Genomic DNA, 56,048 nt, shown 5'->3' with positions numbered 1-56,048 from the left:
AGTGCGCCAATCGGACGCAGGCTCCAGTGCGCCGCCAGCCACAGCAGCGGCACGATCAGGATCAGGTTAGCCGCCAGCACATAGCTGAACCATGACCACACCACATCCGAATGCTGTAACTCCTGCGGGATCGAGTCGACCACCACAATGGTCAGCGCTGGCAGATTGGTGGTAGCGTCATAGCGGTTAACCGCAACGGAGTGGGTGAAGGTATCGTCACTGTCGGTATCCCAGGCATGCAGTCGCCGTTTCGCGCTGAGGTTATCCCCCATCGCCGCCAGGCTGGTGCCGTTGCTGGTATCAATCTCGTAGAAATCCGGTTTGATCAGCCAGTCACGGTGGATTTTCTTGCGGATCTCCGGCACGTCGCGTTGCTGCCACAGCAGCTTGCCGTGCTCGTCGTAAATGAACACCAGCGTCGGGAAGTTAAGCGTCATCCGTTCCGGCTGGGCAATGGTGAGCTGATTGTCATGCCACTGCGCCAGCGTAAAGAACAGATTGCTTTCGCCCCGCATCACCCGATAGGTGTTTTTATCGAAGCTCACCACATAGCCAATAACCGCGACCATGCCATAGGAGAGGGAGAGGAACAGGACAATCGCTGCGGAGGCCAGCAGAAAACGGGCGCGCAGCGAAATCGGGCGATAACGACTAAACCAGGACATGGTCAGAGATCAAAGCGGTAACCCTGGCCACGCACGGTGGCGATGACGTCGGCGGGATGCAACGCCAGAATCTTTTTGCGCAGACGCCCCATCAGCACGTCGATGGTGTGGCTTTCACGCAGTTCTGCGTCGGGATAGAGTTGCAGCATCAGCGAATCCTTGCTCACCACTTTACCGGCGTTGCGAATCAGGGTTTCGACGATGGTATATTCAAAGGCGGTCAGCTTCACCGGCTGCTCATTCACCGTCAGTTCGCGACGGGACAAATCAACCTGAAACGGCGACATATCGATGATCTGCGATGCGTGGCCGCTATTGCGCCGCATCAGCGCCTGCAGCCGTGCCGCCACCTCTTCAATATGAAACGGCTTGGTGACGTAATCATCCGCACCGGCTTCCAGCGCTTCCACTTTTGCCTGCCAGCCTTCACGGGCGGTCAGCACCAGAATCGGCTGACGCACGGCATCACTGCGCCAGCGGCGGATCAGTGACATGCCATCTTCATCCGGCAGGCCTAAATCGACCAGCGCGATGTCCGGCAGGTGCTCGCGAAGAAAATAGTCGGCTTCTTTGGCGTCTTCGGCGGCATCAACCTGATGGCCCATATCACGTAACTGCACGGCGAGATGATGGCGCAGCAGAGCATTGTCTTCCACTACCAGAACACGCATAGGAATTCCTTACTATCTGAATGAGTCAAATTGCAGAAAGTATACGCGAAATGAACTAAACAAGATGTTAACGCAGACCGGCCTGAACCGGTCTGCGGAGGGGATTATTTCAGATCGTCAACCATCTGGATAGCACGGCCGATATAGTTGGCTGGCGTCATCTGCTTCAGACGCACTTTTTCCTCTTCCGGCAGCGCCAGGCTGTCGATAAAGGCCTGCATGCCCGCCGCATCAACCCGTTTGCCGCGCGTCAGCTCTTTCAGCTTCTCGTACGGCTTTTCAATGCCATAACGGCGCATCACCGTCTGGATCGGTTCGGCCAGCACTTCCCAGTTGTGATCCAGTTCATCGAGCAGACGATCGCGGTTCACTTCCAGTTTTGAAATGCCTTTCAGCGTTGCCTGATAGGCGATCAGCGCATAGCCAATGCCGACGCCGAGGTTACGCAGTACGGTGGAGTCGGTCAGGTCGCGCTGCCAGCGGGAGACCGGCAACTTGCTGGCCAGATGCTGCATCACCGCGTTTGCCAGACCCAGATTACCTTCGGAATTTTCGAAATCGATCGGGTTTACTTTGTGCGGCATGGTTGAGGAACCGATTTCGCCAGCGATGGTTTTCTGTTTGAAATGATTCAGCGCCACGTAGCCCCAGATATCACGATCGAAATCGATCAGGATGGTGTTGAAGCGGGCGATGCAGTCGAACATCTCTGCGATGTAGTCATGCGGCTCAATCTGGGTGGTGTAGGGGTTCCAGCTGATCCCCAGCGAAGTGACAAAACGCTCGCTCAGCTGATGCCAGTCAACTTCCGGATACGCGGCGATGTGGGCGTTATAGTTACCGACCGCACCGTTGATTTTGCCCAGCACCTCAATCTGGCTCAGCTGACGCAGCTGGCGCTCCAGACGATAGGCGACATTGGCCATCTCTTTGCCCATGGTGGACGGCGTGGCGGGCTGGCCATGCGTGCGGGAGAGCAGCGGAATATCACGGTATTCTGACGCCAGGCCTTTTACAGCGGCGATCAGCTGCTGCCAGTAAGGCAGGATCACCTCGCGGCGCGCGGTTTCCAGCATCAGCGCATGAGAGAGGTTGTTGATATCTTCGGAAGTGCAGGCGAAGTGAATGAACTCAGATACCGCATGCAGGGCAGGGACGTCCGCCACTTTCTCTTTCAGGAAATATTCGACCGCTTTAACGTCGTGATTGGTGGTGCGCTCAATGGTCTTGATGCGCGCCGCATCGTCTTCCGAAAAGTTGCTGACAATCGCGTCAAGGAAAGCGTTTGCGTCGGCATCAAATGCAGGAACTTCCTTGATCTCTGCGGTCGCGGCCAGTTTTTGTAACCAGCGAACTTCAACCTCAACGCGGAATTTCAGCAAACCAAATTCGCTGAAAATCGCACGCAGCGGGCTGACTTTATCGCCGTAACGACCATCGACAGGTGAGACGGCGGTCAGAGAGGATAATTCCATCAGTGCAACTCCTGAATCATTTAACAGTATTTTGCCGCACCGACTTAGTAAGTCAGTGGCAGCCGGGATAAGAGGGTCTTTGCTTCACGCAGCAAACGCTGGCGCGAAAACATCAGTTGCAGACGGCCACCGCCGACCTGCTGCCACAAAACGGCGGCACGAATGCCGGCTAACAGCGTGGCCCGCACTTTACTCTGCAACTGCGGATTCTGCAGCACGGCGGGCGAACCGGTCACCTGGATACGCGGACCTAACGGGCTGATAACGTCAACGTAGATGCCGGCCATAGCGCTCAGAATGGTATCGGATTCCAGTTCGTAGTGCGCCAGCTGACGGTCGAGCTGGCTGATACGCTGGGCCAGCGTCGCCATCGCTGATTTATTGGCGCTGAGCTTACGTTCCAGCACCATCATGCTAAGGGTATAACGCGTCAGTTCCGCGCCCGCGCCCTGACGACTGCTGCTGTTGAGCACCGCCATCAGGGTTTCGAGGCCGAGGCGCAGGTTGGCTTCATTGTTGCCAAACACCGCCAGCGTCGAGCTGGGATTGAGATCCAGCACGCTGCGCAGCGTCACGGTAAACGCCTCGGGCTGACAGTGACCCTGCTGTGCCAGCTGCTGCACCAGATGGGCCGACTGACAGATGCCTGCCAGCGCCAGTGTGATTTCCTGATAGTTCTTCGCCACGGTTACTCCTGTTTACGCGTCATGAACGCCGGGTTAAGGCGGCTTATTTTGCGACTAACGGCAGACGCTCTTCGATAATGCCGCCACCCAGGCAGACCTCGCCAAGATAGAACACCGCAGATTGTCCGGGCGTGACCGCCGCGACAGGTTCATCAAAACGGACTTCAATCCGGTCTTCGCCATGCGGAATGATCTCACACGGGATGTCGGTCTGGCGATAGCGGGTTTTAACCGTACAGCGCAGCGGAGCCGCGATTGGCTGACGATCGACCCAGTGCAGCTGCTGCGCGATCAGGCCGACCGACATCAGACGCGGATGATCGCCACCCTGTGCGACAATCAGGCGATTGCGCGCCACATCTTTGTCGACCACATACCAGGGATCATCTTTGCTCTCTTTCAGGCCGCCGATACCCAGACCTTTGCGCTGGCCCAGCGTATGGTACATCAGACCCTGATGTTCGCCGACGATCTGACCGTCCACGGTCTCAATCTCACCGGGCTGAGCCGGCAGATAACGCGCCAGGAAGTCACGGAATTTGCGCTCACCGATAAAGCAGATGCCGGTAGAGTCTTTCTTTTTGGCGGTAATTAAATCCAGCTGTTCAGCGATGCGGCGCACCTCGGGCTTTTCCAGCTCGCCGACCGGGAACAGACTCTGAGCAATCTGCTGGTGGCTCAGGGTATACAGGAAGTAACTCTGATCTTTGTTGCCATCCAGGCCGCGCAGCAGCTGGCTCTGACCCTCTACGTCCTGACGACGAACATAGTGGCCGGTGGCAATGAAATCCGCGCCGAGATCTTCAGCCGCGAACTCGAGGAACGCTTTGAATTTGATCTCTTTATTGCACAGGATATCGGGGTTCGGCGTACGACCCGCTTTATACTCTTCGAGGAAGTGCTCAAAGACGTTATCCCAGTATTCAGCGGCAAAGTTGACCTTGTGCAGCTTAATACCCAGTTTGTCGCACACCGCTTGCGCATCCGCCAGATCGTCCGCGGCAGTACAATATTCCTCGCCATCGTCCTCCTCCCAGTTCTTCATGAACAGGCCTTCGACCTGGTAGCCCTGCTGTTGCAGTAACCAGGCGGAAACGGAAGAATCGACGCCGCCGGACATACCGACGATCACTTTTTTCTGGCTGTTGTCAGACATGACACGCTCGCATAACGATAAAAAAACAGGCGGCGCATTCTACCATGCAGAAGACGGGCGCGCACCCTCATGAAACGGCCAGCGGAACGCGCTGACCAGATGTAACGGATAGCGCGCGCCCTGTTGCCACAGCCGTACGCTTTCCGCCACCAACGGTGAACGCAGGTTAGACGCGGTGAGAATCTGCGCTGGCGGCAACCACCAGCAGCAATCGATATCGCTATCCTGCGGCTGGGTTGGCTGCTTTTTGGCCAGATCGAGGCCAAACAGAAAACGCACAAAAGGCGTATTATCAGGCGCTATCCACTGATGAACGGTGATGAAATAGGCCATTTCTGCCGCGATACCGGTCTCTTCATATAATTCACGTTGCGCGGCTTGCTGCAGCGTTTCGTCCGCTTCAAGGTGTCCGGCTGGCTGATTCCAGGTAGGCTGTCCCTTAATGGTCTCTTCTACTACCAGCAGTTCACCTTCCGCCTGCACTAAACAGGCGACCGTGACATGAGGTTTAAACATCGTTCCTCCGGAATTGTTAACCTGACGTTATAAAAAATCGCTCTGTCAGGCTGGACTGTCGTCAGCATCGCGCCATGCGCCGGGCGCCAGATTATCGAGCGTATAGCCGCCCATCGCATAACGGATCAGCCGCAGAGTTGGAAAACCAATATGGGCCGTCATCCGGCGCAGCTGGCGGTTGCGGCCCTCATACAGCGTCACTTTAAGCCACTGGGTCGGGATATTTTTACGCTCGCGAATCGGCGGCTGGCGCGGCCAGAGCCACGCCGGTTCAGCGACTTTCTCGACCTGCGCCGGCAGGGTTGGGCCATCTTTCAGACTAACCCCATCCCGCAACGGTTGCAGGTCGCTCTCCTGCGGCTCGCCTTCGACCTGAACATAGTAGATCTTGCCGGTGCGTTTGCCGGGCTGGGTTAGCGCGGCCTGTAAGGCACCCTCGTTGGTCAGTACCATCAACCCTTCGCTGTCGCGATCGAGACGGCCCGCGGCATAGACCCCGGCCACGCTGATGAAATCTTTCAGGGTACGACGGCCCGCTTCATCGGTGAACTGTGGCAAAACATCGAAGGGTTTGTTAAACAGCACCACGCGGCGCGGCGCGGCACTACGCTCAGGGGCACGTCGCGCATCACGCGTCGGGCGGCTGAATCGTTTATCCTGGTGAATTCGTTGAGATGTTTTTCGCATGGGCTTTGCAGTCAGAAACAATGGGCGCATTATAACGCGAAATTGCGGTGATTGGCGTGACGGAAATATTCAAGTAGTATTGACCCGCATCTTACAAATCATTAACAAAATCGCCTAGGAGAGGTTAATGGAAAGCAAAGTAGTTGTTCCGGCGGAAGGTCAAAAAATCACCCTGAACCAGGGCAAACTGGTTGTCCCGAATAATCCGGTCATTCCTTACATTGAGGGTGACGGTATCGGCGTTGATGTTTCACCAGTGATGCTGAAAGTGGTCGACGCTGCGGTGAAGAAAGCCTACAACGGCGAGCGCAAAATCTCCTGGATGGAGATTTACACCGGTGAGAAATCCGTGGAACTTTACGGCCAGGACGTCTGGCTGCCACAGGAAACCCTCGACTTAATTAAAGAATATCGCGTTGCCATCAAAGGCCCACTGACCACCCCGGTCGGCGGCGGTATTCGTTCACTGAACGTTGCCCTGCGTCAGGAGCTGGACCTCTACGTCTGCCTGCGTCCGGTACGTTACTACAAAGGCACGCCAAGCCCGGTTAAACGTCCTGAAGAGACCGACATGGTGATCTTCCGTGAAAACTCCGAAGATATCTATGCTGGTATCGAGTGGAAAGCGGGTTCTGCCGAAGCGGACAAAGTGATCAAGTTCCTGCGCGAAGAGATGGGCGTGAAGAAAATTCGCTTCCCTGAGCAGTGTGGTATCGGCGTTAAGCCGTGCTCGGAAGAGGGTACCAAGCGTCTGGTACGCGCGGCAGTGGAATACACCATCACCAACGATCGTGATTCCCTGACTCTGGTCCACAAAGGCAACATCATGAAGTTCACCGAAGGCTCGTTCAAAGACTGGGGTTACCAGTTAGTGAAAGAAGAGTTCGGCGGCGAACTGATCGACGGCGGCCCGTGGATGAAGTTCAAAAACCCGAACACCGGTAAAGAGATCATCGTTAAAGATGTGATTGCCGATGCGTTCCTGCAGCAAATCCTGCTGCGTCCGGCTGAATATGACGTTATCGCCTGTATGAACCTGAACGGTGACTACATCTCCGACGCCCTGGCGGCGCAGGTTGGCGGTATCGGTATTGCACCAGGCGCTAACATTGGTGATGAGTGCGCGCTGTTCGAAGCCACGCACGGTACTGCACCTAAGTATGCCGGTCAGGATAAAGTGAACCCAGGTTCAGTGATCCTGTCAGCAGAAATGATGCTGCGTCACATGGAATGGTTCGAAGCGGCAGACCTGATTGTTAAAGGTGTTGAAGGCGCTATCGCTAACAAGACCGTGACTTACGATTTCGAACGCCTGATGGATGGCGCTAAATTGCTGAAATGTTCAGAGTTTGGTGACGCGATCATCGAAAATATGTAATCCCTGACGGGATGACGTGGATTAAAAACGGGAGCGGAAACGTTCCCGTTTTTTTATGGAAAAACTGGCTCGCCAGCCAGAGCGCATCCGGCGTCAGGCTGGAAAAACTAAGGTCATACTAAAACCTGGCAACAGCCGCGCTAACCGTCTCACCTGGCCGCTGACGGCGTTACTGTGAGCTGATCAGTGGCAATTCTCCCGGCTTCAACCCTTCCCGGGCAAGCCTTGTTTAATTCATTTTCAAGCACGCTATCCGCAGCATGTTCGGTCAGCCGTTTGAATCTGAACCTGCGTTTAAGACCATCTTCTGAACAGTCATGCGCCTCAGCAAGCTGAACCGCGGCGCTGTAAGCGTTGTAACACCCATTGGCATCAGAAACGTGCTGCTTACACTCGCTGAACCGATCAAAAGTGATGTCGGGATGCGCGATCAGCCAGGCAATCTGCGGATTGACCTTTATTCCCTTAATCACCGCGGGCAGGGTCAGATAACTCAATACCACCGCCAGTATGGTGGTGAGATACATAAAGCGCTGGTAGGGCACAGGATTTCCTTCTGTCTGGCGCTGGGGTTGCGTAGCGTCGATTGTGACCAGCCCTGACCCAATCGGCCATCAATCAGAGCCAGTAAAGCGCCGATCACCCAGGCAGAACAATCGAATTATCGGCAGACCAGAACGATATCGTCGTTGCGGTCACCCCGACGTTCGCTGTTCTGCCCGCTCGTGACGTTGAAGAGTAACCCGCCGCCAGAAACGGAGTGTGTTATGGGTTGCGCACTTTTACTTCGCAGATTAATAGTAACAACCGCAATTATTGTTAAGCCGGTAACTCCGCACAATGAGATGATTCTTACGCCCCTTCAAGAGCTAAGCCATTGCGAGTGCCGGAGATAAGCGCCGGGTGGGGCATGTTCTCAGGCTGCCAGCAGGGCGGCCTGTTTTATTTGTTGCCTGCTTTATCCCTTCCGCTATTCCCGCTATTGAACCAACCCCGATCTGCGCTGACTAATTGCTGACTTATGCCGTCACGGTTATCCCTTTGCGGACGCCAGTGGCGAGCCTTATTTTTAGCCAGCCAGACGGCCTAGCCGCTGCGCAAAGGATGTCAGAGATGCGGGTTTTGATTATTTGTCGGGATAATATTGGCGATACCTTACTGACTACGCCGCTGATCAGCGCGCTACATCAGTCAGGTGAGCATCAGGTTGATGTGTTAACCAACAATTATGCGGCACCGGTACTGCAGCACAATCCTGATATCCGGCAACTGTTTTACTATACCAAGTCGCATCATCGCGAGGCGGGACAGGGCAGAATCGCCTGCCTGCTGCAGCGTCTGCAACTGATGCTGACGCTGAAAAAGAACCGATACGATACGGTGATTCTGGCGAAAAGCCGCTGGGATCAGCATGGCCTGAAGTGGGTGAAAATGGTGCGTCCGGGGCAGGTGATTGCGCTGGGAGAAGAGCCACATCCGCTGATCACCCACTTGTTAGCGCCGCAGGCATCCGCGCAGGCTCATATCGCTGAGATCCTGTACAGTCTGGCCCGTCCTTTCAACCTTGCCGCCGCTGCGCCGGGCAAGCTGACGCTGATGCCGGATGCAGAGATTGCCGCCGACCTGCGAAAAAGCTACGCCATCGACTCCTCTCAGCCGGTCTATGCATTACAAATCAGCGCCCGTAAGCCGAGCCAGCAGTGGCCAGCTGAGCGCTTTGCTGAACTGGCCGAAACCCTCGCCGCCCGGCATTCATGCCAGATCATGCTGTTGTGGTCGCCTGGTCGTCGCGATAATCCGCGCCATCCTGGCGATGACGAGAAGGCCCACGAGATTATGGCGCTGTGCCCGCAGCTGACGCTGAAAGCGGTGGCGACCACCAGCCTGCCGCAATTGATTGCGGCGATGTCGTTGTGTCAGGGACTGGTCACCAGTGATGGCGGGGCGATGCATATCGGGGCGGCGCTTGGTCTGCCGGTTGTGGCGATGTTTGGCGACAGCGATCCGGCCTGCTGGCATCCGTGGCAGGTGAAGCATCAGGTACTGCAACCGGCATCGCGTGACGTGACCTCGCTCAGCAGCCGCGAGGTATACGACGCGTTTGCGAACACCGTTATTCAGTCATTCCCCTCAGGCCAGCGGCCCAGGCTGGCCGCCTCACACAGTAATGCTACCGTCAGTGGACGGTAGGGTAAGCCTGCACTGAACCCCAACCGCCCTGCCAGCACCAACAGCGCGGAAGGTGACGCCGGAAAATAGCGGGTCTCATCGTAGCGTTTTGAACAGACGTCAAAGGTAATAAAAAAATCACTCATCAGTATCGCGAATTCCACCTCACTCAGCGGCAACTGCTGCAGGTGGAAGTCGTGACGATCAATTTTCCTGAACCGGCCAAACACCGTTGGCTGATTATGGTACTCAATCAAATCGATCACTGCTTGTGGCGAACAGGGCTTGCGGGACGTCTCCATTATCCCACCAGCTGGGTCACGGCCTGATGGACTTCCTCAGCCTTGATTGAGGCCATCGGATGTTGTGAGGCGTGGCGTTCCGGACGATGGATAACGATATGGCGATCGCTGTCCTGACACGGACCGGTATAACGCGGGTTGGCGGTGGAGAACAGGCTGACGGTGGGAACCTGTGCCGCGACAGCGATGTGCAGCGGGCCGGTATCACCGGTGACCAGCAAATCCAGGCTGCGGATCAGCGTAATCAGTCCGCTGAGATTGGTTTTACCCGCCATTGGCGTGACGTTTTTACGGTATTGCAGCGGCAGGCTGTCGATAAATTGCTGCTCAAGCGGCTGCTCTGCTGCGGTGCCGGTGACAATGATTTCACAGTCAGGCCAGCTCTCCAGCAAGTCCGTGGCCAGCTGGCTAAAATGCGCCAGCGGCCAGCGCCGGATATCTTTCGACGCGCCCAGCTGAAACCCAATCCGCCGATGGGCACAGGGTGCAGCGGCCGGGCTGTCCAGCCCCGGCAAATGCATCTCCGTCTGGTGGGTTTCGGCACCCAGCGATTCTACTAATTTTAATTTGCGCTTAATGGTGTGATCGTCGAAATAACCCGAGTAATGGTCAAGGTGTTTATTTAATAGCGTGGATTCGCTGCCATAGTGATCGCGAATTATTGTCTGGCTGCCGGTGATAACCGAACTCAAAATATCGTATGGAAAATGGGCGTGTAATATCACGGACAGGTCGGGTTTTTTACGTCGCAGCTTGAATAGCAAGGGTAAAAAATTCAGCAGTTTATTATCCCAGATATAGATATCGTCAAACCAGTGATAGCGGGTGACTAAATCTTTATTTTTCTTACTGGAGACCAGAATAAATTTACTGGTGGGAAAACGGTTTTTCAGGCTCCAGATTGCCGGCGTATTCATCAGGAAATCTCCCAGCGCGGTGGTGGAGTAGATAACCACCGTCTCTGGTGTCAGACCCTGCAGGCTGTGGGGCTTTTTCCGGCTGGAGAATCGGGAATAAAGCGTTAACAACCGGTCTATCAGATAAATCTTTTTTTTCTTCACGTCTGGATTCTCTTAAACGTATTAATTTTATTGAACAGAAAGCAGTATGAAGAATTAGATAATAAGATACTGGGGAAAGTTCATTGCCAGCGTTTGTTTTTAGAGGCTGTAGAGCAAGCGTTGAAGTTATGAACAGTTATTTTACTGTTTAAGAGCGGGATCTTTACAATAAATATTTAAGATGAATGTATCAGGTGCAAAATAAGTAGGATTATTCTGCAATCAGCGCGCTGCAATAGAAATAAATTTCTTTTATCAGTGATTAATAGCCGGGTAATTATTAGCCCGGATGCTATTTATATGACTGCCCGCTTAACTATCTGCCGGAAAGATGAAACAGCCCCCGGCAACGGTGCCGGGGGAGCGTGTTATGACTGAGGCTGACCGACCGGGCCTGAACCCAGCGTACCGCCTGGTGAAGACTGACCGCTTGGCGCATGAGGACGGCCATCTTCTTTAATCGCGCTGCTCTGGTGTGAACAGCCTGCCAGTGACGTCAGGGTTGCTGCAACCAGCAACAGGGCAGGGAATGCTTTCATGTGACCACCTTTTATTTATTCAGAAAAGTAAAAAGAATCTGTAAGCACGTACCTGACTAAGCCTGGTTGAAAAATAACATTCAGCCTGAAGGGATCTGATTTTTCAGAGATTTCTCAGCACCGGGCGGGACGCGACAGCCAAAAAAAAACGGAAGCCAGCGGCTTCCGTTCTGTCACGTATTCTGCCGAATTACTTGCGGCCCAGCAGGAAGCCGATGAATACGCCCACGCCCGCGGCAACAGCCAGACCGGCAAAAGGATTGGACTGAACCTGATCCTTGATGCAATCCGCTGCATCACGCGCGGCATAACTGGCCTGGTTGGTATAACGACGGGCCGCGCCTTTCGCCTGATGTTCAGATGAACCGGTTGCTGCGCCAAATTGTTCCTGAACTGCGCCAGCGGCTTCTTTAACTTTATCTTCGATTTTTCCTGACATTTAGTGCTCCTTGGTTTTAGTGAGACTCTCCAAGCGTAGCAAAGATGGCGAACTCTGCGCCGTTAAGCGGTAAATGAAGCGGTAAAAATCGTTTCTGGCTGTGAATGGCGTTCTGTTTGCAGGCTAAGCGTTTCCTGTCTAGCCTTTGTAAAACCGGGTCGATGATAAGCGTAATGGGAGGAGAGGCGATGAAACGTGATGTACTCAAAGAAGACGACTATGACGAAGTGTGCCGGGTGATAGGCGACGCGGTCATTATGCTGGTGGAGTGTGGCCATGAAACCAAACGCGATGATATCTATGACGTGCTGAAACGCACCCGCCAGCACCGCGCCCATAGCGAACGGGACGAGCAAAAGATGCTGGAACACGCTATCCGTTTGATCAAACCCTGAGCTTTCTGCGCCAGACCGGAAGCGTAAAACCGGCACTGAGGCCGGTTTATCTTGCCACTCCGCTACTGCAACAGCACACCCTGAATCAGACTGGCATTGACTATGGTTACCTCGTCTATCTTCAGCGCCCGCATGTAGCCTTCAACCAGCAACAGATTACTGACGTCGGTTGCCCGATAATCGCCGGTCAGTTCGCTGTCGCCTTTCCAGACCTGCTGTTTCGCCAGCGCGCTTAAGGTGGCCAGACTGTAATGCTGAGGTTTGCCTGCTAACTGATTACGGATAGAAAAACCGTGCACGCCACCAATGCCAATCACCCGGCGGCGGGCCACATCCTGCATGATTTCGGGGCTGACATCGTTACGGGCAAACAACCCGACAAAGCGCAGCACCGATTGCCGCCACGAACTAATCGGGTTTGGCGACGCGGCGTCCGGGGTGTTTTTCAGCACCGTCAGGATGAAATTCTTCAGCGTCACCGAGGCGAGCTTACCCTGATAAATATCGGCGACCGGCTGGCCCTGCTGCTGTCGCCAGGCGGTCATCTGCATCGAACCACCGCCAATATCCCACACCAGCAGCTGATCATCGCGGAGTGTCGGATCGTTAAGCGCCGCTTTCGCCGAGAGAAAACCGAGCTTTGCTTCCTGCTGCTGTGAGATGACAGTCAGTTGGGTGCGGGTCTGGCTGGCCAGCGCGGCCACCACCGCCGGACCATTGCTGGCGCGACGAAATACCGCCGTTGCCACGCCGCTGATGCGCTGCGGGTGATAACGTTGCGCATTGTTCACTAGCTGCCGCAGCGCCACTTCACCCTGATGGATAATCGCCGGACTCAGCCGGTTATCGCTGGCCGCCGACAGCGCGTCGTTGTACGGCACGGCGCGCTGATCCTGATACAGCATTTTCTCGATGCGATGCTGACAGACATCCACCCGGGCGACGGCGATTTTGGTGCTGCCGGAGCCGATATCAAGGCCGGCCCGGATTTGCTGACACGCCTCGGCCGCGGCCGCGCCAGTGAACAACAGTGAACAGATCAGCGTTACAACAGGCAGCGCAAAAGGGCGCATAGCGGCTCCGGTAGCAGGGGAAAGCGGGATTAACGGGACGCCACGCAAGCCGGATACCAGCTCACCAGGAAATGGCGCAGATGGTCGAAACACCATTCGGCGTCATCAGCCTGCGGGCAATAGAACTGAATGGTGATTTTTTCATATTCGCGCTGCCGCTGACGCAGCGGTGACCAGCTCCAGTCGAGCACCGAGCGGGCATAATTTACCAGCGTGCCGGGCGGCATCTGATGTTGCTTCTCCTGCTCGGCCAGATAGAGATTAAAGCGGGCTTCAAGTTCCAGCGCCTCATCATGGCCGTGATGCGGCAGATCGGGGCGAAACGCCACGTCAACAAAGCCACATACCGCATTGGTCTGCTGCTGCCAGTCGCAGGCCAGCGTCATAAACAGTCCATCCTGCAAATTAATCTCTTCCACCAGCCGACGCAGATTGACCGAATGAGCCAGCACCGCGATCTCCTCCAGCCGGCCGGTTTCCAGCGTAAGATCGAAACCACACGGATTAACCGAGCCATCGGCATTGCGGGTGGCGGGGAAGGGGAAATCGATGTAACCGTTGTTATCCAGACGCTTTTCCATGGGAAAGAGACCTGCTGCTTGACGTTTCGTGACAATAAACCATCTGGCAGCAGGTTTCACCCCTTATGGACATGTCCAGGTAATCTGGGTGTTCTGATACGGATTGATCAGGCGGAACTGTTTATCGGACAGGCGCTGGGCATAGTAACCTTCGCGCGTGACGGCGGAAGGGACATACCTGAAACGATCAAGCGACTGCAGCGGCCCGCTGTCTACCCTGACATCATCGCGGCTGACGCTGAACGAACTCACCAGGTCAAAGATGACACCCTGCGTTTGTCCCATTGATTGGCCATAAATCGTCGATACTTCGCCGGGACATTCAATGCCTTTCGGGCCAGATGAACATCCAGTCATCAGTATGATGAATATGAAAATGCTGAGTCGCAACATGATCCTCTACCTGCTTCAGTCCCTGGGAATCTCGTGGCGCTGATTCTATCTTGTTGCGTCACTAATAGCTTGATCATAGCAGTTTCAACACCGCTTCCCATTTGCAATTTGTTTAATCGGTAAGCAACAGGAATGTAAAAGGGTGACTTTGCTAATTAATTAACGTTATTCTTGGCTTCTTTGCGCACCACTTAGGCAAAACCAGGGATAAATGATGAACGAAGAAGAAGCACATCTAATGATTATTCGTCACGCGATTGAGCAACTTGAGAGCGATAAAAAGCATCAGGTGGTCAGTTGTGCAGCGGATATTCGCGCCGCCATGCAGGCATATGACGGCGAAAATGCGGGACTGGCCCTGATGTTAGTGGCTGCAGAGGTCTCGTCAGCATAACGGCAGACAGGCCAGCGTAACCGATCCGGACGCTGGCCTGATTACTTTAAAAACGCTCAACTTTTCAGATTCTCCTCCGCCCGATTCTACCTTTCACTGGTCTTATTTTACCCGCCGCATGACATTTTCTCTCACCTGTGATGTGTTAAGCTAAAAAATTGCTAATAAAATCATCCATTCAGCGGAGAGATCAGATGAAGACAGCACTGATGACCCTCGGCCTGCTGGCCTGTTATATCGCCCCCGCCTGGAGCGAGAGCGAGTTTCAGATTACCTGTCCTGGCCGTCCGACCATGACCATCTCACGCGCTGAGTACGGCTTAACCACCTTAATGTGGCCGCAGCGACACTTCCAGATTGCTGCCGGCCAGCAGCGCACCCAGTTACAGGCTGGCGATAAGGTGGCGATAACCCGCTTTCGTAACGGCGACCAGTTAATCGTTAACCAGCGCACTCAGGCGACCTTCTTTGTTTACCGCGACAGCGATAAGCTGGTGCCCTGTAGCCGCAGCGAAAAACGTGATGTCGATGCGTTGACCCTGGAGCGCTACGATGATCGTCAGCAGCCCAACTCTTAATCCCTCGTCACAGGAGCCGCTATGCAACTCAGTATCACCGATAAGGTAACACCGCAGGATCTGGATGAAGTCCGTCTGGGGCTGAATGCGTTCAACAGCAAATTTATTAATGTTGATGAGATCAAATCGATTGGGGTGTTTATCTGCGATGAGCAGGGCAGGAAGCAGGCGGGGCTGACCGGCTCAACCGCCGGCAACTGGCTGCGAATCGACATGCTGTGGGTGAGTGATACGTTGCGCGGGCAGGGCGTCGGTAGCCGGTTAATCAGGGCGGCAGAGCAGGAAGCGCGCCAGCGCGGTTGCCGTTTCGCTCAGGTCGATACCGCCAGTTTTCAGGCTCGTCCTTTCTATGAAAAGCTCGGCTTCACCCTGCGTTTCAGCCTTGACCACTATCCCCGCCAGCATCAGCGGCATTATCTGACCAAAGCTTTGTGATCAGAACAGCGGCTGCTGGCGCAAATCCAGCGGCTGCTGTTCTGCTTCATCAATCGCAGCCAGCCAGCTTTGCAGCGTCACTTTTTTCCACGACAGATGACCACGGGTGGTGCTCATCAGCACCACATCGGGTCGCAGCGTGCGGTAAAACTCCAGCGTCTGGCTCAGCTCCGCCGGATTGCTGTCCGGCACCAGCACGGTAACCCACCGGTCATGCGCCCGCGTCACCGTATCGCCGACAAACAGATAGGTCAGGCCGAGTGGCGAATGATAAAGGAAGCTGCTGCTGCCCGGCGTATGGCCCGGCGTGGGCAGCAGCTGGAAATTGCCGAAATGGGTCTCCTGCTGCGAAAACGTATCGTCAGGCTCCACGAAACGGCTGATCGGACCCAGCGAGCGGCTGTGACAGTAAAGCGCACTGCTGAAACGTTGCTGAATCAGCGCGGCACCCGGTGCAGACTCATGCCAGTGCGTCAGATAGTGGCGGATTACTCCGCCGGTATCGGCGATCACTTCATGATCGAGCGGATTTTCCACCCGGCCAATCAGCAGATTACCGCGCGGGTGACGCAGCATAAACCCATGCATCATCAGGTCGTTAACGGTATCTTCCACCGGAAATTCCGGGGTTGAGATCCACAAATCGTCATACAACGGCTTCAATGTCGATCTCCTGAAACGTTTTTTATCCGCGCAGGACGGGATGCCCGGTCGCTTGCAAATGGGCGTGCCCCTGACTGACCTGTAAGCTGGCACTGGCCCCTAAAGGCAGGGTTACGGTGTCAGCCGCATGGCCAAACGCTAACTCGCTGATCACCGGCAAGCCGCAGGTGTCGCGCAGCCGTTGCCAGACGGTGCTGAAATCAAATCCGTTGTCATATTCTGACAGGCCGGTACTGGTAAAGCTGCCGGTGACGATGGCGCGCTGGCGGGCCAGAATACCGCTCTGTTGCAGCTGAATCAGCATCCGTTCAATGCGGAACGGGTGCTCATTCACATCCTCGATCACCAGAATGCCGTTTTCGACCTGTGGCATCCACGGCGTACCGATCAGCGAACAGATCATCGCCAGGTTACCGCCCCACAGCGTACCCTGCCATTCGCCCTGATCCGGCGATTCGCTCTGCCAGTCTACGTTGACTGTAGGTGATGTCAGCGCCTGCCAGAAGTGCTGCAGGGTAAATTCAGATAAAGTCGTTGCGCCAAAATTGCCGGCCAGCATCGGCGCGCTGAAACTGATCAAGCCTACCTGCGCCAGCAGGGCGAGCTGGATCGCCGTGAAATCGCTGTGGCCGCTCAGCGCCAGTGGCTGATTCAGCAGGCGACGCTGCAGTCCCACGTAATCGATCGCGTCCAGTAACCGGCTGGCACCGTAGCCGCCGCGCACCGCCAGCACCACATCGGGCAGGGTGCTGAGCGTAGCCAGCTGGTTGATATCCGCCAGCCGCTCGGCGTCAGTGCCGGCAAAGCGCTGGAAACGGCGGGTAATCACCTGCTGGTTATCAACCTGATGGCCCGCCGCGCGCAGCCGTTCAACGCCAAGCAGGGCTGCAGGCTGATTGTGACAGTAACCGGACGGGGAGATAAGACGGATTGAACGTGAAATCATCATACTTTCCTGCTGTTAGCGCACCTGACTCAGGCCGATGATGACGAAAAGCGCCGCTGAAGTCACGGTACGGAAAGCGAATTACTGCATTTAGGATAAACGGTAATTTTGCTCTGAGTCTGTCTGGGTATGATAGCATTCGCCACTTCTGCAACGAGATGAAAAATTGCTGAAATTCCGACACCTTATCCTGTCAGCGTTATTCCTGACCGGCTGTGCCAGCGAGCCGTCGCATCATGCTGTTAAACAGCGGAATACGCCGTTAACCCAGGCACCGCCCTCCAGCGTCAATGATGCCTGGTCGATGTTTACCGAAGATGCCGCCAATCATTATGGTGTTGATGAGAAGCTGATCAGCGCCATTATTAGTGTCGAGTCGGGTGGGAATCCGGGTGTGGTCAGCCGCTCTAATGCCGTCGGGCTGATGCAAATCAAAGCCTCTACTGCGGGTCGCGAAGTCTACCGAACGCTCGGACGCCGCGGACAGCCTTCCAACGCTGAGCTGCGCGATCCGGCGAAGAATATCGATATCGGCACCGCCTATATCCGCATCCTGCAGGACTCCGCCCTGTCGGGCATCCGCGATCCGCTGACGCTGCGTTATGCCACCATCGTCTCTTATGCCAACGGCGCTGGCGCACTGCTGCGCACCTTCTCGCGCGACCGCGATCGGGCGATTGCGATGATTAATGCGATGTCGCCGGACGAGTTTTATCAGCATGTGCAGAATAAACATCCGGCGGCTCAGGCACCGCGCTATCTGTGGAAAGTGACCACCGCTTATCGCACCATCTGATGATCCGTCCGGCGGAGTTCACTGATGGACCCGCCGGGCGACACGCTGCTTAGCCGCGTCAGCAGGCCAGCAGCTGCCGCGCCGTCGGATAATCGACAATCAGCACATTGATATAACCGCCGCGCAGCGCGCCCCGGATCGCCTGGGCTTTCTCTGTTCCACCCGCCAGCGCCACCACCTGCGGACACCGCTTCACCTGCGCCAGTTCCATACCGATGACTGGATCTTCTTCAGCCTGCAATACCGGCTGCCCACTGGCGTCGAAATAGTGCAGACAGATATCGCCGACCGCGCCGCGCGCTGCCAGGGTCCGGAGCATCTCGCCATCGTAATAGTTGCCGGAATTGCGCAGCAGCGCCGACGGCTCGAGATCGCCAATCCCGACGATGGCCAGATCGACCTGATCAAATTTACCCAACACCTCCGCCACTTCAGCATTGGCCGACAGCCGCTGGCGATCGCTGACCGATCGTTCAATCGACTGCGAGGGCAGCAGCCAGGCCGGGCAGTTGAGCAACGCCGCCAGGTTTTGCGTCAGAATAGTCGCCTGCACATTGCCGTTCGCGCCGACCCCACCCAGCAGCTGGATCACCCCTTTGCAGGAGCTGTTCAGCGGATGCAGCGCATCGACCATCGCCCGGATGGTGCCGCTCCACGATGAAATGCCAATCAGTTCATCATCCCGCAGGCGAGTCTCAAGATAGTGCGCCGCCGCCGATCCAATCGCCTGCTTAATCTGTAAGGTCGAGGCCTGATCCGGCACATCCACCACGATCGCCTGCGGCAGGCCGTAGGTCTGCTCAATCGCTTTCTCCAGTTCAGGAAAAACATTGGCTGGCGGAACCACGCTGATCTTAACCACGCCCTCTTTGACGCTGCGATTAAGAATGCGTGAGACAAACGACTGCGATAACTTCAGTGACTGCGCAATCTCTGACTGCTTGAGCCCTTCAACGTAGTAAAGGGTGGCAATCTTCACCATCAGTCGCTGTTCATCCTGTTTTGCCATCGGTTTTTCCCTCTCTGATTCTGCCCGGTATTGTTAACCAGGATCGCCAAAATCACAACGCAGGTTAATTTGTGATCGTTTTCGCTTTTTAGTGATCGCGCATTGGACGGCGTGTCGCCGCCGGTGCATAGTCATTATGCATATAAAATCGCGTGTGAATATATATTCAAGCGGAGAAAAATAATGACTCGTCCTCTGATCAAACTGACCCTGCTGGCTTCAATCATCGCTTTTTCATCCTCGGTGCTGGCAGCGCAAACCGGGCTGCTGGCGATTATCACCCCGTCACACGACAACCCCTTCTTTAAAGCGGAGGCGGAAGGCGCGTTAGCCAAAGCCAAAGAGCTGGGATACACCACGCTGGTGGCCTCGCATGATGATGACGTCAACAAACAAAACCAGCTGATTGAAACGGCGATCGCCCGCAAAGCCAAAGCGATCATTCTGGATAACGCCGGTGCCGATGCCACGGTCGGGCCGGTGCAAAAAGCCAAAGATGCCGGTATCCCGACCTTCCTGATCGACCGGGAGATCAATAAAACCGGCATTGCGGTGGCGCAGATCGTCTCGAATAACTATCAGGGCGCGCAGCTGGGGGCTGAGAAATTTGCCAAATTGCTGGGCGGTAAAGGGGACTACGTTGAACTGCTCGGCAAAGAGTCCGACACCAACGCTGGCGTGCGTTCGCAGGGTTACCACGACGTGCTGGATGATTACAGCGAGATGAAAATGGTGGCTCAGCAGAGCGCCAACTGGAGCCAGACTGAAGCCTTCAGCCGGATGGAAACCATTCTGCAGAAGCACCCCAATATCGTCGGGGTGATCTCCGGCAACGACACCATGGCGCTGGGAGCTGAAGCCGCGCTGAAAGCCGCCGGCAAAACCGCGGTAATCGTGGTGGGCTTTGACGGCAGCGACTACACCCGCGACTCGATTATCAATAAAGGCAATATCAAAGCCACGGTGCTGCAACCGGGCTGGGATCAGGCGCAGATGGCGGTCAGTCAGGCCGACTACTACCTGAAAAATGGCAAAGCGCAGAAAGAGGAGAAGCAGCTGATGGACTGCGTGCTGATTGACGACAGCAACGCCGCCAGACTGAAAAACTTCAACCTGGCGAAATAATCATGAAACGGATACTGGCGGTATTAACCGGGATGGCGCTGCTCAGCGCCTGTACCGTGGTGGATCTGGATGCAAACGGTCAGCCGATTCTGCCGAAAGATCCGCAGGCGAAACCGGGTTATGCGACCCAGACGCCGCAGCAAATCGCGGAGGAAAGCTGGCAATCACGGGTGATGGACACCGCCAACAGCCATGCGCTGAGCTGGGCTGATATGCAAACCAAAAGTCAGACGGTGAAGGCGGGCGGCCGTGAAAGCGTGTTTGTCCGGGCCAGCGGCACCGTCAGCGCACTGAATGACAGCAATCCGCGTGAGCGTATCCTGACCCTGATACTGAACGGCAAACCGGTTGAAGTCAGCGTCGGGCCGGTGCTGCGCAGTAATGCAATCCGCGATGCCGCCGGTTTTCGTTTTGAAGAGTTTACCAATCAGGTGCAGTACGCCCAGCTGACCCGGGCGCTTAATCGCCATGCGGTGAAGCAGCTGCCGACGCTGGACGCCAGCTGGGTCAACCAGCCGGTACAGGCGCTGCTGGCGGTGAGCATCGGACACGGCAGCGTTGATGAGGTGGTGGCAGTCGAACTGAAGCGGGGGACGCCCTGATGGACGATGAGATCATTCTGCGGGCTGAGCAGATTTCAATGCTGTTTCCCGGCACGCTGGCGCTGGATCGCGTCGACTACCGGGTATGGCGTGGCAAAGTTAACGTCATCATTGGTGAAAACGGTGCCGGTAAATCGACCCTGATGAAAATTCTTGCCGGCGTGCAGCAACCCACCGCCGGTGCGCTGTTTCTCAACGGCGCGCCGCTGACGCTCAGCAGCACCCGCGACGCCGCACGGCACGGCATCGGTATGGTGCATCAGGAACTCAATCTGTTTGAGAACCTGACGGTGGCGGAAAATCTGTTTCTGGGACGCGAACTGCAGCGTGGCTTAGCGCCGATTAATGAGGCGGAGCAGGCACGTCGCACCGCGGCGCTGATGGCGCGTCTCGACCAGCCGATTTCGCCCAATGAACGGGTCGGTAACCTGAAAGTCGGTCAGCAGCAGCTGGTAGAGATCGCCAAAGCGCTGGCCGAAGATGCGGACATTCTGATCCTCGATGAACCGACTTCGGCGCTGAGCAAAACCGAAGTGGAGATCCTGTTCCGGGTGATTCGCGATCTGACGCAGCAAGGGGTTTCAATCATCTACATCTCGCACCGGCTGGAGGAGTTGATGGCGATTGGCGATGTCATCACCATCCTGCGCGATGGCCGTTTCCAGGCCGAAGCGCCGGTCAGCAGCATCGACGTGCCGTGGATTGTGCGGGAAATGCTGGGCAGCGAGCCGGTCACCACTTTTCTGCCGGAATCACGCCAGTTCGGGGCCCCGATGCTGGAAGCGCAACACATCACCTGCGTCAGCCCGAACGGCAATACGCTGGTCGATGATGTCAGCTTCCAGGTGCGGGCCGGTGAAATTGTCGGCATCTATGGCCTGATGGGGGCCGGCCGTACCGAGCTGTTTGAGTGCCTGCTGGGCAGCCAGCGCAACTACCTGGGCAAGCTGTGGCTCGACAGCAAACCGCTGCCAACCCGCCTGCCGACTGCGGATCGCATCCGGATGGGCATGAGTCTGGTGCCGGAAGACCGTAAGCGGTCAGGGATTTTTCCGGTTTCCTCGGTGGCGAGTAACCTCACTATCGCCAGCCTGTGGCGGCGGCTGTCGCACCGGTTTGCCATTGCTGATCAGCAGGAGCAGCAGGCGGTGAGTCAGACGGTGGGCAATCTGGCGATTAAGATCTCCTCGCCGGAGGTGGCAATCAGCGCCCTGAGTGGAGGCAACCAGCAAAAGGTGGTGATTGGCCGCGCGTTGCTGACCAATCCGCGCCTGCTGCTGCTGGATGAACCGAGTCGCGGCATTGATGTCGGGGCAAAAGCGGAAGTGTTTCGCATGATGGTGGCGCTGTCGCAGCAGGGCATTGCGGTGCTGTTTTCCACTTCCGATCTGAAAGAGATCATGGCGGTTGCCGACCGCATCCTGGTGATGTCGGGCGGCAAACTTACGGCTGATCTTCCGCGTGAGCAGGCGGAAGAGGCAGCGCTGGTAAAAGCAAGTGCGCAGGGGTTCTGAGCATGAAAAGCAATAACAGCGTGGCGCTGGCCACACTTCCCGCTAAAGCGTTTAACTCGCGTGAAAATTTTTTGCTGCTGTTACTGAAGCTGCGCACCTTTATTGCGCTGATTCTGATCGTCGGGTTCTTTGCTATTACCGTGCCGGATTTTCTGGCGGTCGGCAGCCTGGTGATTATGGTGAAACACATTGCCATCAACGCTTTTCTGGCGCTCGGCATCACCTTCGTCATTATCACCGCCGGCATTGACCTGTCGATTGGTGCCACGCTGGGGCTGTGCGGCATGATCGCCGGCTGGCTGATCACCAAAGGCATTGTGTTACCGATGTTCGGCATTGCGATCTTCCCCAGCGTCTGGCTGATTGTGCCGTTTGTTCTGCTGGTCGGCGCGCTGATCGGTGCTGGCAACGGCTGGATTATCACCCGCTATAACGTTGCGCCGTTTATCTGCACCCTCGGCACCATGTATATCCTGCGCGGCGCGGCAATGCTGACCTCGGGCGGAGAAACTTTTCCCGGCCTGCAGGGTAATCCGCTGCTCGGCAACACCGGTTTCGATCAGATTGGTGCCGGTCATTTTCTTGGCTTGCCCTACGCCATCTGGATGATGGTGCTGCTGGCGCTGGTGATTGCTTATGTCGCGCGCCGCCTGCCGTTTGGACGCCAGGTTTACGCCATCGGTGATAACGAACGCGCCGCCGAGCTATCGGGGGTGAAAACCCGTCAGGTCAAAATACTGGTCTATACGCTTTCCGGCTTCTGCGCGGCGATTGCCGGCATTGTGGTCTCATCGCAGCTGGTTGCCAGCCACCCGGCCAACGGTACTGCATTCGAGATGAACGCCATTGCCGCGGTGGTGCTGGGCGGCACTTCGCTGGCGGGCGGGCGCGGCACCATTGTCGGCACGCTGATTGGGGCGTTTGTGATTGGCTTCCTGGCGGACGGATTGATCATGATGGGCGTCAGTGAGTTCTGGCAGATGGTGATTAAAGGCATCGTGATCATCATTGCGGTGATCATCGATCAGACCCAAAGCCGGATGCAGCAAAAAGCGGCCGTGGTCGCGCAAAAAGCACTGATAGAGGAGGGCGCGCCACTCAAACCTTAATCGTTCTGTCTGCTTACTGAGCCGGCGATCAGCGGATAACCCGCAGGTGAATCCGATATTCCGTGTCCATCCGCCGCCACAACAGCCAGCAGCCATAAAGCAGGCCTGTTTTGCCGGCCGCTTTGCACGCCATTTTTTTTAACCCTTGTGAATATTTATTCATAAACGATTTAAAATTCAGAGGTAGCGTATGAATCCTTTCACTCTTCCGGTAGACGATCTGAAGCGCAGAGCGCGGGCGATCCGTCGTCGTATTATCCAGCTTAACGCGGGCAGTCCGGCAGGGGGACATACCGGAGCCGATCTGTCGCAGGTAGAGATGCTCACGGCGCTCTATTTCCGCATTCTCAACTGCGCGCCGGATCGCACCGATGACCCGCAGCGTGACATCTACATCCAGTCAAAAGGGCACGCGGTCGGCGGTTACTACTGCGTGCTGGCGGAGGCGGGCTACTTCCCGACCGACTGGCTCGCCACCTATCAGCATGCGGATTCCCATTTGCCCGGGCATCCGGTACGGCAAAAAACCCCTGGAGTTGAACTGAATACCGGCGCACTGGGACACGGGCTGCCGGTGGCGGTCGGGATTGCCATTGCGGCGAAGAAAGACCGCAGCACGCGCCGCATTTTTGTAGTCACCGGCGACGGTGAGCTGGCGGAAGGCAGTAACTGGGAGGCGGCGCTGGTGGCGGCCCATTACGGTCTCGACAACCTGATCATCATCAATGACAAGAACAAGCTGCAACTGGCGGGCGCGACCCGCGAGATCATGAACACCGATCCGCTGCCGGAAAAATGGCGTGCTTTTGGACTGGAAGTCACCGAGTGCAACGGCAATGACATGGCGGCGGTGGTTGAAACCATCGAAAGCCTGCCGCAGAACGGCAAACCGCAGGTGATTGTGGCGCATACCGAGAAGGGATTTGGCGTCTCCTTTATCCAGAGCAAAGCCGAGTGGCATCACCGGGTACCAAAAGGGGCGGAAATTGAGCAGGCGCTGGAGGAGTTAAAAGATGAGTAATGCACAACATTTAGCCAGTGTAATGGTAACGGCCTTTATCGACGCGGTGAATCGCGGCGTGGATCTGGTCCCGGTGGTGGCGGATTCGACCTCAACCGCCAAAATTGCGCCGTTTATCAAGGCATTCCCCGATCGTTTAATCAACGTCGGCATTGCTGAGCAGACGCTGGTCGGCACTGCGGCAGGCCTGGCGCTGGGCGGTAAAATTGCTGTCACCTGCAATGCCGCACCGTTTCTGGTGTCGCGGGCCAATGAGCAGGTGAAAGTCGACGTCTGCTACAACAACACCAACGTCAAACTGTTCGGCCTGAATGCCGGTGCCAGCTATGGCCCGCTCGCCAGTACCCATCACAGTATCGACGACATCGCGGTGATGCGCGGCTTCGGCAATATTGAGATCTACGCGCCCTCCTGTCCGCTGGAGTGCCGCCAGATTATCGACTATGCGCTGGCGCACGTCGGGCCGGTCTATATCCGTCTGGATGGCAAAGATCTGCCGCAGTTGCACGATGAAAGCTACCAGTTCAGGCCGGGGCAGATCGACGTATTGCGCGAAGGTCATGACATTGCGCTGGTGGCGATGGGCTCCACGGTTCACGAGGTGGTTCACGCGGCTGAGCAACTGGCTGAGCAGGGGATTTCAGCCGGTGTGATCGCGGTTCCATCGATTCGACCCTGTGATACCCAACAGCTGCGCAACCTGTTAAATCACTACCCAGCGGTAATCAGCGTTGAAGAGCATAACGTCAATGGCGGTGTCGGCAGCCTGGTGGCTGAGGTGCTGGCGGAAGGCGGCTGTGCGATTCCGCTGCTGCGGCTCGGTATTCCGGATGGCGAATATGCCATTGCCGGCGATCGCGCCTCAACCCGAGCCCACCATGGCATTGATGCCAGCAGCGTGGTTAACAGTGCAGCGCGTATCTGCGCAGGAGCGTAACGATGGTGGGACCCCTGATCCTGGCGATTGATGAAGGCACCACCAATGCCAAAGCGATTGCGGTTGATCGTTCTGGCAGCGTAGTGGCGCGCGGTAGCCAGGCGTTAACGCTGGCGCATCCGCAACCGGGGCTGGCGGAGCAGGATCCGCTGGCGATCTGGCAGGCAGTAAAGCAGGCGATCGCGCAGTGCCTGGCGTCGTGTGGCGGGGCCAGCGTGGCGGCGGTGGCGATCAGTAATCAGCGTGAGTCGGTGCTGATCTGGCAGCGCCACGACGGTCAGCCATTGACGCCGCTGGTGAGCTGGCAGGATCGGCGCTCCGAGCCGTTCTGCCGGGATTTACATCAGGCGGGTAAAGCGCCCCGTATCACCGGCCTGACCGGGCTGGCGGTCGACCCGATGTTCCCGGCTGCCAAGCTGACCGGCATGCTGGCGGCTATCCCTGACGGCGTGGCGCGTGCCGAAGCGGGTGAGCTCTGTATTGGCACCGTGGACAGCTGGCTTAGCTGGCAGCTCAGCGCGGGCGAGACCTTTATTACCGATCATGCCAATGCTTCGCGGACCCAGCTCTACAGCCTGCATCTTAACGACTGGGACGATGAGTTGCTGACGCTGTTCCGGCTGCCGCGCGCCGCGCTGCCGCGTATTGTCGCCTCCGCCAGCGAACAGGGCGTGGTCGCGGTGAATGATATTGCGGGCTTAGCGCCGGGCACGCCGATTCTGGCACGCATCGGCGACTCCCACGCCGCGCTGCAGGCACAACGGCGTGGCACAGCGGAAGTGGTAAAAGCCACTTACGGCACCGGATCGTCGCTGATGATGTCAATGGCGACGCCGCTGCTGACCGAAAACGGCCTCAGCACCACGGTGGCCTGGCATGACGGCACCCTGCGTTTTGCGTTCGAAGGCAACATCACCCACACCGGTTCCGGCGCGGCGTGGCTCGGCAGCATGCTGGGGGTTCAGGACCCGCGTCAGCTCACCGCGCTGGCGCAAACCAGTGAAGATAATCAGGGCATCTATTTTGTGCCGGCGCTCTCCGGGCTGGGCGCGCCCTGGTGGGATTTGCAGGCACGCGGCATGGTGTGCGGCCTGACGGATGCGGCCACCCCGGCGGTACTGGCGCGGGTGGCGCTGGAGTCGATTGTCTGGCAGATCGCCGACGTCTTTTTTGCCATGGAACAGGCCAGCGGCCAGCAGCTGCCAGCGTTGTGTGTTGATGGCAGTGCCACCGAAAACAGCTGGCTGATGCAGCTGCAGGCGGATGTGTTGCAGCGCCCGTTGCTGCGGGTCCCGACCGCCGAAGTCTCGGCGCTGGGAGCCGCGCTGCTGGCGGGTAAAGTACTGGGCTGGTGGCAGCAGGGCAGTGATATGCAGGCGTTGCAGGGCGGCAACGTAATCGCGCCACGTGAGGCGTATGCGCAGCGGATGCAGGAAAACTATAAAGGCTGGATCAACGCCGTCGCTCGCTGTCGTTATCAGCCACATTAACCCTTTCGGAGCAGAGCCATGTCAAAACTACCTCAGCAGTTAACCTTCGGCGTCATTATTGGCAACCGCGGGTTCTTTCCCAGCTATCTGGTGGGTGAGGCGCGCCAGCAGGCGGTCGCGCTGTTTGAAAAAATGAACATCAATACGGTGATGCTGGATGAGAGCCAGACCAATCTCGGCGGGGTGGAGACCCGGCAGGAAGCCAAAATCTGCGCCGAACTGTTTCGCCAGCACCGGGATGCCATTCACGGTGTGGTGGTGTTGTTGCCTAACTTTGGTGACGAAAAAGCGATCGCAGAGGCGTTACGCCTCGCCGGTTTGAATGTGCCGGTACTGGTGCAGGCCGAGGAAGATAACCTCGACAAAATGGGGCTGGCGACCCGCCGTGACAGCTTCTGCGGCAAAATATCGCTGTGCAACAACCTGCGGCAATATGGCATTCCCTTTAGCCTGACCCGTCAGCACGTCTGCGCCCTGAGCAGTGAGATTTTCATGCAGGATCTGCAACGGTTCAGCCAGCTCTGCCGGGTAGTCAATGCGATGCGGCGGGTGCGGGTGGGGGCCATCGGTGCCCGGCCCGCCGGATTCAATACCGTGCGCTACAGCGAAAAGCTGCTGGAGAAGATGGGGATTGCGGTCGAAACACTCGATCTGTCGGAGATTTTCACCCGTACCAACCGGCTGCGTGATGATGATATCCGCGTAGCGGAGAAGCGCGAGATTCTCGAAGCCAACGCCGATGCGCGCGGCATTCCGGGCGAAAAACTGCAAACCATGGCGAAACTGTTCGTGGTGATCAGCGAGTGGGTCAGTGACAACGATATCGACACCACCGCGATTCAGTGCTGGACCTCGCTGCAGGAAAATCTCGGCATTAACGTCTGCTCGATCATGAGCGTCATGTCGGGACAGCTGATGCCAAGTGCCTGCGAAGTGGATGTCATGGGGGCGCTGTCAATGTATGCCCTGGCCAGCTGCTCGCTGAGTCCCGCCTCGCTGGCGGACTGGAATAACAACTTTGGTGACGATCGCGATAAATGCGTGCTGTTTCACTGCGGCAATTTTGCCAGCGCCAGTCTGGAATCGCCCACTATGGGCACGGCCGACATTATTGGCACCACGGTAGGCAAAGAGAACACCTGCGGTGCGGTGCATGGCCGGATGAAAAGCGGCGATCTGACCTATTTCCGTCTCTCGACTGATGATTTCAGCGGCGAAATTAAGGCCTACGTCGGCGAAGGCCTTTCAGTAGAGGATCCGCTGGATACGGTGGGCTGTCGCGCCGTGATTCAGGTGCCGCAGCTGGAGTCATTGCTGGCGTGGATTTGCCGTAACGGTTTCGAACATCATGTGGCAATGAACCACTCCGCCACGGCAGAGGTGTTACAGGAGGCGTTCAGCCAGTATCTGGGCGTCAGCTGTTACCGCCATCAGTAGCTCAGTGCCGGTTCGCGAGGAGAGCGTCAGCAGGACAGAGGTGGCTCGCCTGGCCCACGTTGGACCGCGCGGGCCGGACGAGTACAGGCGCGGATGATCTCCGCCGGCCTTGCCGTTAAGCAGCGGGAAGGCCGGCATCGGCGAGAAAACCGGCTTAGCGCGCCATTCTGCGTACCTCGCCATCCTCATTGTCCACCGCCACCAGATCCACCGGCGGCAGATTACCGCCGCTGAACTCGACCTGACGGATCGGGAAGGCAAAGCGAATGTTGCGCTGTTCCAGCGCTGCCATCAGCTGCAGGTTAATCTCCTGCTGGATATCCATGTACTTGTTGTAATCGGCGTCCAGCACAAAGTAGACCACTTCAAAGGTAAGCTTCGAATCTTCAAACGCCAGGAAATGGGCACGGTCGAAGCGGGTGGTCTCAACGCTCTGGATAATCTCTTTTACCAGCGGACTGATTTCACGCACCTGCTCAGATGGCGTGGCATAGCTGATGCCGAACTTAAACACGATGCGGCGCTGCTGCATGCGCTTGTAGTTATGAATCGTCTGCTGCAACAGAATGGTATTTGAGCAGACAATCTGCTCGCCGCTCAGGCTGCGCAGGCGGGTGGTTTTCAGGCCAATATGCTCAATCGAACCGGCAATATCACCAAACACGATGAAGTCTCCGTGCTCAAACGGTTTATCGAAACCGATGGCCAGTGAAGCGAACACATCACTGAGTACCGTCTGAATCGCCAGCGCAATGGCGATACCCCCGACGCCGAGACTGGCAACCAGCGCGGTAATGTTGATGCCCATATTCGACAGAATGGCGAGGAACATCATGATCCACACCACCACGCGCAGCAAAATACCGAGGATCACCGTGGTGACCGGATTGCGCACGTGCAGCGGATCGCGCAGCAGGCTGTGCAGCCAGAGCCGTATGCCGCAGTCGATCCACAGCGCCAGCTGAACGATCAGCGCCAGGAACCAGCCGTGCGATATCGCCACGCGCCACGAGGCGGGTAAATCGACAAATTTCAGCGCGATAAGCAGCGAAAAGATCAGCAGCAGGGTCTGACTGGTACTGCGCAGAATTTCCACCAGGATACCGGTGGCGCGAATATGGCGATGTTCGCTATAGCGGGCAATACGGTTAGAGATAAACCGGATCAGGGTACGCAGCAGCCAGTAAATGACAAGGGTAGCGACGATGACGATGGCACTGTTGAGCCAGAAAGATTGATTAAACAGAATGGATTGAAAATGACGTGAAGAAAGCCAGTTTTCCATTGGGGAGATACTCCTTGCTGGGTTCCGGTTTAAAAGAAAACAAGCAAGAAGCATAGCCTGGATGCGGCGCAACTGTGCGGCGCATCCGGCAAAAGAACTTATTGAAAACGGGTCGATTTATCGCGCGCCAGGCGCTCAAGGGCAAAAATAACCTGCTGCAGTTGTCGCTCCTGCACCGGATCGAGGGCTGAAAAGCGAAAGCTGAGTCGCGGCGTAATGCGGGTTTCGTTTTTATGGGTGACCACGCTGCGTTCGCCAATGTGCAACAGCTTTACCGGCACTTCAAAATGACCATATTCTCCCAGCTCGACGCGAAATTTTTTGAAGCTGTCGCCGGTTTGTAACCCTTCAGGCAGGGTTTCATCCACCAGCACACCGATTCCGCCCAGCGATAAATCCTGTAGTCGCAGGCGCGCTTTATTGCCGTCGGGCCACTCGGTGTGGCACCAGAACTGCGGTTCCAGCGGCGCATTGACGCGGAAAAATTCGCGACGCTGGATCTGCCACAGCAGTTCAGGCAGCGGCGCGCTGAAGGCAGGCAGTCCCTCGAACTCAACCCGCGTCAGCGAAGCGAGACTGAACTCAACTTTAGCGCCATAGGTTTCCGCCGTAATGCTCAGGTCATCGCAGTTCAGGGCGTAGTCGTTATCCAGGTTGTTACTGCCGAGGTCAAACAGCAACTGGCCTTCATCGGCAGCCAGCATGCGGCTGATAAACTGCCCACGGGAAAAACTCACCAGTAGCGGGGTCTGTAAACGCAGCAGGTCCTTCATTACGCCCAGCACGGCCAGCGTGCCCCGTTTTAAATATTGTTCCTGATCGGCTTCTTTCACTTCCTGGCTCCAAAAGGTTAGTGCTTTATTTGTTCTGTTTTTTTTGCCTCATCTCCGTTATCGGCGTGGCCAAAAAAAGCTTTAGCCTCTGACCGGTCAATAATAACTGTGAGCAAGTAAACATTTTTTGAAAACCTGTCTATACTTACCGCGGTAAACCGCTTGATTAATCAAGCGTTCACGATTTAATCAAAAAAAGGAAGGAGCAACAAATGGGTATTATTTCCTGGATCGTCTTTGGCTTAATCGCAGGTATTCTGGCGAAGTGGATCATGCCGGGTAAAGACGGTGGCGGTTTCATTCTGACTATCGTGCTGGGTATTATCGGTGCCGTAGTGGGTGGCTGGATCAGTACGCTGTTTGGCTTTGGTCGTGTCGATGGGTTTAACTTCGGCAGCTTCGTCGTTGCAGTCATTGGTGCCATCGTGGTGCTGTTTATCTACCGCAAAGTACGCAGTTGATCGTAACAGTTTAATAAAAAAAGGGGACGAAGCGATTCGTCCCCTTTTTTACTTCTGTGTCCCGTCCTGAATAGTGTTGACACTTTCTCCACAGGTTTAAAGGAGAATGCGATGAAACAGTATGTTAAACGTACTCAGCGGGACGACTCTTTGTCCTTTAAACTGACCGTCGTCGGGCAGGTTGAAAAAGGCGAGATGACGTATCGTCAGGTTCAGGAGCGCTACGGTATTCAGGAGTGCTCTACAGTTCTTAAATGGCTGCATAAATATGGCCGGATGGACTGGCAGACTACGGAAAAGCGCGGTCTCCGCGCAGGACACATGACGAAATCCCTTCCCCTTACGCCTGAACAGCGCATCAAAGAGCCTGAGCAGCAGCTGGTTCAATCCGAAATAAAAGCGCAGTTTTTGAAGTCGTCGTGAAGGTCATGAACACCGAATTCGGCGCCTCGCTGACAAAAAAGCAGCTGGCTTCCTTATCGCGCAGGCAAAAATACCCGGACTGAGTGTCGCCAGGGTCTGCCGCTTTCTCAGGATAAGCCGCTGGTCCCGGCAGCTCCTCATCTCCGGCCCGGAGCAGGTGTGGGTGGCGAACATCACCTGGCTTCCGGTCCAGACCGGCACCGCTTACGTGAGCCTGGTGACCGACGCGTTCTCATGGAGAGGCGTTTTAAGGGCTGAAAAGCGTCAACCTATATCAGGTCTGGTCACTGCTGGTATTTTTCTTTAACCCATTCCTGCCTTAAAACTTCTCTCTCTTTACATTTGGTTTCATTTGCAACCAGTTTGCGCGTTTTGTGTAAAGAAACGTATTCCCTTTCGGTTAACCGCATGGTAAAAACACGAACATAAATGATAATCATTCTTTTTATCATTTTAACATCCACCTGATTGCCGCTCACATTGCTGTTACTTTGCACCTGCGTGTTGTGGCCAGCGTGGCAGGACAACCTATAAAAATAATGATGCTTACTTGTGAAAATGGATAAAAATCGCACGTTACCGTTTAACAGTTTTAGTTCTTTAACCTTGTTCACCGGTTTAGCCATGGGGATGGCTCCGGCTGGGGCGGCGCTTGCCGCAGAGGATCGGTCCATGACCCAGGAGGAGACGATGCTGGTGGAGGCGACCACGCCGTCGCTTTATGCACCAGCGGCCTCTGCCGATCCAAAATTTTCCCGTCCGCTGGTGGATACCACCCGCACCATTACCGTGGTGCCTGAACAGGTCATCAAAGACCAGGGCGTAACTAACCTGACTGACGCGCTGAAAAATGTGCCTGGCGTCGGGGCCTTTTTTGCCGGTGAGAATGGCAGTTCCTCCACCGGTGACGCTGTCTATATGCGTGGGGTCGATACCTCAAACAGCATTTATGTCGATGGCATCCGCGACATCGCCAGCGTGACGCGTGATACCTTTAATACCCAGCAGGTCGAAGTGATTAAAGGCCCGGCGGGCACCGACTATGGACGCAGTGCGCCCAGCGGTTCGATTAATATGATCAGTAAACAGCCGCGGCTGGACACCGGTCTTGATGGTTCAGCCAGCATAGGCAGTGCGTGGATGCGCCGCGGTACGCTGGATTACAATCAGCAGATTAACGATAACGCCGCGTTCCGGCTGAATCTGATGGGTGAAAAGACCCATGACGCCGGGCGCGACGCGATTAAGAATGAGCGCTACGGTATTGCACCGTCTATCGCGCTGGGTCTGGACACGCCGACCCGCCTGTTCCTTAACTATGAACATGTGCAGCAGCACAATACCCCGGATGGCGGTATTCCAACCGTCGGGCTGCCGGGTTACTCGGCTCCCAATGCGGCCACGGCGGGGTTAAATAGTTCAGGTAAAGTCGATACCGATAACTATTACGGTACCCGGTCAGACTATGACGACTCTACCCGCGACAGCCTGACGCTGAAGCTCGAACACGATCTGAGCGACAATACCACGCTGCGTAACACCACGCGCTGGTCGCGGGTGAAGCAGGATTACCTGCTGACGGCGGTAATGGGCGGAGCGACTAACGTTATTCGGCCCAACAGCGATGTGAACAGCTGGAGCTGGTCGCGTCTGGCCAACCTGAAAGACGTCAGCAATAAAATCCTGACCAACCAGACCAATATCACCTCGAAATTTCAGACCGGATCGGTCGGGCACGATCTCAGCGCAGGTGTTGAATTCACCCGTGAAAGCCAGACTAACTATGGAGTTAATGGCATTACGCCACCGCCGGTCAATCTGTATCATCCCAAGAGTGACCTATCGATTGGCGGCCTGAATCGTAATGGTGCCAATGCCAACGGCCAGACCGACACTGCCGGCATCTATGCCTTCGATACTCTGCAGATCACTCAGGACGTTGAGCTGAACGGCGGTATCCGCCTCGACAACTACCACACCGAATATGACAGCAAAACCGCCTGCGGTGGCAGCGGTCGCGGTGCGCTGGCTTGTCCGGCCGGTAATGCGCCGGGTACACCAGTCACCACCATTGATACTGCTAAGTCGGGCAATCTGGTGAACTGGAAGGCCGGGGCGCTCTATCATCTGACCGAAAACGGCAATCTCTACATCAACTACGCCGTATCCCAGCAGCCGCCAGGCGGCAGCAATTTCGCGCTGGCACAGAGCGGCAGCGGCAACAGCGCTAACCGTACCGACTTCAAACCGCAGAAGGCGAAAACCACTGAGATCGGTTCGAAGTGGCAGGTGTTTGATGATCGACTGCAACTGAATGCTGCGCTGTTCCGCACTGATATTGAGAATGAAGTGCAGGCCAATGATGATGGCACCTATTCGCAATATGGCACTAAACGGGTTGAAGGCTATGAATTAACGGCGATGGGTAACATCACGCCGGACTGGCAGGTGATTGGCGGTTATACGCTGCAACACGCCTCAGTGCGTGAAGGCAGCAATGTGGCCCAGGATGGCAGTTCCGATCTGCCTTATACCCCTGAGCATGCCTTCACTCTGTGGACGCAATATCAGGCTACCGAGGCAATTTCGGTCGGCGGCGGTGCACGCTATGTTGGCAGTATGCATCGCGGGACCGACGGTGCGGCAGGAACGCCGTCATCAACCGAGAGTTACTGGGTGGCGGATGCCAAACTGGGCTATCGGGTCAACAACAACCTGGATCTGCAACTCAACGTCTATAACGTGTTCGATACTCACTATGCCGCCTCTATCAACAAGAGTGGCTATCGCTACCATCCGGGTGAGCCGAGAACCTTTCTGCTGACCGCCAATCTGCATTTCTGAGTGAACGACGTGGGGCGCTGGTTCCACGTTTTTGATAAGAGAATACCGCTATGATGACCCACGTTCCTGCTGTGCTGACACCCGAAGAGGTCGCCCGCTTTAACCAACATCTGCAACAGGCTGAATGGATCGATGGCCGTGCTACGGTCGGGGATCAGGGGGCCCAGGTTAAGCGCAATCAGCAGATTGACACCCGGACACCGCTTTACGACAGCCTGCAAGCCGCGGTGCTGAATGCGCTGAATAACCACCCGCTGTTTTTTGCCGCCGCGTTGCCGCGTAGTCTCTCCACACCGCTGTTTAATCGCTATGAACTTGACCAGACCTACGGCTTTCATGTTGATGGCGCGGTTCGTCACAATGGCCAGAATGGCTGGATGCGTACCGATCTCTCCGCCACGCTGTTTTTGTCGGACCCCGACAGCTATGAAGGTGGTGAACTGGTGATTCAAGATACCTATGGCCAACACAGCGTCAAACTGCCTGCCGGTGATCTGGTGCTTTATCCCGCCAGCAGCCTGCACTGTGTCACCCCGGTCACGCGCGGTGTCCGCACTGCATCGTTTTTATGGATTCAGTCGATGGTGCGGGATGACAAACAGCGCGCGATGCTGTTTGAGCTGGACCGCACGATTCAAAGCCTGAAGTCACGCACTGGTGAGAGTGAAGAGATTCTGTCGCTGCTGAATCTCTACCACAATCTGTTGCGCAGCTGGACCGAAATCTGAGGAAAGAGGACAAGCGCAGTGCCAAAACAGAGACGCCACGCCTGCCTCTGAGCTATCAGGCCGTGGTATAAATGTTGCGGCCAATTGCCGGATTCGCCGGTAACGCGGGGATGGCCTGGAGAATGCTGGCGGCGGCTGCCTGTTGATTATCCAGCGTCTTCTTCAGTAATACGGTGTTCACCTGACTGTGCAGATCCATGCTGGCGAGACCGCTAGCCAGCGAGGTAATTTGCGATACATCCATCTTGCACTCCTGTTGTGAAAACATGAGGGAACGGGTCACGGCTCATCGACAGAGCCTGACAGCATTATCGGCAACGGCGGAGAAAACCTGAGCCGGAGAGGGGGGGCGGGCCGGGTGAAAGGAGGCAAACGGAAGGGGTTACTTGCTGGCAAGTCGCCGTTATGAAATTGAAGTATCTAAACAACGAGCATAAAGGTTGAATCCGCTGGTTAACTGCAGCGAAGAGGTGTTGAGATGCTGCCACTTCTGCAACTGAACCCGTTCACCCGGCTACCGGTTATTGCTCCCGTTACCCACAGCGGAAAGATTGATGATATCGCGGGTTATACCGTTTCGCCGGAAAGTATATGCATCAAAACAACAGGGTGTTATTCACGGGCACTCACCCAGAGTCATTGTATTAAAGCCCGGAGCGTATCTCTGAAATAATGGTCAATCAGGTTCTGGCCAGGCTAAATGCGATATTGAGCCCTGATGCTTGGGTAGTCGTATCGTGGTATCAGAACGCTGAAGTAAAAAGCCTGCTCGGGAGCAGGCTTTTCTGTTACAGGTGAGGGTGGGTAAGTTTCTGATTTTATTATAGATATCACCCGATCTTTAACCGCTCCCTGAGCTCACACACCAGCGCCGAATCATCCAGCTCCGCGCTGATTTCATGGCGAATAGCGTTACTGAACTGCTCGCTACGCTCACAGCCATCATGATAACCGTGTGAGAGCCAGTTCCAGCTACCCAGCACAATATAGCGGCCGTCGATCATCAGCACTTTTTCGTGGGTTCCTTCAGGCAAGCGTATGACATTGTCCCGGCCAAGCTGTTCCCGGTATTCAGCAACCAGCGTTTCGTCATTATCATCAGGACGTTCGAGGCGCTGGTGATAATAGCCGTAGTAGACTTTCACCTTGACCCCCCGTTGCTGCGTTGCCACCAGCTGTGCCAGCTCTGGTCGCTGATATCGCTTGCCCCCACGACGGATCCACGGGGTTATGATAATCATCTCTTGTTCACTCTGTGCTGCCAGGGCACTAAACGCGGCAATATGTTCACAATCACGATAATAACGATTCAATCGGGGTGTCTGACTCAGGTTGGCAAAATCCGGATGCTGGCTACCCTGTTCAAGCAGAAAATCTTCAGCAACACTGTCGGCAAGCACTTTCAGATAGCCACCGGCCTGCCGTAATCGATGAAAGTTGCCGACCACGATAAATTGTTGCTTCGCGCGGGAAACGACGACATTCAGCATATTTGGTTTGTTGTTCTGAAAACCTGGGTTATCAAGAGGATGGAAAATAACCGGGCTATAAATAATCACTTCAAAACCCACACCCTGAAATTGATGTACGGTACCGATACAGTTTTTTTCCCAGTGGCCCATGCGTTCGGCAAGGCGTTTAATCAGTAATGACTTTTGGTTAGCGTAGGGAGTCACAATACCTATATCGGCAGAGAGATTGTATCCCGCTTCTTCCAGCTTATTCAGCAGTTGCTCAATAGCATCAACTTCATTGAGGTTGGTTTTAACCATGTCCCCTTTTTGCCCTTCGACGCTATAGAACATGAGAGGGTGGCCGCCAGATTTCTCAAAGGCGCTGGCGATGCGTTCAGAAGGAGGGGCGGTTTCCACGCTGACGCCGTGATAGCCCGCCAGCCTGATAAAGAGGTCAGCGATAGGTTTCTGGCAGCGACGATGTTCATCAAGAATGATGCCGTTGCCGGTGTCCTCACCTCTGCCTGACAGCGTACCTGCCGCACGGTGCCAGCCAGTCACGGTCGCAGGGGAGACTCGTTCGTAGAGTGAATTATCACCGGCAAAGTGCTGTTGCCGAAGCTGCAATTGAATGTTCTCTGATAAGTTGCGGATTGGCTCTATTTGTAGCGGATCGCCAACGATCATCGCTTTTTCGCTACGGCTGAGCAAAGGCACCAGCGACTCCAGCGATATCATTCCTGCTTCATCACACAGGGCCAGATGCCAGGGTTTGTGGCCTTTAAGTTCACTGAGTTTGCGATAGCCGGCAACTTTCCAGGCAGAGACCAGCGTGGTGGCCATGACCGGATATACCAGAGAGAGGGCTCGATAGAAGTCATCCAGTTTATCGAGCCAGCGATAATAGCCCGCGCTTTGTTGACCGCTAAGCAGTGCGCGCCGGGGGGCAACACCTCTTCAAGTTCACTTTTCCGCTTGAGTTGCTCCTGCCACAGATAACCGATAGCGGCTTCAAACATTTGCCGATGTTCACGGATAAAACGCTGACGCAAAATGTCACACCAGTTCCCCTCCGGATACTGTCGCTGGTGCTGCGCCATAACCTGTTGCGCGTGAAGGACCTGTTGCCATTGTGCCTGACACCCTGAGATCTCAGCCGCGAGAGTTTCAAGTCTGGTTTCCTGTTCAGCGTCAGGTTCGTCATGCAGTAGTTGTTGCAGAAGGGCCAGATTATCCGTTTGTTGTGCCAGTAACTCACCGGCATCTGCGAGTGCTGCCCGTTGTGGATGAGTGAGAGAAGAAAGTCCAAAAGAGTGAAAGTCTTCCGGGACTGCCTGATTCATTTGCGCTAATCGTGCTGTATATCTGCCCTCAAAGAAGCGGGCGAAGTGCCGCATTAAACCTTTGCGCGGATAGTCGCGGTAATGCTTTTCCAGTGCCGGACGCAGGGGAGAATCTATCCAGCTCAGTATCTGCTCCAGCTCTTGCTGGTGGGGCCACGTGGCTTTTAAGGTCTGATGAAGACGTGTTGCCTGCTGACGCTGCGCTTTTATCTCGCGAATTTCCTGCAGACGTAGCGTAATAAGGTGAGCCAGCTTGTTCAGTGCGTCAGGGCTATGCAGTGAAATTTCAATGCCCAGCCTCTGCGCATCAGCGGCGAGAGGAGGAAGTTTGTCCAGCAAAAGCGGAGTAAGCGCGTCAGCGTTTGTGGTACCCAGCGCGCAGTCGGTGATGGCCTGTAGCGCAGCAGCGTTGCTGCGCAGATAGGCTCGATAGCATGAATCCAGCGTGCTGCGATGGTTAAGCAGAATGGCTAAGTAATTTTTCTGAACCTGCTCATCGTAGCTTTGCTGCCGCCATTGGCTTATAAGGCGTTCTGCACGCGTAAGCTCCCGCTGTACCTGCTCGTTCGAACCGCTATGGAACCAGAGCCAGTCCAGATCCTGGGTTACGGGATCGCCGCGTAGATCATCAATGATGTTTTCTACAGCCTTGATGGCGGTAGAGGTGACCAGCATACCGAGATTCTGATCGTTTCCATCTGCAATCGCCAGCGCCCGGGAAACCAGTTGTTGAGCAATCAGTGATTTAAATAAGGTTGTTTTCCCGGTCCCTGGCGCGCCCTGAACGGCAATAAGACATTCATCCTGATTGATGGCCTGGATTGCCATCATCTGCCCATGGCCAAGTGGGTATTGTGATTCGAATAAACCGCTGGTGACGACATCATAGACATCTGGTGCATTCTCCTCATCGTGAACATGATTAAGGTAGCGCTCCAGTAAAGGAAAATCGTCGCCAGCATGATCGCTAAGCCAGGCAAAATCTTCCTCGTCTCGCTTGAGGTTGTAATCTTCATTATGAAGTGGAGCGACAAGGGCGTTAAAGGCAGTTTCCAGCACGCGTTGCTGGCGGTTTGGTCGCTCGCTGATCCAGACCTGAAGAGCCATAAAAGCGTCAATGAACGTTTCATACTTGCAACCTGTCAGCGCGCTGACAATGCTCATCATGTGTCGGTTTTCGCCTAGTTCATCCAGCTGAATACCAAACAATTCACGAAACGCAAAAGGAAAGGCGCTAACCAGTTGCCCATCTTTAACCGGAATCGATAAAGACGAACTCTCACTTTCAAAAAATGATTTGGGAAGCGGAAACGAGAACAGCGGGAGGTATTTTGCGTTAGTTTTGCCGCGTTCTTTTTCTACACAACGGATCACCGGGAAAAGCAAATTGACGCGTTCAATATGGGTTATCTTGCCCCCCTCGTCATGCTTAACGAAGCGTTTGAGCCAGTTTTGCCTCATCTCTGTGGGGATCGTCAGCATTACACCATTTTGACTTTCTGAGCAGTTCATTTCGCTCAACATGATTTGTTGATATTCGTGCACCTGGCTAGCGGGAATCTTGCTTTTTTCTGCACCGCCAAGTCTTAAATAGTCTTGCCATGCAGAAAGGATGTTTTTAGAGGTGTCGTTCATTATGTTAGCTGCACCGTATCGGTCCGTGACATCGGAATGGGACAGCCAGAATAGCATACGCCTACAGGGATGATACAAACTGCTAACTTGAAAATATCTCTATAAGAAAGGCGCTGTTCAGGCTGCTGGAGGGTAGCTGAAAGATAACATCCCGTTCAGGTTTGCCTGCCCGGGCTGGTCAAATTTCGCATCTCTGACTGAACGTGAACTTTTCCATCGCCTCTCGGCGAGTTTTACCGCTGCATACTCACCCAACGCAAACAGATCTGTTTTACCGTTGAGCTAAAATCGATCACGCCACGTCTTTCTGCTATTGGGTTTTACTTCGGGATAAAGGTTATTGAAATTATTGAGCCATTAAAGATTTTATTCAGGTGTTGCCGCGCGGCGTTGAACATAAGTGCCTTGGTATATTTTTTATACCCTAATCGTAATAAATTTAAATGAAGACAGAAAAGATCCGTTATCATCTTTGCACTCAATTTTAGCTGCACTTTTAGCTGCATTATCACGATGACTGAATGAGCAACTTCCGCTTTTGGCAGTAAACTGCCGTAGACGATCTTACGAGTCTGCAGCGACCGATGCAGCCGTGACTTTGTCTCACCGCATGCTAATCAGGTAATGTGGTGGCGCGCAGTTAATATTTTCTGTTCCTCACCACTTGTTCCTCAAGCCCGGCTTTTGCTAGTCTATGCGGCTGGACTGCTTCCAGCCGCATTAGCGTTGCCGGTTAAGGAGTTTCCATGTCGCTTTTCAACAAACATCGCCCCTTCATTTCCCTTTCTCGTCGTCAGCGCCGTAAAAAAGTCATTGAGCTTAAAAACCGTATCTATCGAGAACGTCATCGTTGTGGCGGGATGTTCTATGATGATTGCGATATCCAACACTACCAGGATAACCCCGACTCTATTTGGGCATGGAGTGATATCTATTTTGTCGGCCGCGATCCTGCCGATCTCTGGAATGCTGAAATCATCACGGCTAAGTTGATGTTTCAGGATGCGGTGCATCATCGCGCATTCAATGAAGCCTGGGCGATGCTCAGTCAGCAGCAACAGGAAGAAGAGGTGCGATATGAAACAACCCCCAATGTGAATAGCAAAGGCAAAATCGTTAGCCATACCTTGGTGCACCAGGAAAAACAGGCCTATGCGATTTTTGGCGGGCTAACGTTTTGGCAGTTTATTGAGAAGCGTGAGCGGGAAATAGCGCAAGATGAACCGCCAGAAGTGTGTTGTGGTTATCAGTTGCTGCCGGGCTTCGCTTATGGGCATGGGTTACGGATGGTTGTTGATGCTGAGGCGCTGAGTGTGCCTGTTATTGAGGCGGCGATTGAGGATTTTTTGAAAAGGATGTGGGACGTGGCTTAGGGGACAGCGATTTATAGGCGGGAGGATTTAAGAAGCGGGTATTAATACATCAGGGAATAGCAGGGAGATAAACTTTACCATCCTCCCTTTCTTATACCTTAATCATAATAAGTTTACTTGAAGACGGAAAAGAGACGTTATCATCTGTGTACTCAATTTCAGCTGCACTTTTAGCTGCATTCTCACGATATTGTTTGATAAGCCATGAAATGAAAAAACCCACGCAATTGCGTGGGTTTTATATGTTATTCAGGTCTCATGAGATTAAGTAAAATCTCATGAGACAAGCAAATCAGACGTTAAACAGGAAGTTCATCACATCGCCATCTTTCACGATGTACTCTTTCCCTTCTGAACGCATCTTGCCGGCTTCTTTCGCACCTTGCTCACCTTTGTAGGCGATAAAGTCTTCAAAGGCGATGGTCTGGGCGCGGATAAAGCCTTTCTCGAAGTCGGTATGAATTTTACCGGCTGCCTGTGGAGCAGTCGCGCCAACCGGGATGGTCCAGGCACGCACTTCTTTTACGCCTGCGGTGAAATAGGTCTGCAGGTTCAGCAGGGAGTAACCGGCACGGATCACCCGGTTCAGGCCCGGCTCTTCCAGCCCCAGTTCCGCCATGAACTCGTCACGATCTTCATCTTCCAGCTCAGCGATATCTGATTCAACGGCGGCGCACACGGGTACCACCACGGAACCTTCTGCTTCGGCAATGGCACGCACCTGATCCAGATATGGGTTGTTCTCAAAACCGTCTTCATTGACGTTGGCGATGTACATGGTCGGCTTCAGCGTCAGGAAGCTCAGATAGCGAATCGCCGCTTTCTCATCAGCATCCAGATCCAGCGAACGCAGCATACCGGCTTCAGACAGATGCGGCAGGCACTTCTCCAGCGCGGCCAGCTCGGCTTTAGCGTCTTTATCGCCGCCTTTGGCTTTCTTCTGCACGCGCTGAATCGCACGCTCACAGGTATCGAGATCGGACAGCGCCAGTTCGGTGTTGATCACGTCAATATCTTCAGCCGGGTTAACTTTGCCCGCAACGTGAATGATGTTGTCGTTCTCAAAGCAGCGCACCACATGGCCGATCGCTTCGGTTTCACGGATGTTGGTCAGGAACTGGTTACCCAGACCTTCACCTTTTGACGCGCCCTTTACCAGACCGGCGATGTCGACAAATTCCATGGTAGTCGGCACCACGCGCTGCGGTTTAACAATCTCAGACAGCTGGTCGAGACGCAGGTCAGGCATCGGCACCACGCCAGTGTTGGGCTCAATGGTGCAGAAGGGGAAGTTAGCCGCTTCGATACCCGCTTTAGTCAGCGCGTTGAACAGAGTGGATTTACCGACGTTCGGCAGGCCCACGATACCGCATTTGAATCCCATGGTTTGATACCCTTTATAACTGGATGGACAGCTCGCCCGGCGGCGGACTGTCGGAGACGAAATGAAAAATTTCGCGCATTATACACAGAATCGCGACGATTCGGGCGATTAAGCAGGCTTGAAAGCGTGCAGCCGGTTCATCGCCTTGATGCGATCCTCTTTCAGCCACAGTTCAGTGCAGCGCGCCGCTTCATCAATGGCATCATCAATCAGCTTCTGCTCGCTGGCGGGCGGTTTACCCAGCACAAAACCGGTCACCTTATTGCGATCGCCAGGATGGCCGATTCCGATGCGCAGACGGTGAAAATTGTTGTTGTTGCCCAGTTTACTGATGATGTCCTTCAGCCCGTTGTGGCCACCGTGTCCGCCGCCTTGCTTAAACTTCGCCACGCCCGGCGGCAAATCGAGTTCATCGTGCGCCACCAGAATCTCTTCCGGCGCAATGCGATAGAAGGTCGCCATTGCGGCCACTGCTTTACCGCTCAGGTTCATAAAGGTGGTCGGCACCAGCAAGCGCACATCTTCTCCGGCGATCGCCAGTCGGGCGGTATAGCCGAAGAATTTGCCTTCTTCTTTCAGTGACTGATTGTGGCGCTCGGCCAGTAAATCCAGATACCAGGCACCGGCATTGTGGCGCGTGGCGGCATATTCAGCGCCTGGATTGGCAAGGCCCACAATCAGTTTAATGCTGCTCACAATGAATATCCTGCTGTTATTGCCAAAGGGCGTTAGTTTACTTCGCCTCAGGCGAGATGACAAAGCGCATAGGGCTAAATTGATTCAGGCCGGTGATTAATCATTTTTCATCTAAATCAACAAGCTGCCCACAGATCCAGCCTGAAGTTTATACCGGTTGTGTGATCCGTCCCGCAACGTCGCCGTCAGCCATTGCCTAAACTTATGGCAACTTAACATTGTGTGCGGTTTTACATTGGCTCATAAGGATGGAGGTGCAGGATGAAACATCAACATTGTCGCGTAGCGGGTAATAGTTTGATGGTACTGGGATTACTCACCATGGTGCTGGGCGTCGGCTATTCCATTATTAATCAGCTGCCTTCGCTTCATCTGCCACAGTTTCTGGCGCACGGCGCGATGTTCAGCATTTTTATTGGCGCGCTGCTGTGGTTAGTGGGTGCACGCGTTAGCGGGCGAGAAAAAGTGGAGGACCGTTATTACTGGCTGCGTCATTACGACAAACGCTGCCGCCGGTCGCATCACACCCACCACTAAATGATCAGCGCCGGTACCGGCTGCTGTTCCGTGCGGTTTCTGCCGCTGGCTTTGGCGCGATAAAGCGCCTCATCTGCCAGCGCCAGTAAATCCTCGAAGTTCTGATGGCGGTGGCTGGCAGTAGCAAATCCAATGCTGACCGTGTAGCCAACAGCACTGGGCTGTGACTGACAGACCGCCATGCGGATCGCTTCACACCACGCTTGCGCCTCCTGCTCACCGAGCGCAACAATCGCGGCAAACTCCTCTCCGCCCAGCCGGGCAAAACGTCCCTCAGGCGGCATCAATCCACTGACCAGGCGGCAAAAGTCGATCAGAACCAGGTCGCCCTGATGATGGCCAAACCGGTCATTAATCGTTTTGAAGTGGTCCAGATCGAACAGCACGGCGCTGAAAGGGCGGTTGTGACGACGGCAATGCACCACCATTTTTTCCGCCTCACTAAACAGTGCCCGCCGGTTCCAGACGCTGGTCAGCGGATCGTGCAGCGATGCGTATTTATAGGCAATCTGGGTACGTTCATTGACCATCGCCAGAATAGTGAAGGTCAGGCCGATGACAAACAGAATCGACTCCAGAATTACGAACACCGAAAAGCCTGAACCGCCAATCGCTCCGTGCAGCCGGGTCGGTATCGCATTGTCCAGCCAGATGCGCACCAGATGAAACAGCAGATGGATCCACAGCAGCAGCTGCGCGGGCCAGAAGGTGACTTTCAGCGCGTCGCGCGCCAGCCATAACAGCTGGATAAGCGCCGCAGTGTAGGCAATACAGGCGATGCACAGCACCAGTACCCGCCTGGGCAAGCTGTGATAGAAGCTCGGGAAACAGCAGAGGATCGCCCACAGTAAAGCGCCGAGTAGCCAGCCAGTGCCGATCTTTTTGCCGCAAAATAATCGAAAAGCATTCAGTAATCCGCCGTAGGCCAGCATCACCAGTACATTGCCGGCAGCAACCGGCAAAAACTGCAGGCCGCTGCTGCGCAGGCTGCTGAAAAATACCGCCACCAGGGTGAAAATCAGCGACAGACAGGTAAAACCCAGCACGCGATCGTATTGCGATCCCATCCAGGCAAATACCATGATGATGCTTAAAAATCCCAACACGTAAAGCTCACAAATAAATAAGGTATAGATATCCAGAGTCATGGTAGTTGGGATTGTTATGAAAAGTGCGCAGCAAATTATCACTTAAGCGTCTGGGGCAGAAGTGCGGAACGCGGCGTTTTACTAAAAGAGTGGGTGGCGTTGAAAATAGTCGATTTTGGGGAAATTTATCGCGGGAATATCAGAAAAGGAAGCGAGTTAATCGGATCATCAGCGGCATGAAAAAAACCGGGCGCGTGGCCCGGTTTGGCGAAGATTAATGCTCGAACATGGCCGAGATTGACTCTTCGTTACTGATGCGGCGAATCGCTTCAGCCAGCATGCCAGACAAGGTCAGGGTGCGCACGTTCGGCAGTGACTTCATCTCTTCAGACAGCGGAATGGTATCGCAGACAATCACCTGATCGATCACTGACTTACGCAGATTTTCAACGGCGTTACCAGAGAAGATCGGATGGGTTGCGTAAGCAAATACGCGCTTGGCGCCCCGTTCTTTCAACGCTTCAGCCGCTTTGCACAGCGTGCCGCCGGTGTCGATCATGTCGTCGACCAGCACGCAGTCGCGGCCAGCAACGTCACCAATAATGTGCATCACCTGAGAAACGTTCGCGCGCGGGCGGCGTTTATCAATGATGGCCATATCGGTGTCGTTCAGCAGTTTAGCGATAGCACGGGCACGTACTACGCCACCAATATCGGGAGAAACAACAATCGGGTTTTCCAGACCGATCTGCAGCATGTCTTCCAGCAGAATCGGGCTGCCAAATACGTTATCAACCGGGACGTCGAAGAAGCCCTGGATCTGCTCGGCGTGCAGGTCAACCGTCAGAACACGGTCAACACCGACGCTGGAAAGGAAGTCTGCCACTACTTTAGCGGTAATCGGTACACGCGCGGAGCGCACGCGGCGATCCTGACGGGCATAACCAAAGTAGGGGATGACTGCGGTAATACGACCAGCAGAAGCACGACGCAGCGCGTCGACCATCACAACCAGTTCCATCAGATTATCGTTGGTGGGAGCACAGGTGGACTGGATGATGAAAATATCACCACCGCGTACATTTTCGTTAATCTGTACGCTCACTTCACCATCACTGAAACGCCCAACGGCGGCGTCTCCCAGACTGGTGTAAAGGCGGTTGGCAATACGTTGTGCTAGTTCCGGGGTGGCGTTACCAGCAAATAGCTTCATATCAGGCACGAGAAGAACCTCAGGCTTTGCGTCCAGAGAATGAACGGCACGACAGTAACCGGCGAATACGGTCATGGGCGTTCACACGGGTGTGTTGATGCGAAACGTGCAGTGTCTGGAACGGGGTGACACTGTCACGCAATCGCTAATCGCCTCGCAGGGCACGCTGTAACGGCGAAACATTTACGCCTCGGGCTACAAATCCGCGCACCCCATTCGGGGCAAGTTCCAGCACCTGACGAGCAGCAGACTCGGTGTCAAATTCAGCAAACACACAAGCGCCAGTGCCAGTCAGGCGCGACGGCGCGTATTCTAGCAGCCAGGAAACAAGCTCATCAACCTCGCGAAAACGTTTTCTTACCACTGCTTCACAATCATTAGCGAAGGGTGAGGATAAAAGCGTCGCTAAAGTGCGCACCGGCGTATCTCGCGTTAGCGCGGGGTCGTTGAAGACTGCCGGGGTGCTGATACTCACGCCGGGATGGGCGACAAGATACCACTTTTCTTCCGGCTCTGCGGGCTGAAGTTGTTCACCTACACCCTGAGCAAAGGCGGCGAAGCCTTTTACGAACACCGGAACGTCAGCACCGAGCTGCACGCCGATCGCCGCCAGCTCGTCCGGCGTCAGGCCGGTTTGCCACAGGTGATTCAGCGCCACCAGCACGGTCGCCGCGTTGGATGAGCCGCCTCCGAGACCGCCACCCATCGGCAGCCGCTTGTCGATGGCAATCTGCGCGCCTGCCTTTGGCGGCAGGGTCTGCTTCGCCAGTGCCGCCTGTTTTAACCGTTCGGCGGCGCGCACAATCAGGTTATCCGCCTCCGCGACGCCCGCCACCGGCGTCAGCAGCTGGATGCGATCGCTGTGATCGGTGCTGATCTGCAACGTATCGCCATAATCCAGAAACTGAAACAGCGTCTGCAGGTTGTGATAGCCGTCAGGACGACGGCCGGTGATGTAGAGAAAGAGGTTCAGTTTTGCCGGAGACGGCCAGTGACTCATCATTGAACGGTCCAGCTGTCCATGCGCAGTTTAATCCGCTGATCGCCTTCTTTCAGCTCCAGGCTGGCAGGCAGCGGCGGCGTGACGTTGCTGTCGTAACCGGCAATCGACACCTGCCAGTTCTGGCCGTCACGACTGTAATTCAGGCTGCGCAGCTGATAGTTCTCATTAAGCTGATAATCGGTGGCATCGCCAGGCAGGCCCATCATCCACTGACGCAGGTTCGCCAGCGGAATGTTCATACCGGTCAGTTGCGAAATCATTTTCTGCGCATCATTGCTGACGTAGCGTTTGCCCTTGTTGTCAACGATCTGCACCACTGAACCCTGCGCATCCAGCTGCAGTTCGGTGCTGCCAAGCGGATTGGTCAGTAACAGGCGATAGCGGTCAGGGGCAGTTTGCTGCCAGTTAAAGCGCGCGTAGACCTTTTGTTTATCAGACAGGTAAGCAAAAGCGCCGCGCGTCTGATAGTGGGTGACGTGTGAGACCGCCTGCTGATGCTGTTGCCACTGTGGCGCGGTCACGCTGGGGCCCGGGCCTTGCGGTTTGTTAACGCTACAGGCGGCCAGCAATACGCTGGCCAGGGGCAAAATGCGCAACAGAGTGCGTGGTGAATAAAGCATCAAGTGGTCATCTCCTCAGACACGTTTATAATTCGTAACGGATAACGCTAACCATCCGTATTTAAGCCGTCAATGCTGTTATGCAGCAAATTGAGCACGATCAGGTTAATCTTATTACAGTCATAGGCTTTGTATGGCTTTTCTTGATCTGCCGCATCTTGTAGAATGCGCCTCACAAAACCCTGACATTATTGGGACATCCCAACCGAAACCACCATGACGCTGCTCGCTCTCGGAATCAATCACAAAACTGCCCCCATTGCTCTGCGCGAACGTGTATCGTTCGGGCCGGAGACGCTTGAGCAGGCGCTGAACAGCCTGTTATCACAGCCAATGGTGCAGAGCGGCGTGGTGCTGTCGACCTGTAACCGGACCGAACTCTACCTCAGTGTAGAGCAGCAGGCCGATTTGCAGGCGCGTCTGGTACGCTGGTTGTGCGACTATCATCAGCTCGATGAAGAGGATGTGCGCAACAGCCTTTACTGGCATCAGGATAATGAGGCGGTCAGCCACCTGATGCGGGTTGCCAGCGGTCTGGATTCGCTGGTGCTGGGTGAACCACAGATTCTTGGACAGGTGAAGAAAGCCTTTGCCGACTCCTCGCGTAGCCAGGCGCTGAGCAGCGAACTGGAACGCATGTTCCAGAAAACCTTCTCCGTCGCCAAACGGGTCCGTACCGAAACTGATATCGGTGCCAATGCCGTTTCGGTGGCGTTTGCTGCCTGTACCCTGGCGCGTCAGATTTTTGAATCGCTCTCTTCCGTCAACGTGCTGCTGGTCGGTGCCGGTGAAACCATTGAGCTGGTGGCGCGCCATCTGCGCGAGCATCAGGTTAAAAAACTCATTATTGCCAACCGCACCCGTGAGCGTGCTGAAGCGCTGGCCACCGAAGTTGGTGCTGAGGTGATCAGCCTGGCGGAGATCGATGCCCGGCTGGCGGAAGCCGACATTATCATCTCTTCTACCGCCAGTCCGCTGCCGATTATTGGCAAAGGCATGATGGAGCGCGCACTGAAAGCGCGTCGTAATAAGCCGATGCTGCTGGTGGATATTGCGGTTCCACGCGATGTCGAGCCGGAAGTCGGCAAACTGCCCAATGCTTATCTCTACAGCGTCGATGACCTGCAGGCGATTATCGAGCAGAACCTGGCGCAGCGCAAAGCGGCGGCAGTGCAGGCCGAGAGCATCGTGGTGCAGGAAAGCGGTGAGTTCATGGCATGGTTGCGTTCTCAGGGCGCAGTTAACACCATCCGTGAATACCGTTCTCAGGCGGATGAAATCCGTGCTGAGCTGGAAGGCCGCGCGCTACAGGCGCTGCAACAGGGTGCCGATCCGCAGAAAGTGATGCAGGAACTGGCGCACAAGCTGACCAACCGTTTAATTCACGCTCCAACCAAATCGCTTCAGCAGGCCGCCCGCGACGGCGATAATGAACGCCTGCAGATTTTACGCGACAGCCTGGGTCTCGAGTAGGCACCAGGCTGCTGCTACCTGTTACGGGAATCCCACATTTAAATGAAAACCTCTATTGTTGCCAAACTGGAAGCCCTGCAGGAGCGCCACGAAGAAGTGGAAGCGATGCTGGGCGATGCCGGCGTGATCGCCGACCAGGAACGCTTCCGTGCGCTGTCGCGCGAATATGCCCAGCTGACCGATGTCACCCGTTGCTTCCGCGACTGGCAGCAGGTTCAGGAAGATATTGAGACGGCGCAGCAGATGCTCGACGACCCTGAGATGCGCGACATGGCGCAGGAAGAGCTGCAGGCGGCACGCGAGCAGAGCGAAGCGCTGGAGCAACAGTTACAGGTGCTGCTGTTACCAAAAGATCCCGATGATGAGCGTGCCTGCTTCATTGAAGTTCGCGCCGGTACCGGCGGTGATGAGGCCGCAATTTTTGCCGGTGATCTGTTCCGCATGTACAGCCGTTATGCCGAAGCGCGCCGCTGGCGGGTTGAGATCGTCAGCGCCAACGAAGGCGAGCATGGCGGTTATAAAGAGGTGATCGCAAGGGTGACCGGTGAGGGTGCCTATGGCCGCCTGAAGTTTGAATCGGGCGGACACCGGGTTCAGCGCGTGCCCGAGACCGAATCTCAGGGACGAATCCACACTTCCGCCTGCACCGTGGCGGTAATGCCGGAAATACCGGAGGCAGAATTGCCGGAAATCAACGCCGGTGATTTGAAAATCGATACTTTCCGTTCATCAGGTGCCGGCGGTCAGCACGTTAACACCACCGACTCCGCGATCCGTATTACCCACCTGCCAACCGGCATTGTGGTGGAGTGTCAGGACGAGCGTTCGCAGCATAAAAACAAAGCCAAAGCGCTGGCGGTGCTGGGCGCGCGTATTCACGCCGCCGAAATGGCCCGTCGTCACGCCGCCGAAGCCAGCACCCGTCGTAACCTGCTAGGCAGCGGCGATCGTTCTGACCGTATCCGTACCTATAACTTCCCGCAGGGCCGCGTCACCGACCATCGCATCAACCTGACGCTTTACCGTCTGGATGAAACGATGGAAGGGAAAATCGACAGCCTGATTGAGCCGATTGTGCAGGAATATCAGGCGGATCAGCTGGCGGCGCTGGCTGGCCAGGATTAATGGATATTCGTCACTGGCTGAAACAGGCCATTGCGATCCTGAATGGCGGCGACAGCCCGAAGCGCGACGCCGAAATCCTGTTGAGCTTCGTGACCGGCAAGTCGCGCAGCTGGTTAATCGCTTTTGATGAAACCCTGCTCAGCGATCAGCAGCTTAGCCAGCTTGATGCTTTACTGAGCCGTCGCACCCGCGGTGAGCCGGTGGCGCATCTGGTCGGCGAACGTGAATTCTGGTCGCTGCCGCTGCGCGTCACGGATGCCACGCTGATCCCGCGACCGGACACCGAACTGCTGGTTGAGCAGGCGCTGGCGCATCTGCCGGTGTCCGCAGCCACCATTCTTGATCTCGGTACCGGCACCGGCGCGATTGCGCTGGCGCTGGCCAGCGAACGGCCCGACTGTCAGGTCATCGGCGTGGATCGTATCGCTGAGGCGGTGGAACTGGCACGCAGCAATGCGCAGCAGCTCAATCTGCCGAATGCCCGTTTTGCGCTCAGCCACTGGTTTCAGCAACTCACTCCGCAACGTTTTGACATTATCGTCAGCAACCCGCCTTATATTGACGCCAGCGATCACCACCTGGAGCAGGGCGACGTGCGGTTTGAGCCGCGCAGCGCGCTGGTGGCAGCAGACGCGGGCCTGGCAGATTTGCGCACGCTGATTGAACAGGCGGCTGACTGGCTGCAGCCCGGCGGCTGGTTGCTGCTGGAGCACGGCTGGCAGCAGGATCAGGCGGTGCGTGACATGATGCGCCAGCACGGCTACCGCGCGGTAGAAACCGTCAATGACTACGGTGGCAATCCCCGCGTTACCCTCGGGCAATCTTCAACCTGAAAGCGGACGAAAAAGGACTCACTATGTACGCCTGGTATCCACTGATCAAAAATCTCCACCTGTTAACGGTCATCGTCACCATTTCGATGTTTGTGCTGCGCTTTTTCTGGCTGCGCACCGGATCGGCGATGCTATCGCGGCGCTGGGTGCGCATTCTGCCGCACGCCAACGACACGCTGTTACTGTTGACCGGTATCTCATTGGTGATGATTACTCACTTCTATCCCTTCACTCCGCAAGGAAGCTGGCTGACTGAGAAGCTATTAGGGGTTATTATCTACATCGCCTTAGGATTTGTGGCATTGAGCCGCCGACCACGCACTGACCGTACCCGCTGGATCGCGTTTCTGGTGGCGTTAATCGCGCTGGTGATGGTCATTAAGCTGGCGCTGAGCAAAATGCCGTTATGGGGATAGTATGACCTCTACCGAACAATTAGATTTTAGCCAGACACCGTTATGTGAAGCGGTGATTGGCGCTACGCTTGCCATCCGCGCCGATTTTCCGGCCGTGTCGGTGGAAGCACAACTTGCGGCCCTGGTGGCCGAAGCGCGTGATTATGTCAGCCAGGCCGGCGATGCCGATCTGAAACTCGAAAAACTGCTGGAGCTGTTCTATCGCCAATGGGGATTTGGCGGTGCCAGCGGGGTATATAATCTTTCTGACGCGCTCTGGCTCGACAACGTTTTGAGAACCCGCCAGGGCACGGCCGTCTCACTGGGCGTGATCCTGCTGCACATTGCTGCCGAGCTGGAGTTGCCGCTGATGCCGGTCATCTTCCCGACTCAGCTGATCCTGCGCGCCGACTGGATTGACGGCGAGAAATGGCTGATTAATCCGTTCAATGGCGAAACGCTCGACATGCATACGCTGGAAGTGTGGCTCAAGGGCAACATCAGCCCGACCGCGCGTCTGTACGATGACGATCTTGATGAAGCCAAAACCGTCACCGTGATGCGTAAAATGCTCGACACGTTAAAAGCGGCGTTGATGGAAGAGAAGAAGATGGAACTGGCGCTGAACGTCAGCCAGGTGCTGTTGCGAATCGATCCTGACGATCCGTACGAAATCCGCGATCGCGGTTTGATCTATGCGCAGCTGGAGTGCGAACATATCGCGCTGAATGATCTCACTTATTTCGTTGAGCAGTGTCCTGAGGACCCGGTCAGCGAGATGATCAAAGTTCAGATTCACGCAATCGAACAAAAACAGGTCACGCTGCACTAAGCGTACCCACTGAAAAGGAAAGGGCATGACACAGAAAGTCGTGAGTATTGGTGACATCAAGGTAGCAAACGATCTGCCGTTTGTACTGTTCGGCGGGATGAACGTGCTGGAGTCGCGCGACCTGGCGATGCGCATCTGCGAACATTACGTCAGAGTGACCGACAAGCTCGGTATCCCTTACGTGTTTAAAGCGTCGTTTGATAAAGCTAACCGTTCATCTATTCACTCCTATCGCGGTCCGGGCCTGGAAGAGGGCATGAAGATTTTCCAGGAGCTGAAGCAGGCTTTCGGCGTGAAAATTATCACTGACGTGCACGAAGCGTCACAGGCGCAGCCGGTGGCGGATGTGGTTGACGTCATCCAGCTGCCAGCCTTCCTGGCTCGTCAGACCGACCTGGTGGAAGCGATGGCGAAAACCGGCGCGGTGATCAACGTCAAGAAGCCACAGTTCGTCAGTCCTGGCCAGATGGGCAACATCGTTGATAAGTTCGCTGAAGGCGGCAACGAGCAGGTGATCCTGTGCGACCGTGGCAGCAACTTCGGTTATGACAACCTGGTGGTCGACATGCTCGGCTTTAACGTGATGAAGAAGGTCACCCACAACAGCCCGGTGATTTTCGACGTCACCCATGCGCTGCAAACCCGCGATCCGTTTGGCGCGGCTTCTGGCGGTCGTCGTGCGCAGGTGGGCGAACTGGCACGTGCCGGTATGGCAGTGGGCATTGCGGGCCTGTTCATTGAAGCGCATCCGGACCCGGATCACGCGCTGTGTGATGGTCCTTCGGCGCTGCCGCTCGACAAGCTGGAGCCGTTCCTGGTGCAGATGAAGGCGATTGACGATCTGGTTAAAAGCTTCCCTGAGCTGGATACCAGCAAGTAATTCTGCTGCAGCAAGGAAAAAAAAAGAGCGAGAAATCGCTCTTTTTTTTCGTCTGCAGGCGGCGGGCCTTACAGCATAATGGTGACCAGATAACCGGCAAACAATGCCAGATGTGCCGCACCGTTCAGCACATTGGTGCGGCCGGTAGAGAAGGAGAGCTGACACAGGATCAGCGACGCCATCATAATCACCATCTGCGGCGGCTCAAGGCCAAAGATCAGCTCCTGACCAGTCAGGGTAGCGATCAGGGTCACGGCCGGTACGGTTAACGAAATCGTCGCCAGCACCGAACCGAAGAACAGGTTCATCGCGCGCTGCACCTGGTTCATCAGCACCGCTTTAATTGCCCCCAATCCTTCCGGCGACAGGATCAGCAGCGCCACCAGGAAGCCGGTGAACTGTACCGGTGCATTCAATTCGGTCAACAAGCTTTCCAGCGTGTTGGCATTCATTTTGGTCACCGCAATCACCGCCACCAGATGCACAATCAACCAGACGGTGTGCCAGACGCTGCTGTGTGCCGAGGGCTTACCGTGATGGGGATCGCCATCATCGCTCTCATCCTCATGCTCATAGACAAACAGGCTCTGGTGGGTTTTGGTCTGGATCAGCAGGAAAACGCCATACATGGCGGCTGAAATCGCGGCAATCAACAGCGCCTGCGCGGTAGAAAAGTTGCCGCCGGGCAGGGCGTTAGGAAACACCAGCACCAGAATCGCCAGCGGAAAGATGGCGATCAGATATTGCTTCACGCCCGCCAGATTAACGTACTGCGTGGCGAACTTATTGCCGCCGAGCAGCAGGGCGAAACCGACCAGCCCGCCAGTGACAATCATCACAATCGAGTAGAGCGTGTCACGCATCAGGCCGGGCGCGGCATCGCCGGTGGCCATCAGCGCCGAGATCAGGCTCACTTCAAGGATCACTACCGATAAACTCAGTATCAGCGATCCGTAGGGCTCGCCCAGCCGATGTGCCAGCACATCGGCATGGCGCACCACGCTGAACGCGCTGCTAAGAATGGCAATCAGCGCCAGTATGTTGATACCGACGACGATCGGAAACGAGGTTTGTGCGCCAAAAAAATAGAGTACACCCAGCGTAACGATGGGAAATATCAGCGAGAATTCCTTGTGACGTGTTTTTTCATGTGAAGGCATTCACCATCCTCTCTGGTTAATGATCATAAGGGCAGCGGCGCTGCTGTTAAAATATAATCAGTTTTAGGGCAGCGCGCAGTTTATCTTTTCAACCGCCTGAGCGGGAAAAATTTACTGCTTTTTACTTAAGCGCTATAAAGTATCGGAAGCTGGTTAACCGGATGTTATCCCGAATATTACATTAATAATCAGGTAATAAAAAATCGTTAATCTCCGCTGACCACGCTATTTGTAACGATAAAATGGTTGGATTAAATGAATTTACAGGGTGATTATAAGGATTATTGTCTAAACTGAGCATAAATCGTTATTTGTATTTTTGCTGTCCTGAGCCAGACTTATTATGACTCTGTAAACCGAGGAGGAAGTATGCCTTACGATAGCCGAGCCGATTTACCTGACAACGTTAAACACGTACTCCCGGCGCACGCGCAGGATATTTACCAGCAGGCGTTTAACAGTGCCTGGTCGCAGTATAAAGAGGCCGAAGATCGCCGCGGCGATGATTCCCGCGAAGAGGTGGCACATAAAGTGGCCTGGGCGGCGGTGAAAAAAGAGTATGAAAAAGGCGATGACGATAAGTGGCATCCTAAGCGCTAATCTATTTACGTAGCCTGCTTTCATCAAAGGGCCAGAAATATCCGGCCCTTTTTTCTGCCTCTGCTATCAGGTTTATCTGGTTTTTTTTATCCTGCGACCCGCCTCACGCTTGAAACCCCACCAGTAAATGGATTAATGTCAATTTTGTGAACGAAACGCGAAGCCGTTTTGGTGATCGTTACAGAGGAGCCATCTGGACAGGACGCCGTGAAAGTCGAGGAGGTCGCATTGCTTACCCGGGAATTTCTTTTAAAAGCGGATTGTAAAACGTCGTTTGGTGATATCGAAGAGACGCTGCTCTGGAGTTGCGAGCAGCGCGCGGCGTCGCTGGCTGCTACGCTGGCCTGCCGTCCCGATCACAGCCCGGTATGGATCTTTGGTTACGGCTCTCTGATGTGGAACCCGATCTTTGAAGCGGATGAGGTAGCGTCCGGCTCGCTGGAAGGCTGGCATCGCGCTTTCTGTCTGCGGCTGATTGCCGGACGGGGTACCGCCACCCATCCTGGCCGGATGCTGGCGCTGAAACAGGGCGGCCGGACCAGCGGTCTGGCTTTTCGTCTGCCCGAGGCGCGGCTGCATGAAGAGCTGGCACTGCTGTGGAAACGCGAGATGATTACCGGCTGCTATCTGCCGACCTGGTGTGAACTGCAACTGGATGATGGTCGCAGCGTAACGGCGCTGACTTTTATCATGGACCCGCGTCATCCGCTGTATGAGTCAGATTCCTGCCCGGAAGCGATCGCCCCGCTGATTGCCGCCGCCAGCGGCCCGCTTGGCTCGAATGCCCAGTATCTTTTTTCACTCGAAGAGGAACTGACTAAACGCGGCATGGAAGAGGAGAGCCTGAGCCGGCTGGCGCATCAGGTGCGGACTTTACAGCAGAGTCACTGCCTGAAGCAGGCCTGATCTCTCTCAGGAACAACAACCCTCACCACCGCCCGGCGGTGAGGTTAGCCACTCGGGCGGCACAGTCGGAGACTGCTCCAGCCCGTTACCTCGCCAGTCAGTTATCCGGATTAATCAGCCAGGTGCCAGGTTTGTCAATCGTCAACGATTGCGCGTGCGTCACGCTGCCGTTGTGGACTTCAATACGATACTGTCCGGCCGCCAGATTCAGTGCAGCGAAACCGCTGCTGCCCGGTTTGACCTCCAGCGGCTGTCCATTGAGCACCACATTCTCACCGCTTTCCAGCTTGAGATAGACCGTTGCCAGCATGGCTGGCGCAGCCGCCACTGGGGTTGTCGGAGCGGGCGCGCTGGCCGCTACCGGTGATTGCGTCACCTGCTCCGGCGCGGCGCTGTGACGATTCGCCAGCCATACCGCAGCAACCACCGCCAGCAGAGCCACGGCGGCGGCACCGATCAGTCCCGGCGACAGCCGACGCACGGTACGCGGTGTAACCGGCTCGGCGGCGGCGGCACCGTGATTCACCGCCATCACGATCGGAGCCGCTGCGTCGACCGGCTCCTCTTCCACTGCGGCGACACTCTCGCCCGGCACCGGAAAACTATTCACCACCGCTTCAACATCGCTCACCGGCAGGTCGATTAACGCAGCAAACGCATCAATCGATTGCGGACGATCGCC

Annotated in this window: 61 protein-coding genes and 1 pseudogene (2 of these 62 cut by a window edge); 29 read left to right on the top strand and 33 right to left on the bottom strand. The window is 55.4% G+C overall.

The window, feature by feature from the left end; translation table 11 throughout:
• The 7 genes from phoQ to rluE all read right to left on the bottom strand — a co-directional run.
• Positions 1–665, bottom strand: partial view of a two-component system sensor histidine kinase PhoQ gene (phoQ, locus tag AABB92_RS07015; protein ID WP_031374482.1) — the beginning only. It extends 796 nt beyond the left edge of the window; only the first 665 of its 1,461 coding nucleotides appear in the window; its start codon is at positions 663–665; its stop codon lies beyond the left edge, outside the window.
• 2 nt (positions 666–667) lie between these two features.
• Positions 668–1,336: a two-component system response regulator PhoP gene (phoP, locus tag AABB92_RS07010; RefSeq protein ID WP_031374483.1), complete on the bottom strand. Its 669-nt coding sequence runs from the start codon at positions 1,334–1,336 to the stop codon at positions 668–670.
• Positions 1,337–1,440: 104 nt separating this feature from the next.
• Positions 1,441–2,811, bottom strand: a complete 1,371-nt coding sequence (purB, locus tag AABB92_RS07005) for an adenylosuccinate lyase (protein WP_031374484.1) — start codon at positions 2,809–2,811, stop codon at positions 1,441–1,443.
• 44 nt (positions 2,812–2,855) lie between these two features.
• A complete protein-coding gene (gene hflD, locus AABB92_RS07000) occupies positions 2,856–3,497 on the bottom strand; it encodes a high frequency lysogenization protein HflD (protein ID WP_031374485.1) in 642 nt (213 codons plus the stop codon).
• Between the two features lie 43 nt (positions 3,498–3,540).
• Complete coding sequence (gene mnmA, locus AABB92_RS06995; protein WP_046288385.1) at positions 3,541–4,653, bottom strand: tRNA 2-thiouridine(34) synthase MnmA; 1,113 nt, start codon at positions 4,651–4,653, stop codon at positions 3,541–3,543.
• A 39-nt stretch (positions 4,654–4,692) separates the two neighbouring features.
• Entirely contained in the window at positions 4,693–5,169 is a 477-nt protein-coding gene (locus AABB92_RS06990) for an NUDIX domain-containing protein (protein WP_031374486.1), read from the bottom strand.
• Positions 5,170–5,214: 45 nt separating this feature from the next.
• Entirely contained in the window at positions 5,215–5,886 is a 672-nt protein-coding gene (gene rluE / locus AABB92_RS06985; RefSeq protein WP_082097586.1) for a 23S rRNA pseudouridine(2457) synthase RluE, read from the bottom strand.
• A gap of 97 nt (positions 5,887–5,983) precedes the next feature.
• On the opposite strand from rluE, the gene icd reads away from it, so the two are divergent.
• Complete coding sequence (icd, locus tag AABB92_RS06980; protein ID WP_046288384.1) at positions 5,984–7,234, top strand: NADP-dependent isocitrate dehydrogenase; 1,251 nt, start codon at positions 5,984–5,986, stop codon at positions 7,232–7,234.
• A gap of 149 nt (positions 7,235–7,383) precedes the next feature.
• Here the strand turns inward: icd and AABB92_RS06975 are convergent, their stop codons facing one another.
• The gene (locus tag AABB92_RS06975) at positions 7,384–7,779 is read right to left on the bottom strand and encodes a hypothetical protein (RefSeq protein ID WP_031374487.1); all 396 of its coding nucleotides are present in this window, start codon (positions 7,777–7,779) and stop codon (positions 7,384–7,386) included.
• 568 nt (positions 7,780–8,347) lie between these two features.
• On the opposite strand from AABB92_RS06975, the gene AABB92_RS06970 reads away from it, so the two are divergent.
• Positions 8,348–9,424 (top strand): glycosyltransferase family 9 protein, encoded by a 1,077-nt coding sequence (locus AABB92_RS06970; protein WP_046288382.1) that lies wholly within the window; start codon positions 8,348–8,350, stop codon positions 9,422–9,424.
• Here AABB92_RS06970 and AABB92_RS06965 read toward each other — a convergent pair.
• The 4 genes from AABB92_RS06965 to AABB92_RS06950 form a co-directional block, all read right to left on the bottom strand.
• Complete coding sequence (locus tag AABB92_RS06965; RefSeq protein WP_046288381.1) at positions 9,352–9,705, bottom strand: DUF1493 family protein; 354 nt, start codon at positions 9,703–9,705, stop codon at positions 9,352–9,354. The two genes, AABB92_RS06970 and AABB92_RS06965, sit on opposite strands and share 73 nt — an antisense overlap.
• Positions 9,705–10,766: a glycosyltransferase family 9 protein gene (locus AABB92_RS06960; protein WP_046288380.1), complete on the bottom strand. Its 1,062-nt coding sequence runs from the start codon at positions 10,764–10,766 to the stop codon at positions 9,705–9,707. Before AABB92_RS06960 ends, AABB92_RS06965 begins: the two co-directional genes overlap by 1 nt.
• A gap of 368 nt (positions 10,767–11,134) precedes the next feature.
• Complete coding sequence (locus tag AABB92_RS06955) at positions 11,135–11,305, bottom strand: hypothetical protein (protein ID WP_031374488.1); 171 nt, start codon at positions 11,303–11,305, stop codon at positions 11,135–11,137.
• Positions 11,306–11,495: 190 nt separating this feature from the next.
• A complete protein-coding gene (locus tag AABB92_RS06950; protein WP_031374489.1) occupies positions 11,496–11,744 on the bottom strand; it encodes an ElaB/YgaM/YqjD family protein in 249 nt (82 codons plus the stop codon).
• Between the two features lie 188 nt (positions 11,745–11,932).
• Here AABB92_RS06950 and AABB92_RS06945 point away from each other — a divergent pair, with 188 nt between their 5' ends.
• Positions 11,933–12,139, top strand: a complete 207-nt coding sequence (locus tag AABB92_RS06945) for a DUF2767 family protein (RefSeq protein ID WP_031374490.1) — start codon at positions 11,933–11,935, stop codon at positions 12,137–12,139.
• Positions 12,140–12,201: 62 nt separating this feature from the next.
• On the opposite strand, the gene AABB92_RS06940 is transcribed toward AABB92_RS06945, so the two are convergent.
• The 3 genes from AABB92_RS06940 to AABB92_RS06930 all read right to left on the bottom strand — a co-directional run bounded on the left by AABB92_RS06940 (position 12,202) and on the right by AABB92_RS06930 (position 14,186).
• Positions 12,202–13,212, bottom strand: coding sequence for a Ppx/GppA phosphatase family protein (locus AABB92_RS06940; protein WP_031374491.1), 1,011 nt, complete (start codon positions 13,210–13,212; stop codon positions 12,202–12,204).
• Positions 13,213–13,241: 29 nt separating this feature from the next.
• The gene (locus tag AABB92_RS06935; protein WP_031374492.1) at positions 13,242–13,793 is read right to left on the bottom strand and encodes a hypothetical protein; all 552 of its coding nucleotides are present in this window, start codon (positions 13,791–13,793) and stop codon (positions 13,242–13,244) included.
• A 63-nt stretch (positions 13,794–13,856) separates the two neighbouring features.
• Positions 13,857–14,186, bottom strand: coding sequence for a hypothetical protein (locus AABB92_RS06930; protein ID WP_031374493.1), 330 nt, complete (start codon positions 14,184–14,186; stop codon positions 13,857–13,859).
• Positions 14,187–14,400: 214 nt separating this feature from the next.
• Between AABB92_RS06930 and AABB92_RS06925 the strand changes: the two genes are divergently transcribed.
• The 3 genes from AABB92_RS06925 (at position 14,401) to AABB92_RS06915 (ending at position 15,593) form a co-directional block, all read left to right on the top strand.
• Positions 14,401–14,580 (top strand): hypothetical protein, encoded by a 180-nt coding sequence (locus AABB92_RS06925; protein WP_031374494.1) that lies wholly within the window; start codon positions 14,401–14,403, stop codon positions 14,578–14,580.
• A gap of 194 nt (positions 14,581–14,774) precedes the next feature.
• Positions 14,775–15,158: a hypothetical protein gene (locus AABB92_RS06920; protein ID WP_031374495.1), complete on the top strand. Its 384-nt coding sequence runs from the start codon at positions 14,775–14,777 to the stop codon at positions 15,156–15,158.
• 21 nt (positions 15,159–15,179) lie between these two features.
• Positions 15,180–15,593 (top strand): GNAT family N-acetyltransferase, encoded by a 414-nt coding sequence (locus AABB92_RS06915; RefSeq protein ID WP_031374496.1) that lies wholly within the window; start codon positions 15,180–15,182, stop codon positions 15,591–15,593.
• On the opposite strand, the gene AABB92_RS06910 is transcribed toward AABB92_RS06915, so the two are convergent.
• Positions 15,594–16,256: an MBL fold metallo-hydrolase gene (locus AABB92_RS06910; protein ID WP_031374497.1), complete on the bottom strand. Its 663-nt coding sequence runs from the start codon at positions 16,254–16,256 to the stop codon at positions 15,594–15,596.
• Positions 16,257–16,278: 22 nt separating this feature from the next.
• Entirely contained in the window at positions 16,279–17,202 is a 924-nt protein-coding gene (gene ldcA / locus AABB92_RS06905; protein WP_031374498.1) for a muramoyltetrapeptide carboxypeptidase, read from the bottom strand.
• A 166-nt stretch (positions 17,203–17,368) separates the two neighbouring features.
• Between ldcA and emtA the strand changes: the two genes are divergently transcribed.
• On the top strand, positions 17,369–17,998 hold the full coding sequence (emtA, locus tag AABB92_RS06900) for a membrane-bound lytic murein transglycosylase EmtA (protein ID WP_082097584.1): 630 nt from the start codon (positions 17,369–17,371) through the stop codon (positions 17,996–17,998).
• Positions 17,999–18,056: 58 nt separating this feature from the next.
• Here the strand turns inward: emtA and AABB92_RS06895 are convergent, their stop codons facing one another.
• Positions 18,057–19,007 carry a sugar-binding transcriptional regulator gene (locus AABB92_RS06895; RefSeq protein ID WP_031374500.1) on the bottom strand — a complete coding sequence of 317 codons (951 nt, stop codon included), beginning with the start codon at positions 19,005–19,007 and terminating at the stop codon, positions 18,057–18,059.
• A 183-nt stretch (positions 19,008–19,190) separates the two neighbouring features.
• Between AABB92_RS06895 and AABB92_RS06890 the strand changes: the two genes are divergently transcribed.
• The 8 genes from AABB92_RS06890 (at position 19,191) to AABB92_RS06855 (ending at position 28,242) form a co-directional block, all read left to right on the top strand.
• Entirely contained in the window at positions 19,191–20,132 is a 942-nt protein-coding gene (locus tag AABB92_RS06890; protein WP_031374501.1) for a D-ribose ABC transporter substrate-binding protein, read from the top strand.
• A 2-nt stretch (positions 20,133–20,134) separates the two neighbouring features.
• Positions 20,135–20,734 carry a DUF2291 family protein gene (locus AABB92_RS06885; protein WP_031374502.1) on the top strand — a complete coding sequence of 200 codons (600 nt, stop codon included), beginning with the start codon at positions 20,135–20,137 and terminating at the stop codon, positions 20,732–20,734.
• Entirely contained in the window at positions 20,734–22,248 is a 1,515-nt protein-coding gene (locus AABB92_RS06880; protein WP_046288378.1) for a sugar ABC transporter ATP-binding protein, read from the top strand. The genes AABB92_RS06885 and AABB92_RS06880 overlap by 1 nt, the downstream gene beginning before the upstream one ends.
• Positions 22,249–22,250: 2 nt before the next feature.
• Complete coding sequence (locus AABB92_RS06875) at positions 22,251–23,357, top strand: ABC transporter permease (protein ID WP_031374503.1); 1,107 nt, start codon at positions 22,251–22,253, stop codon at positions 23,355–23,357.
• Between the two features lie 190 nt (positions 23,358–23,547).
• Positions 23,548–24,378, top strand: a complete 831-nt coding sequence (locus AABB92_RS06870; RefSeq protein WP_031374504.1) for a transketolase — start codon at positions 23,548–23,550, stop codon at positions 24,376–24,378.
• Positions 24,371–25,315 carry a transketolase family protein gene (locus AABB92_RS06865; protein ID WP_031374505.1) on the top strand — a complete coding sequence of 315 codons (945 nt, stop codon included), beginning with the start codon at positions 24,371–24,373 and terminating at the stop codon, positions 25,313–25,315. Before AABB92_RS06870 ends, AABB92_RS06865 begins: the two co-directional genes overlap by 8 nt.
• A gap of 2 nt (positions 25,316–25,317) precedes the next feature.
• Positions 25,318–26,805, top strand: a complete 1,488-nt coding sequence (locus AABB92_RS06860; protein WP_046288377.1) for an FGGY family carbohydrate kinase — start codon at positions 25,318–25,320, stop codon at positions 26,803–26,805.
• A gap of 18 nt (positions 26,806–26,823) precedes the next feature.
• Positions 26,824–28,242, top strand: coding sequence for an L-fucose/L-arabinose isomerase family protein (locus tag AABB92_RS06855; protein WP_031375303.1), 1,419 nt, complete (start codon positions 26,824–26,826; stop codon positions 28,240–28,242).
• 154 nt (positions 28,243–28,396) lie between these two features.
• Here AABB92_RS06855 and AABB92_RS06850 read toward each other — a convergent pair whose 3' ends face one another.
• Together AABB92_RS06850 and AABB92_RS06845 are read right to left on the bottom strand one after the other, a co-directional pair.
• Positions 28,397–29,527: a mechanosensitive ion channel family protein gene (locus AABB92_RS06850; RefSeq protein ID WP_031375304.1), complete on the bottom strand. Its 1,131-nt coding sequence runs from the start codon at positions 29,525–29,527 to the stop codon at positions 28,397–28,399.
• Positions 29,528–29,625: 98 nt separating this feature from the next.
• Positions 29,626–30,360 (bottom strand): flagellar brake protein, encoded by a 735-nt coding sequence (locus AABB92_RS06845; protein ID WP_031375305.1) that lies wholly within the window; start codon positions 30,358–30,360, stop codon positions 29,626–29,628.
• Between the two features lie 212 nt (positions 30,361–30,572).
• Here AABB92_RS06845 and AABB92_RS06840 point away from each other — a divergent pair, with 212 nt between their 5' ends.
• Both AABB92_RS06840 and AABB92_RS06835 read left to right on the top strand, forming a co-directional pair.
• Complete coding sequence (locus AABB92_RS06840; protein ID WP_031375306.1) at positions 30,573–30,821, top strand: GlsB/YeaQ/YmgE family stress response membrane protein; 249 nt, start codon at positions 30,573–30,575, stop codon at positions 30,819–30,821.
• Between the two features lie 111 nt (positions 30,822–30,932).
• The gene (locus tag AABB92_RS06835) at positions 30,933–31,244 is read left to right on the top strand and encodes a hypothetical protein (protein ID WP_082097582.1); all 312 of its coding nucleotides are present in this window, start codon (positions 30,933–30,935) and stop codon (positions 31,242–31,244) included.
• Between the two features lie 284 nt (positions 31,245–31,528).
• Here the strand turns inward: AABB92_RS06835 and AABB92_RS06830 are convergent, their stop codons facing one another.
• On the bottom strand, positions 31,529–31,870 hold the full coding sequence (locus tag AABB92_RS06830) for a hypothetical protein (protein ID WP_162531669.1): 342 nt from the start codon (positions 31,868–31,870) through the stop codon (positions 31,529–31,531).
• Between AABB92_RS06830 and AABB92_RS06825 the strand changes: the two genes are divergently transcribed.
• On the top strand, positions 31,803–34,088 hold the full coding sequence (locus AABB92_RS06825) for a catecholate siderophore receptor Fiu (RefSeq protein WP_031375307.1): 2,286 nt from the start codon (positions 31,803–31,805) through the stop codon (positions 34,086–34,088). The two genes, AABB92_RS06830 and AABB92_RS06825, sit on opposite strands and share 68 nt — an antisense overlap.
• A gap of 50 nt (positions 34,089–34,138) precedes the next feature.
• Positions 34,139–34,816 (top strand): PKHD-type hydroxylase YbiX, encoded by a 678-nt coding sequence (ybiX, locus tag AABB92_RS06820; protein ID WP_031375308.1) that lies wholly within the window; start codon positions 34,139–34,141, stop codon positions 34,814–34,816.
• Positions 34,817–34,871: 55 nt separating this feature from the next.
• On the opposite strand, the gene AABB92_RS06815 is transcribed toward ybiX, so the two are convergent.
• The 4 genes and pseudogenes from AABB92_RS06815 to AABB92_RS06800 form a co-directional block, all read right to left on the bottom strand.
• Positions 34,872–35,060: a YjfB family protein gene (locus AABB92_RS06815; protein WP_031375309.1), complete on the bottom strand. Its 189-nt coding sequence runs from the start codon at positions 35,058–35,060 to the stop codon at positions 34,872–34,874.
• Between the two features lie 586 nt (positions 35,061–35,646).
• Positions 35,647–36,957 (bottom strand): AAA domain-containing protein, encoded by a 1,311-nt coding sequence (locus AABB92_RS06810; protein WP_238585832.1) that lies wholly within the window; start codon positions 36,955–36,957, stop codon positions 35,647–35,649.
• 47 nt (positions 36,958–37,004) lie between these two features.
• Positions 37,005–39,248, bottom strand: coding sequence for a DEAD/DEAH box helicase family protein (locus AABB92_RS06805; RefSeq protein ID WP_238585831.1), 2,244 nt, complete (start codon positions 39,246–39,248; stop codon positions 37,005–37,007).
• A gap of 198 nt (positions 39,249–39,446) precedes the next feature.
• A pseudogene (locus AABB92_RS06800) lies at positions 39,447–39,602 on the bottom strand (Arm DNA-binding domain-containing protein); the annotation flags it as partial.
• 392 nt (positions 39,603–39,994) lie between these two features.
• On the opposite strand from AABB92_RS06800, the gene AABB92_RS06795 reads away from it, so the two are divergent.
• The gene (locus AABB92_RS06795; RefSeq protein WP_046288376.1) at positions 39,995–40,621 is read left to right on the top strand and encodes a hypothetical protein; all 627 of its coding nucleotides are present in this window, start codon (positions 39,995–39,997) and stop codon (positions 40,619–40,621) included.
• Between the two features lie 292 nt (positions 40,622–40,913).
• Here AABB92_RS06795 and ychF read toward each other — a convergent pair whose 3' ends face one another.
• Complete coding sequence (gene ychF / locus AABB92_RS06790; RefSeq protein ID WP_031375312.1) at positions 40,914–42,005, bottom strand: redox-regulated ATPase YchF; 1,092 nt, start codon at positions 42,003–42,005, stop codon at positions 40,914–40,916.
• Between the two features lie 108 nt (positions 42,006–42,113).
• Positions 42,114–42,701, bottom strand: a complete 588-nt coding sequence (gene pth, locus AABB92_RS06785) for an aminoacyl-tRNA hydrolase (RefSeq protein ID WP_031375313.1) — start codon at positions 42,699–42,701, stop codon at positions 42,114–42,116.
• A gap of 261 nt (positions 42,702–42,962) precedes the next feature.
• Between pth and ychH the strand changes: the two genes are divergently transcribed.
• Complete coding sequence (gene ychH / locus AABB92_RS06780; protein ID WP_031375314.1) at positions 42,963–43,238, top strand: stress-induced protein YchH; 276 nt, start codon at positions 42,963–42,965, stop codon at positions 43,236–43,238.
• Here ychH and AABB92_RS06775 read toward each other — a convergent pair.
• The 4 genes from AABB92_RS06775 to lolB form a co-directional block, all read right to left on the bottom strand.
• Entirely contained in the window at positions 43,235–44,386 is a 1,152-nt protein-coding gene (locus AABB92_RS06775; protein WP_031375315.1) for a GGDEF domain-containing protein, read from the bottom strand. The two genes, ychH and AABB92_RS06775, sit on opposite strands and share 4 nt — an antisense overlap.
• A gap of 214 nt (positions 44,387–44,600) precedes the next feature.
• The gene (prs, locus tag AABB92_RS06770; protein WP_006118899.1) at positions 44,601–45,548 is read right to left on the bottom strand and encodes a ribose-phosphate diphosphokinase; all 948 of its coding nucleotides are present in this window, start codon (positions 45,546–45,548) and stop codon (positions 44,601–44,603) included.
• A 136-nt stretch (positions 45,549–45,684) separates the two neighbouring features.
• A complete protein-coding gene (gene ispE / locus AABB92_RS06765; RefSeq protein ID WP_046288375.1) occupies positions 45,685–46,542 on the bottom strand; it encodes a 4-(cytidine 5'-diphospho)-2-C-methyl-D-erythritol kinase in 858 nt (285 codons plus the stop codon).
• Positions 46,539–47,162 carry a lipoprotein insertase outer membrane protein LolB gene (gene lolB, locus AABB92_RS06760; protein ID WP_031377322.1) on the bottom strand — a complete coding sequence of 208 codons (624 nt, stop codon included), beginning with the start codon at positions 47,160–47,162 and terminating at the stop codon, positions 46,539–46,541. Before lolB ends, ispE begins: the two co-directional genes overlap by 4 nt.
• Positions 47,163–47,378: 216 nt before the next feature.
• Between lolB and hemA the strand changes: the two genes are divergently transcribed.
• Genes hemA through kdsA form a run of 6 tightly spaced genes read left to right on the top strand, consistent with a single transcriptional unit; the run spans position 47,379 to position 52,700 of the window.
• Complete coding sequence (gene hemA, locus AABB92_RS06755; RefSeq protein ID WP_031377321.1) at positions 47,379–48,635, top strand: glutamyl-tRNA reductase; 1,257 nt, start codon at positions 47,379–47,381, stop codon at positions 48,633–48,635.
• A gap of 42 nt (positions 48,636–48,677) precedes the next feature.
• On the top strand, positions 48,678–49,760 hold the full coding sequence (gene prfA / locus AABB92_RS06750; protein WP_031377320.1) for a peptide chain release factor 1: 1,083 nt from the start codon (positions 48,678–48,680) through the stop codon (positions 49,758–49,760).
• Positions 49,760–50,593: a peptide chain release factor N(5)-glutamine methyltransferase gene (gene prmC, locus AABB92_RS06745; protein WP_031377319.1), complete on the top strand. Its 834-nt coding sequence runs from the start codon at positions 49,760–49,762 to the stop codon at positions 50,591–50,593. Before prfA ends, prmC begins: the two co-directional genes overlap by 1 nt.
• A gap of 23 nt (positions 50,594–50,616) precedes the next feature.
• On the top strand, positions 50,617–51,009 hold the full coding sequence (locus AABB92_RS06740) for a SirB2 family protein (protein WP_031377318.1): 393 nt from the start codon (positions 50,617–50,619) through the stop codon (positions 51,007–51,009).
• 1 nt (position 51,010) lies between these two features.
• Complete coding sequence (sirB1, locus tag AABB92_RS06735; RefSeq protein WP_031377317.1) at positions 51,011–51,820, top strand: invasion regulator SirB1; 810 nt, start codon at positions 51,011–51,013, stop codon at positions 51,818–51,820.
• Between the two features lie 25 nt (positions 51,821–51,845).
• Positions 51,846–52,700, top strand: a complete 855-nt coding sequence (gene kdsA / locus AABB92_RS06730) for a 3-deoxy-8-phosphooctulonate synthase (protein WP_031377316.1) — start codon at positions 51,846–51,848, stop codon at positions 52,698–52,700.
• A gap of 68 nt (positions 52,701–52,768) precedes the next feature.
• Here the strand turns inward: kdsA and chaA are convergent, their stop codons facing one another.
• Complete coding sequence (gene chaA, locus AABB92_RS06725) at positions 52,769–53,860, bottom strand: sodium-potassium/proton antiporter ChaA (RefSeq protein WP_031377315.1); 1,092 nt, start codon at positions 53,858–53,860, stop codon at positions 52,769–52,771.
• 369 nt (positions 53,861–54,229) lie between these two features.
• On the opposite strand from chaA, the gene chaB reads away from it, so the two are divergent.
• Entirely contained in the window at positions 54,230–54,460 is a 231-nt protein-coding gene (chaB, locus tag AABB92_RS06720) for a putative cation transport regulator ChaB (protein ID WP_031377314.1), read from the top strand.
• 228 nt (positions 54,461–54,688) lie between these two features.
• Complete coding sequence (locus AABB92_RS06715; RefSeq protein WP_031377313.1) at positions 54,689–55,366, top strand: gamma-glutamylcyclotransferase; 678 nt, start codon at positions 54,689–54,691, stop codon at positions 55,364–55,366.
• Between the two features lie 97 nt (positions 55,367–55,463).
• On the opposite strand, the gene AABB92_RS06710 is transcribed toward AABB92_RS06715, so the two are convergent.
• On the bottom strand, positions 55,464–56,048 hold the 3' portion of the coding sequence (locus AABB92_RS06710; protein WP_046288374.1) for a serine/threonine protein kinase. Its footprint extends 843 nt past the window's final position; only the last 585 of its 1,428 coding nucleotides appear in the window; its start codon lies off the right edge, out of view; its stop codon occupies positions 55,464–55,466.

It is taken from the genome of Pantoea brenneri, from assembly GCF_038594305.1.
Lineage (GTDB): Bacteria > Pseudomonadota > Gammaproteobacteria > Enterobacterales > Enterobacteriaceae > Pantoea > Pantoea brenneri.
Note: the sequence above shows the minus strand (reverse complement) of the source record. Positions and strands in the feature narration are given on the sequence as shown.

Bases quoted from the DNA above. Each gene is read 5' to 3' on its own strand.
- AABB92_RS06920 (WP_031374495.1), top strand. From the start codon at position 14,775: ATGAAGACAGCACTGATGACCCTCGGCCTGCTGGCCTGTTATATCGCC.
- AABB92_RS06880 (WP_046288378.1), top strand. From the start codon at position 20,734: ATGGACGATGAGATCATTCTGCGGGCTGAGCAGATTTCAATGCTGTTT.
- AABB92_RS06945 (WP_031374490.1), top strand. From the start codon at position 11,933: ATGAAACGTGATGTACTCAAAGAAGACGACTATGACGAAGTGTGCCGG.
- AABB92_RS06835 (WP_082097582.1), top strand. From the start codon at position 30,933: ATGAAACAGTATGTTAAACGTACTCAGCGGGACGACTCTTTGTCCTTT.
- AABB92_RS06795 (WP_046288376.1), top strand. From the start codon at position 39,995: ATGTCGCTTTTCAACAAACATCGCCCCTTCATTTCCCTTTCTCGTCGT.
- lolB (WP_031377322.1), bottom strand. From the start codon at position 47,162: ATGCTTTATTCACCACGCACTCTGTTGCGCATTTTGCCCCTGGCCAGC.
- AABB92_RS06865 (WP_031374505.1), top strand. From the start codon at position 24,371: ATGAGTAATGCACAACATTTAGCCAGTGTAATGGTAACGGCCTTTATC.
- AABB92_RS06870 (WP_031374504.1), top strand. From the start codon at position 23,548: ATGAATCCTTTCACTCTTCCGGTAGACGATCTGAAGCGCAGAGCGCGG.
- AABB92_RS06810 (WP_238585832.1), bottom strand. From the start codon at position 36,957: ATGATCGTTGGCGATCCGCTACAAATAGAGCCAATCCGCAACTTATCA.
- AABB92_RS06955 (WP_031374488.1), bottom strand. From the start codon at position 11,305: ATGAAAGCATTCCCTGCCCTGTTGCTGGTTGCAGCAACCCTGACGTCA.
- AABB92_RS06775 (WP_031375315.1), bottom strand. From the start codon at position 44,386: ATGACTCTGGATATCTATACCTTATTTATTTGTGAGCTTTACGTGTTG.
- AABB92_RS06815 (WP_031375309.1), bottom strand. From the start codon at position 35,060: ATGGATGTATCGCAAATTACCTCGCTGGCTAGCGGTCTCGCCAGCATG.
- AABB92_RS06950 (WP_031374489.1), bottom strand. From the start codon at position 11,744: ATGTCAGGAAAAATCGAAGATAAAGTTAAAGAAGCCGCTGGCGCAGTT.
- chaA (WP_031377315.1), bottom strand. From the start codon at position 53,860: ATGCCTTCACATGAAAAAACACGTCACAAGGAATTCTCGCTGATATTT.
- AABB92_RS06925 (WP_031374494.1), top strand. From the start codon at position 14,401: ATGAACGAAGAAGAAGCACATCTAATGATTATTCGTCACGCGATTGAG.
- AABB92_RS06875 (WP_031374503.1), top strand. From the start codon at position 22,251: ATGAAAAGCAATAACAGCGTGGCGCTGGCCACACTTCCCGCTAAAGCG.
- mnmA (WP_046288385.1), bottom strand. From the start codon at position 4,653: ATGTCTGACAACAGCCAGAAAAAAGTGATCGTCGGTATGTCCGGCGGC.
- phoP (WP_031374483.1), bottom strand. From the start codon at position 1,336: ATGCGTGTTCTGGTAGTGGAAGACAATGCTCTGCTGCGCCATCATCTC.
- ispE (WP_046288375.1), bottom strand. From the start codon at position 46,542: ATGATGAGTCACTGGCCGTCTCCGGCAAAACTGAACCTCTTTCTCTAC.
- ldcA (WP_031374498.1), bottom strand. From the start codon at position 17,202: ATGATTTCACGTTCAATCCGTCTTATCTCCCCGTCCGGTTACTGTCAC.
- AABB92_RS06855 (WP_031375303.1), top strand. From the start codon at position 26,824: ATGTCAAAACTACCTCAGCAGTTAACCTTCGGCGTCATTATTGGCAAC.
- AABB92_RS06825 (WP_031375307.1), top strand. From the start codon at position 31,803: ATGGATAAAAATCGCACGTTACCGTTTAACAGTTTTAGTTCTTTAACC.
- AABB92_RS06990 (WP_031374486.1), bottom strand. From the start codon at position 5,169: ATGTTTAAACCTCATGTCACGGTCGCCTGTTTAGTGCAGGCGGAAGGT.
- AABB92_RS06970 (WP_046288382.1), top strand. From the start codon at position 8,348: ATGCGGGTTTTGATTATTTGTCGGGATAATATTGGCGATACCTTACTG.
- sirB1 (WP_031377317.1), top strand. From the start codon at position 51,011: ATGACCTCTACCGAACAATTAGATTTTAGCCAGACACCGTTATGTGAA.
- icd (WP_046288384.1), top strand. From the start codon at position 5,984: ATGGAAAGCAAAGTAGTTGTTCCGGCGGAAGGTCAAAAAATCACCCTG.
- AABB92_RS06885 (WP_031374502.1), top strand. From the start codon at position 20,135: ATGAAACGGATACTGGCGGTATTAACCGGGATGGCGCTGCTCAGCGCC.
- AABB92_RS06890 (WP_031374501.1), top strand. From the start codon at position 19,191: ATGACTCGTCCTCTGATCAAACTGACCCTGCTGGCTTCAATCATCGCT.
- AABB92_RS06850 (WP_031375304.1), bottom strand. From the start codon at position 29,527: ATGGAAAACTGGCTTTCTTCACGTCATTTTCAATCCATTCTGTTTAAT.
- AABB92_RS06930 (WP_031374493.1), bottom strand. From the start codon at position 14,186: ATGTTGCGACTCAGCATTTTCATATTCATCATACTGATGACTGGATGT.
- AABB92_RS06965 (WP_046288381.1), bottom strand. From the start codon at position 9,705: ATGGAGACGTCCCGCAAGCCCTGTTCGCCACAAGCAGTGATCGATTTG.
- kdsA (WP_031377316.1), top strand. From the start codon at position 51,846: ATGACACAGAAAGTCGTGAGTATTGGTGACATCAAGGTAGCAAACGAT.
- AABB92_RS06740 (WP_031377318.1), top strand. From the start codon at position 50,617: ATGTACGCCTGGTATCCACTGATCAAAAATCTCCACCTGTTAACGGTC.
- AABB92_RS06830 (WP_162531669.1), bottom strand. From the start codon at position 31,870: ATGGCTAAACCGGTGAACAAGGTTAAAGAACTAAAACTGTTAAACGGT.
- AABB92_RS06840 (WP_031375306.1), top strand. From the start codon at position 30,573: ATGGGTATTATTTCCTGGATCGTCTTTGGCTTAATCGCAGGTATTCTG.
- ychH (WP_031375314.1), top strand. From the start codon at position 42,963: ATGAAACATCAACATTGTCGCGTAGCGGGTAATAGTTTGATGGTACTG.
- rluE (WP_082097586.1), bottom strand. From the start codon at position 5,886: ATGCGCCCATTGTTTCTGACTGCAAAGCCCATGCGAAAAACATCTCAA.
- ybiX (WP_031375308.1), top strand. From the start codon at position 34,139: ATGATGACCCACGTTCCTGCTGTGCTGACACCCGAAGAGGTCGCCCGC.
- ychF (WP_031375312.1), bottom strand. From the start codon at position 42,005: ATGGGATTCAAATGCGGTATCGTGGGCCTGCCGAACGTCGGTAAATCC.
- prmC (WP_031377319.1), top strand. From the start codon at position 49,760: ATGGATATTCGTCACTGGCTGAAACAGGCCATTGCGATCCTGAATGGC.
- AABB92_RS06860 (WP_046288377.1), top strand. From the start codon at position 25,318: ATGGTGGGACCCCTGATCCTGGCGATTGATGAAGGCACCACCAATGCC.
- AABB92_RS06805 (WP_238585831.1), bottom strand. From the start codon at position 39,248: ATGAACGACACCTCTAAAAACATCCTTTCTGCATGGCAAGACTATTTA.
- AABB92_RS06915 (WP_031374496.1), top strand. From the start codon at position 15,180: ATGCAACTCAGTATCACCGATAAGGTAACACCGCAGGATCTGGATGAA.
- purB (WP_031374484.1), bottom strand. From the start codon at position 2,811: ATGGAATTATCCTCTCTGACCGCCGTCTCACCTGTCGATGGTCGTTAC.
- prfA (WP_031377320.1), top strand. From the start codon at position 48,678: ATGAAAACCTCTATTGTTGCCAAACTGGAAGCCCTGCAGGAGCGCCAC.
- AABB92_RS06895 (WP_031374500.1), bottom strand. From the start codon at position 19,007: ATGGCAAAACAGGATGAACAGCGACTGATGGTGAAGATTGCCACCCTT.
- chaB (WP_031377314.1), top strand. From the start codon at position 54,230: ATGCCTTACGATAGCCGAGCCGATTTACCTGACAACGTTAAACACGTA.
- AABB92_RS06935 (WP_031374492.1), bottom strand. From the start codon at position 13,793: ATGGAAAAGCGTCTGGATAACAACGGTTACATCGATTTCCCCTTCCCC.
- AABB92_RS06940 (WP_031374491.1), bottom strand. From the start codon at position 13,212: ATGCGCCCTTTTGCGCTGCCTGTTGTAACGCTGATCTGTTCACTGTTG.
- hemA (WP_031377321.1), top strand. From the start codon at position 47,379: ATGACGCTGCTCGCTCTCGGAATCAATCACAAAACTGCCCCCATTGCT.